General features: G+C 33.5%; 45 protein-coding genes (2 of these 45 cut by a window edge). 28 read left to right on the top strand and 17 right to left on the bottom strand.

Going from position 1 to position 57,671, the window contains the following annotated elements:
• The 4 genes from Q0910_RS03970 to Q0910_RS03945 all read right to left on the bottom strand — a co-directional run.
• A protein-coding gene (locus Q0910_RS03970; RefSeq protein WP_299212837.1) for a hypothetical protein crosses the window boundary here: on the bottom strand, positions 1 to 1,030 show its 5' portion. It extends 335 nt beyond the left edge of the window; 1,030 of the gene's 1,365 nt are visible here — the first part of the coding sequence; its start codon is at positions 1,028 to 1,030; its stop codon lies beyond the left edge, outside the window.
• Between the two features lie 14 nt (positions 1,031 to 1,044).
• On the bottom strand, positions 1,045 to 3,534 hold the full coding sequence (locus Q0910_RS28635) for a choice-of-anchor B family protein (protein WP_366142628.1): 2,490 nt from the start codon (positions 3,532 to 3,534) through the stop codon (positions 1,045 to 1,047).
• Between the two features lie 164 nt (positions 3,535 to 3,698).
• On the bottom strand, positions 3,699 to 5,141 hold the full coding sequence (locus Q0910_RS03950) for a choice-of-anchor B family protein (RefSeq protein ID WP_299212835.1): 1,443 nt from the start codon (positions 5,139 to 5,141) through the stop codon (positions 3,699 to 3,701).
• A gap of 60 nt (positions 5,142 to 5,201) precedes the next feature.
• A complete protein-coding gene (locus tag Q0910_RS03945) occupies positions 5,202 to 6,428 on the bottom strand; it encodes a choice-of-anchor B family protein (RefSeq protein ID WP_299212833.1) in 1,227 nt (408 codons plus the stop codon).
• Positions 6,429 to 6,698: 270 nt separating this feature from the next.
• Here Q0910_RS03945 and thiL point away from each other — a divergent pair, with 270 nt between their 5' ends.
• The gene (gene thiL, locus Q0910_RS03940; protein WP_299212832.1) at positions 6,699 to 7,745 is read left to right on the top strand and encodes a thiamine-phosphate kinase; all 1,047 of its coding nucleotides are present in this window, start codon (positions 6,699 to 6,701) and stop codon (positions 7,743 to 7,745) included.
• 1 nt (position 7,746) lies between these two features.
• Here the strand turns inward: thiL and Q0910_RS03935 are convergent, their stop codons facing one another.
• A complete protein-coding gene (locus Q0910_RS03935) occupies positions 7,747 to 8,016 on the bottom strand; it encodes a hypothetical protein (RefSeq protein WP_299212830.1) in 270 nt (89 codons plus the stop codon).
• 221 nt (positions 8,017 to 8,237) lie between these two features.
• On the bottom strand, positions 8,238 to 9,017 hold the full coding sequence (locus tag Q0910_RS03930; RefSeq protein WP_299212828.1) for an alpha/beta hydrolase: 780 nt from the start codon (positions 9,015 to 9,017) through the stop codon (positions 8,238 to 8,240).
• Positions 9,018 to 9,087: 70 nt separating this feature from the next.
• Here Q0910_RS03930 and brnQ point away from each other — a divergent pair, with 70 nt between their 5' ends.
• A complete protein-coding gene (brnQ, locus tag Q0910_RS03925; protein ID WP_299212826.1) occupies positions 9,088 to 10,398 on the top strand; it encodes a branched-chain amino acid transport system II carrier protein in 1,311 nt (436 codons plus the stop codon).
• A gap of 124 nt (positions 10,399 to 10,522) precedes the next feature.
• Positions 10,523 to 11,863, top strand: coding sequence for a cytochrome c peroxidase (locus Q0910_RS03920; RefSeq protein ID WP_299212824.1), 1,341 nt, complete (start codon positions 10,523 to 10,525; stop codon positions 11,861 to 11,863).
• Here the strand turns inward: Q0910_RS03920 and Q0910_RS03915 are convergent.
• The 3 genes from Q0910_RS03915 to Q0910_RS03905 all read right to left on the bottom strand — a co-directional run bounded on the left by Q0910_RS03915 (position 11,860) and on the right by Q0910_RS03905 (position 15,355).
• Positions 11,860 to 12,234, bottom strand: coding sequence for a VOC family protein (locus tag Q0910_RS03915; protein ID WP_299212822.1), 375 nt, complete (start codon positions 12,232 to 12,234; stop codon positions 11,860 to 11,862). The genes Q0910_RS03920 and Q0910_RS03915 overlap by 4 nt on opposite strands.
• 114 nt (positions 12,235 to 12,348) lie before the next feature.
• Entirely contained in the window at positions 12,349 to 13,842 is a 1,494-nt protein-coding gene (locus Q0910_RS03910; protein WP_299212820.1) for a serine hydrolase domain-containing protein, read from the bottom strand.
• Between the two features lie 223 nt (positions 13,843 to 14,065).
• Entirely contained in the window at positions 14,066 to 15,355 is a 1,290-nt protein-coding gene (locus Q0910_RS03905) for an aminopeptidase P family protein (RefSeq protein WP_299212818.1), read from the bottom strand.
• Positions 15,356 to 15,490: 135 nt separating this feature from the next.
• Between Q0910_RS03905 and Q0910_RS03900 the strand changes: the two genes are divergently transcribed.
• The 6 genes from Q0910_RS03900 (at position 15,491) to Q0910_RS03875 (ending at position 23,226) form a co-directional block, all read left to right on the top strand.
• The gene (locus tag Q0910_RS03900) at positions 15,491 to 18,343 is read left to right on the top strand and encodes a glycosyl hydrolase (RefSeq protein ID WP_299212816.1); all 2,853 of its coding nucleotides are present in this window, start codon (positions 15,491 to 15,493) and stop codon (positions 18,341 to 18,343) included.
• Between the two features lie 102 nt (positions 18,344 to 18,445).
• Positions 18,446 to 20,125, top strand: coding sequence for a helix-turn-helix domain-containing protein (locus Q0910_RS03895; RefSeq protein ID WP_299212814.1), 1,680 nt, complete (start codon positions 18,446 to 18,448; stop codon positions 20,123 to 20,125).
• Positions 20,126 to 20,219: 94 nt separating this feature from the next.
• Complete coding sequence (locus tag Q0910_RS03890) at positions 20,220 to 20,765, top strand: collagen-like protein (protein ID WP_299212812.1); 546 nt, start codon at positions 20,220 to 20,222, stop codon at positions 20,763 to 20,765.
• A 141-nt stretch (positions 20,766 to 20,906) separates the two neighbouring features.
• Entirely contained in the window at positions 20,907 to 21,302 is a 396-nt protein-coding gene (locus Q0910_RS03885) for a DUF2721 domain-containing protein (protein ID WP_118459780.1), read from the top strand.
• Between the two features lie 44 nt (positions 21,303 to 21,346).
• Complete coding sequence (locus tag Q0910_RS03880; RefSeq protein WP_299212810.1) at positions 21,347 to 22,798, top strand: PAS domain-containing sensor histidine kinase; 1,452 nt, start codon at positions 21,347 to 21,349, stop codon at positions 22,796 to 22,798.
• 20 nt (positions 22,799 to 22,818) lie between these two features.
• Complete coding sequence (locus Q0910_RS03875) at positions 22,819 to 23,226, top strand: response regulator (RefSeq protein ID WP_299212808.1); 408 nt, start codon at positions 22,819 to 22,821, stop codon at positions 23,224 to 23,226.
• A gap of 54 nt (positions 23,227 to 23,280) precedes the next feature.
• On the opposite strand, the gene pyk is transcribed toward Q0910_RS03875, so the two are convergent.
• The 5 genes from pyk to Q0910_RS03850 all read right to left on the bottom strand — a co-directional run bounded on the left by pyk (position 23,281) and on the right by Q0910_RS03850 (position 27,646).
• A complete protein-coding gene (gene pyk / locus Q0910_RS03870; RefSeq protein WP_299212806.1) occupies positions 23,281 to 24,708 on the bottom strand; it encodes a pyruvate kinase in 1,428 nt (475 codons plus the stop codon).
• The gene (locus tag Q0910_RS03865; RefSeq protein WP_299212804.1) at positions 24,708 to 25,202 is read right to left on the bottom strand and encodes an IPExxxVDY family protein; all 495 of its coding nucleotides are present in this window, start codon (positions 25,200 to 25,202) and stop codon (positions 24,708 to 24,710) included. Before Q0910_RS03865 ends, pyk begins: the two co-directional genes overlap by 1 nt.
• Before the next feature lie 199 nt (positions 25,203 to 25,401).
• The gene (gene rnc / locus Q0910_RS03860; RefSeq protein ID WP_299212802.1) at positions 25,402 to 26,139 is read right to left on the bottom strand and encodes a ribonuclease III; all 738 of its coding nucleotides are present in this window, start codon (positions 26,137 to 26,139) and stop codon (positions 25,402 to 25,404) included.
• Between the two features lie 2 nt (positions 26,140 to 26,141).
• The gene (fabF, locus tag Q0910_RS03855) at positions 26,142 to 27,395 is read right to left on the bottom strand and encodes a beta-ketoacyl-ACP synthase II (protein WP_299212800.1); all 1,254 of its coding nucleotides are present in this window, start codon (positions 27,393 to 27,395) and stop codon (positions 26,142 to 26,144) included.
• A 17-nt stretch (positions 27,396 to 27,412) separates the two neighbouring features.
• Complete coding sequence (locus Q0910_RS03850) at positions 27,413 to 27,646, bottom strand: acyl carrier protein (RefSeq protein ID WP_027394586.1); 234 nt, start codon at positions 27,644 to 27,646, stop codon at positions 27,413 to 27,415.
• A gap of 178 nt (positions 27,647 to 27,824) precedes the next feature.
• Here Q0910_RS03850 and Q0910_RS03845 point away from each other — a divergent pair, with 178 nt between their 5' ends.
• Both Q0910_RS03845 and Q0910_RS03840 read left to right on the top strand, forming a co-directional pair.
• Complete coding sequence (locus Q0910_RS03845; RefSeq protein WP_299212798.1) at positions 27,825 to 28,403, top strand: phosphoribosylglycinamide formyltransferase; 579 nt, start codon at positions 27,825 to 27,827, stop codon at positions 28,401 to 28,403.
• 209 nt (positions 28,404 to 28,612) lie between these two features.
• A complete protein-coding gene (locus tag Q0910_RS03840; RefSeq protein ID WP_299212796.1) occupies positions 28,613 to 29,248 on the top strand; it encodes a ribonuclease H family protein in 636 nt (211 codons plus the stop codon).
• Positions 29,249 to 29,378: 130 nt separating this feature from the next.
• On the opposite strand, the gene Q0910_RS03835 is transcribed toward Q0910_RS03840, so the two are convergent.
• The gene (locus tag Q0910_RS03835; protein WP_299212794.1) at positions 29,379 to 30,449 is read right to left on the bottom strand and encodes a matrixin family metalloprotease; all 1,071 of its coding nucleotides are present in this window, start codon (positions 30,447 to 30,449) and stop codon (positions 29,379 to 29,381) included.
• Between the two features lie 372 nt (positions 30,450 to 30,821).
• Between Q0910_RS03835 and Q0910_RS03830 the strand changes: the two genes are divergently transcribed.
• Positions 30,822 to 31,748, top strand: coding sequence for a PfkB family carbohydrate kinase (locus tag Q0910_RS03830; RefSeq protein ID WP_299212792.1), 927 nt, complete (start codon positions 30,822 to 30,824; stop codon positions 31,746 to 31,748).
• 102 nt (positions 31,749 to 31,850) lie between these two features.
• Complete coding sequence (locus Q0910_RS03825) at positions 31,851 to 33,749, top strand: amidophosphoribosyltransferase (protein WP_299212790.1); 1,899 nt, start codon at positions 31,851 to 31,853, stop codon at positions 33,747 to 33,749.
• Positions 33,750 to 34,030: 281 nt separating this feature from the next.
• On the opposite strand, the gene Q0910_RS03820 is transcribed toward Q0910_RS03825, so the two are convergent.
• Complete coding sequence (locus Q0910_RS03820; RefSeq protein ID WP_299212788.1) at positions 34,031 to 34,639, bottom strand: superoxide dismutase; 609 nt, start codon at positions 34,637 to 34,639, stop codon at positions 34,031 to 34,033.
• A 203-nt stretch (positions 34,640 to 34,842) separates the two neighbouring features.
• Between Q0910_RS03820 and Q0910_RS03815 the strand changes: the two genes are divergently transcribed.
• The 12 genes from Q0910_RS03815 to Q0910_RS03760 all read left to right on the top strand — a co-directional run bounded on the left by Q0910_RS03815 (position 34,843) and on the right by Q0910_RS03760 (position 53,738).
• Positions 34,843 to 37,998, top strand: a complete 3,156-nt coding sequence (locus Q0910_RS03815) for a UvrD-helicase domain-containing protein (RefSeq protein WP_299212787.1) — start codon at positions 34,843 to 34,845, stop codon at positions 37,996 to 37,998.
• Between the two features lie 284 nt (positions 37,999 to 38,282).
• Complete coding sequence (locus tag Q0910_RS03810) at positions 38,283 to 39,677, top strand: OmpA family protein (protein WP_299212786.1); 1,395 nt, start codon at positions 38,283 to 38,285, stop codon at positions 39,675 to 39,677.
• A 72-nt stretch (positions 39,678 to 39,749) separates the two neighbouring features.
• Positions 39,750 to 42,485, top strand: a complete 2,736-nt coding sequence (locus tag Q0910_RS03805; protein ID WP_299212784.1) for a PD-(D/E)XK nuclease family protein — start codon at positions 39,750 to 39,752, stop codon at positions 42,483 to 42,485.
• 2 nt (positions 42,486 to 42,487) lie between these two features.
• Positions 42,488 to 43,336 (top strand): alpha/beta hydrolase, encoded by an 849-nt coding sequence (locus Q0910_RS03800; RefSeq protein WP_299212782.1) that lies wholly within the window; start codon positions 42,488 to 42,490, stop codon positions 43,334 to 43,336.
• 57 nt (positions 43,337 to 43,393) lie between these two features.
• On the top strand, positions 43,394 to 43,681 hold the full coding sequence (locus tag Q0910_RS03795) for a hypothetical protein (protein WP_299212780.1): 288 nt from the start codon (positions 43,394 to 43,396) through the stop codon (positions 43,679 to 43,681).
• 70 nt (positions 43,682 to 43,751) lie between these two features.
• Complete coding sequence (locus Q0910_RS03790; protein ID WP_299212778.1) at positions 43,752 to 46,145, top strand: TonB-dependent receptor; 2,394 nt, start codon at positions 43,752 to 43,754, stop codon at positions 46,143 to 46,145.
• 12 nt (positions 46,146 to 46,157) lie between these two features.
• Positions 46,158 to 46,730, top strand: a complete 573-nt coding sequence (locus Q0910_RS03785) for a type 1 periplasmic binding fold superfamily protein (protein WP_299212776.1) — start codon at positions 46,158 to 46,160, stop codon at positions 46,728 to 46,730.
• Between the two features lie 788 nt (positions 46,731 to 47,518).
• Positions 47,519 to 48,817, top strand: coding sequence for an acetyl-CoA hydrolase/transferase C-terminal domain-containing protein (locus tag Q0910_RS03780; protein ID WP_299212774.1), 1,299 nt, complete (start codon positions 47,519 to 47,521; stop codon positions 48,815 to 48,817).
• A gap of 309 nt (positions 48,818 to 49,126) precedes the next feature.
• The gene (locus Q0910_RS03775) at positions 49,127 to 50,617 is read left to right on the top strand and encodes an FGGY family carbohydrate kinase (RefSeq protein ID WP_299212772.1); all 1,491 of its coding nucleotides are present in this window, start codon (positions 49,127 to 49,129) and stop codon (positions 50,615 to 50,617) included.
• The gene (xylA, locus tag Q0910_RS03770; protein WP_299212770.1) at positions 50,617 to 51,942 is read left to right on the top strand and encodes a xylose isomerase; all 1,326 of its coding nucleotides are present in this window, start codon (positions 50,617 to 50,619) and stop codon (positions 51,940 to 51,942) included. Before Q0910_RS03775 ends, xylA begins: the two co-directional genes overlap by 1 nt.
• Positions 51,943 to 51,983: 41 nt before the next feature.
• Entirely contained in the window at positions 51,984 to 52,637 is a 654-nt protein-coding gene (fsa, locus tag Q0910_RS03765; RefSeq protein WP_299212768.1) for a fructose-6-phosphate aldolase, read from the top strand.
• A 60-nt stretch (positions 52,638 to 52,697) separates the two neighbouring features.
• On the top strand, positions 52,698 to 53,738 hold the full coding sequence (locus Q0910_RS03760) for an aldose epimerase family protein (protein WP_299212766.1): 1,041 nt from the start codon (positions 52,698 to 52,700) through the stop codon (positions 53,736 to 53,738).
• A 27-nt stretch (positions 53,739 to 53,765) separates the two neighbouring features.
• Here Q0910_RS03760 and Q0910_RS03755 read toward each other — a convergent pair whose 3' ends face one another.
• Entirely contained in the window at positions 53,766 to 54,797 is a 1,032-nt protein-coding gene (locus Q0910_RS03755; protein ID WP_299212764.1) for a LacI family DNA-binding transcriptional regulator, read from the bottom strand.
• Between the two features lie 507 nt (positions 54,798 to 55,304).
• On the opposite strand from Q0910_RS03755, the gene Q0910_RS03750 reads away from it, so the two are divergent.
• The 3 genes from Q0910_RS03750 to Q0910_RS03740 all read left to right on the top strand — a co-directional run.
• The gene (locus tag Q0910_RS03750; RefSeq protein WP_299212761.1) at positions 55,305 to 56,027 is read left to right on the top strand and encodes a glycoside hydrolase family 11 protein; all 723 of its coding nucleotides are present in this window, start codon (positions 55,305 to 55,307) and stop codon (positions 56,025 to 56,027) included.
• A gap of 104 nt (positions 56,028 to 56,131) precedes the next feature.
• Positions 56,132 to 56,980, top strand: a complete 849-nt coding sequence (locus Q0910_RS03745; protein ID WP_299212759.1) for an SUMF1/EgtB/PvdO family nonheme iron enzyme — start codon at positions 56,132 to 56,134, stop codon at positions 56,978 to 56,980.
• Positions 56,981 to 57,363: 383 nt separating this feature from the next.
• Positions 57,364 to 57,671 carry the beginning of a sodium:solute symporter gene (locus Q0910_RS03740; RefSeq protein WP_299212757.1) on the top strand. Its footprint extends 1,309 nt past the window's final position, so the window shows 308 of its 1,617 coding nt (coding positions 1–308); the start codon lies at positions 57,364 to 57,366; the stop codon falls past the right edge of the window.

The raw sequence follows: 57,671 nt of genomic DNA, 5'->3' as shown, positions 1-57,671 counted from the left end.
TAAGATTTCCGTTACCATCGATTTGAATCATCCATAGATCCGCGTTTCCTTTGGGATCCGAGATATCTCCATTATTACTTCTAGAATCTCCTACAATAATATATTTTCCATCACCTGATGTTGCAATTGCATATCCTACGTCAATTTCAGATCCTCCGTAAGATTTCTCCCAGATTTTAGTTCCTTCAGTATTTATTTTAACTACCCAAAAGTCATAGCTTCCATTAGTCGCACTAATATCAAAATCGTCACTTTCTGAGGATCCTATCATTAAAAAACCTCCATCTTCGGTCTGTACGGTATCGTAGCTTCTATCATTATTCGTTCCTCCAAAATAACGTCTCCATTCTTTGTTTCCGGAAACATCTAGTTTAATTCCCCAAAATTCTCCAACACCGTGTTTTTCAAAATTTTTTCTATTGTCATTTCCTTCACCATTACTAGCAGTAACATCCAGAAATCCTGTTAAGAAATAACCATTATCAGCGGTTTGAACAATGGAGAAAGCTCTATCAATACCAGGAAATCCAAAAGACTTTTCCCATTGTAAATTTCCTGAAGCATCAATTTTTACCATCCAATAGTCTTGCAGTCCTGCGTTTTCACTTACATCACCATCGGTACTTCTACTGTAACCTACTAAAGCATAACCACCATCATTAGTTTTAATAACTCTTTGTCCACGATCATCGCCAGTACCACCGTAGGTTTTGCTCCAGACTACAGTTCCTTCAGGTGAAAGTTTTAAAACCCAAAAATCACTGTCAGTAGCATCTTTATCCGTTATATCACCATCCACACTTTGAGTATATCCGAAAACGACATAACTTCCATCTTCGGATTCTACTACGGATAAAGCGTCGTCTTCACCGCTACCACCAAAAGTCTTAACCCATTCTATAGTTCCCTGAAATCCATCTTCAGGATTGGTAGGAGGTAGAGGGGTTGCACTGTCATCACTGCCGCAAGCTACAATACTTATAACAATAAAAGTTAATAAGGATTTATTAAAGAACTTGAATTTGCACATTTGTTAGTATTAAATTATTTTTTTATTAAACGTTTGGTAATTTGGTTATTATCATTAAAAACTTTTAAAAGATAAACTCCAGGATTCAAACTTGAGACGTCTATTGTTTTTGTAACGTTTCCTGTACTTATCAATTGTCCGGTAATAGATATAATTTCATATGATGCTGTTTTATCCATATTTAAAAATACTTCTAAGACTTCACCAAATACTGGATTTGGATATATTTTTAAAGCCATAATATCTTCATCTTCATTACCAAAAACAGGAATGATATTAGAGGATACTACCTGCACATTATTAGATCTTCCACAGGAGCCTTCATAGATTTTTACAGAAGAGAAATCCGACGTATTACCAGAACCACTATCATTATCATTGATAAATACCAATCGATCCATTGTTCCGGTATAGAAACTTCCTACTGGTATTACATACGTTGTAAAATTACTGCCAGAATAGTTGTCATAATTGGTAACACCGTAATTCTGAGTACCATGTACCTTGAAATATCTAGTGGAAGTTAGGCTATTATCATTTTCAAAACCAACAGCATGAATCTCTCCTTGAGATGAGCTTCTGAATTCAAATTCAATTACTGTATTAGGAGTGACTACGTAGTTGTAAGGAATATATTTCCAAGTATTATTAGTAAGGGACAGTGTTGTTCCAGTATTATTTACAACAAAGTCACCAGCTGAGTCCTGATTGGAGAACGGAGTGATCTGGAAATCTCTAAAATCGATACTATCACATGTAGGAGGAGGAGTATTGCCATCTGTAATATTTACATCATCTATGGCAATATCGCTTTGCCACCCCTGAGAACCACTTCCTGTTACTACACTAAACCGTAATTGTACAATTGTTTCTCCTGAATAAGAGGATAAATCTATTGTTTCGGTATTCCAGTCACTTCCTTGAGTCCCATTTCTGCTAAAAATAGATGACCAGTTGCCTTGGTTATTAGTTCTTGCTTCTACTGTTAGATTATTAATAGCACTTCCTAACATGTGATACTGAAATGTAAGACTTGGAGAAGTAAGATTGGTAAAATTTAAACAAGGAGAATTCAAAATAGCTCTTTTATTTGGGAAGCCGGTTCCATTTCCTGAAGCCTCTACATAAATATAAGTATTACCATCTGCCGCCCCACTAGGACCAGTATTATTAGAAGGCGTACCACCTGAGTCTCTAGTCCAATCTAAGTCATCTCCTGTAGTAGCATTTTGCCAAGACCCAAAACCAGATTCAAAACTTTCATTGAACGGAAAAGAAGTTACTACCGAAGGACAGTCACCTCCTCCGCCATCTCCAGGTTCACTTTTTCTTACTAAGAAAAATCCTCCCTCTATATCACTGATAACAATATTTCCGCTTGCAAAATAAGGATATACATTCCAAACTCCATTAAAAGAAGCACTATTACTAGATGGGAAGGTGTCAAAATACCCAATTTCATTAATATTAGTGTTTACAATATCTGAAATATCAATAACTCTAAATCCTGCTCGATAATTCGCTAAATAAAACTTATCTCCTTTTACATATCCATTATGATCCGTAGCTGCTGTTGGTCCATTATAGATCATATGTTGTTGTGGATTGTCTAAATCTTCAAAATCAAATATAATAGTCCGCGTATTAAACCCTACTCCTTGCTCATCTGTTTCATCTCCTAAAAGGAAATATCTCATATCATCAGTAAACCAACCTTGATGTACATATCCTATATTCGAGTATTGGATTGTGGAAATTGTTACTGGGTTAGACTTATTGGTAATATCCGCTATTACAATTTCAATTTCATTACTACCTATAAGAATTTCTCTTCCGTTGTAATCGCTATCAGGACCGGTATAAGTAACTACTTGAGCATCGTGAGTATAGGCTCTTTGACCTCCTGACAAAAAACCGCCGGCATTAGTTGGATTTTTAGGGTCTTGAATATTCACAAACAATGGTCCTCCATTATATGGTCCGGAACCTCTCTGTGCTCCTACGATATAAGCAAATCCGGTATCTTCATTAATTACAATATTATGTGCGTTTCCAAACTGCGTATATCTGGTATCTGCAGAAAAAGTTGCAGGAGGATTAGAAACGTTACGCAATCTAGTTAAATCAAAAACTTGCAGACCGTGGCCTGAAGCCTCACTTACTATAAAAGCGTGGTTATTATACACCTTAACATCTCTCCATAGACTATTACCAGTGGCGGTAGGAAGTTTTCCGAGATAAATCGGGTTGGTGGGGTTAGAGATATCTATAAATGCAGTACCATTGTTTAAACCAATAATTGCATACTCTTTGGATGTTTGAGAATCTGTCCACCCCCAACTGTCATTTCCAGAGCTAGCGTTCATTTGAGAAAGTGAAATTGTAGACATAAGATCATAATCTTTACATGGATAAGATCCTGCAAATCCATTCGTGCAAGGTGTTTGACTTTGGCAAATAAGAGTAAATACCAAAAAGCATAAAGCTAAGGGTAGTTTTTTCATGAGTCTGTGTAATTTAGTAGTTAGTTCGAACTAGTTCTTAAAAACTAGTACGTTACACAAAACTAATCTAAAAAATCCCAAACTAAGTCTTAGCTTTCCGCACTATTTCGCTGGTTTAACCACCTTATTATCAATATTTAATCGTTTTTTAAAATTATTAGACATCAGTTAATAATCAACTTCTTAGTAACATCATTTATCCTAAGCAGATAAATTCCAGGATCATATTCTAAATTAATAGTTATGCTATTAGGGTTATTAAATTTGGTAATCTCTTTCATTTTCTTTCCAACAACATTAAAGATTTCTATTTTTTCTATTTCAGATGTATTTATACCTTCAATGGTAATTCCGGATTGTGTTGGATTTGGGTACAGGGTAAATTCTGTTTTTTGCGCAAAATCATTTACGCTTAATGTGTTACTTTCTCGTACAAGTAAAAACCCCGATTCAATATCACTGATCACAATGTTTCCACTGTCGAAATATGGATATACGCTCCAAGCACCATTTTGGCTTACTGAATTACTGGATGGAAAACTATCAAAATACCCTATTTCAGTCATGTTTTTATTAGCTATGTCAGCAATATCAATCACTCTTAATCCCGCTCTATAGCTAGAGAGATAGAATTTATCTCCTTTTACATATCCATTGTGATCTGTAGCAGGCGTTGGACCTGTATAGCTCATATGGAATTTTGGATCATCTAGATCATTAAAATCAAAAACTATGGTTCGAGTATTAAAACCTACAATAGCTTCATCTGCTTCATCTCCTAATAAAAAATAACGTTGATCTTCGGTAAACCATCCTTGGTGAACATATCCAATATCAGAATACCCAATTGTAGATATGGTTGCGGGATTTGACTTATCTGTAATATCGGCAATCACTATTTCAATTTCATTACTTCCTATCAGTATTTCACGACCTGTATAATCGGTATCAGGACCGTTATAGGTTACGGCCTGCGCATCATGACTATAGGCTTCACCTCCTGTAGATAGAAAACCACCTGCATCAACTGGGTTTTTAGGATCTCTAATATCAATAAATAAAGGCCCTCCCTCATAGGTTCCAAATCGGCTAGTTCCTACAGCGTATGCAAATCCTGAATCTTCATTAATAACAATATTGTGTGCATTACCAAAACCGGTATATCTATTATCAGCAGTAAATGTTTCTGGAGCATTGGTAACGTTTCGCAATCGAGTTAAATCAAATACTTGCATTCCGTGACTTCCAGTAGATATAAAATCGGCAACGATATAGGCGTGGTTTTGATATACTTTTACATCTCTCCAAGAGCTTGAACCTACAGCAGAAGGGAGTTTTCCTAAATATATAGGATTAATTGGGTCTGAAATGTCTATGAATGCTGTTCCATTATCTAATCCGATAATTGCATATTCTTTTCCATTACTAGGGTCTGTCCATCCCCAGCTATCGCTTCCTTCATTAGCACTCATTGTGGATAATGGAATATGAGACATTAGATCATAACCATTACAAGGAAATGAAGCTGCCATTCCATTATCGCATGTTGTTTGAGATTGCAAAAGAAATGACGAAAAAATTAAGTTAAGTAAGATTATTTTTTTCATTGGTTGAGTTTTTAAGAATATAATTAAAAATGAGGCTGTATGAAATAATTGTGTTGTTTATCAAGGAGTGCTTTCTTTTACTAATATGAATCCTGAATTTACATCGCTAATCACAATATTTCCACTTTCAAAATATGGATAAACGTTCCATGCACCACTAAAACCTACACTATTATTTGAAGGAAAGGTGTCAAAAAAACCGATTTCACGCATCGAATTAGAACTTATATCCGAAACATCAATGATCCTAATACCAGCTGTATAATTGGCTAAATAAAATTTATTTCCCTTTACATAACCATTATGATCAATAGATGGTGTAGAGCCGGTATAGTTCATATGAAATTTTGGATTGTCAAGATCTTCAAAATCAAATACGATGGTACGTGTATTAAAGCCAACATTTGTTTCATCAAGCTCATCACCTAGTAAGAAAAACCGTTGATCTTCAGTAAACCAACCTTGATGAGTATATCCGATATTAGCATAATTAATAGTAGAGATTGTTTTAGGGTCATTTTTGTCAGTGATGTCTGCAATTACAATTTCTATTTGATTACTTCCTATCAAAATTTCTCTTCCAATATAATCACTATCCGGTCCATTATAAGTTACCACTTGTGCATCATGACTGTAGGCATCACCACCATCAGAAATAAAGCCTCCCGCTGCAATCGGATTCGTTGGGTCCTGGATATTTACAAAATGTGGACCGCCCCCAAAAGTAGATGTTCCTACACCATATGCAAATCCTGTATTTTCGTTAATGACAATATTATGTGCATTACCAAAACCTGTATAGGTAGTATTAGCAGTAAATGTTTGTGGTGGATTAGTCACATTTCTTAGTGTTGTTAAATCAAAAACCTGCATTCCGTGACCAGGTGCTTCGCTAACAATAAAAGCGTAATTTTGATATACTTTTGCATCGCGCCAAGTGCTACTTTGTGTAGCAGTGGGTAGTTTTCCTAAATATATAGGAGTTTCAGGATTAGAAATATCAATAAAAGCGGTACCATTATTAAGGCACATAATTACATATTCTTTACCATTACTTGGATCCGTCCATCCCCAACTATCGTTTCCAGCTGAAGCATTCATTGTATTTAAAGATATCGAAGAGACAAAATCAATACCACAACTTGGATAAATCCCACCAGACACTTGGTTTGTGCAGTTTACATTCTGATCCCCATCATTTCCACTAGTTTGATCATCATCATTACTGCAGTTTATAACTGATATTAATGTAAAAAAACAAATTACTATGCTGAAATACCTTTTCATTTACTAGAATTAAAAATTAATTAGAGACTTATATATATAACAGTTTATTAACTAAATACCCTACTAAACCATACAATACGAGCTATTCAAAATTGTATTTGATATTTATTTAGGAAGAATATAAGCCTTTGGTTTTTGAAAAACTTTGCTTAAAAAGGTAGCAAAAATTTACGACTATTGATATTTAGGAAGTTAAACAATGAAAAGTTAAATGAAAGGAAACGAGGTTTTTTATATAATGAAATCACCTTGTTCCCTACCTTTGCAATTATGATTGAAGATAAAAATACATCAAGGACATCATTGTCAGAATTAGGAGAATTTGGTTTGATAGATCATTTAACCAAAAATTTTGAAATCAAACAGGAATCTACCATTCGAGGGATTGGTGATGATGCTGCAGTATTAGATTTTAAAAACAAAAAATGTGTATTAACCACAGATCTGTTGATTGAAGGAGTACATTTTGATTTATCCTATGTTCCGTTAAAGCATTTAGGGTATAAAGCAGTAATGGTAAATCTTTCTGATGTGTATGCAATGAATGCGACTGCAACACAAATCACAGTATCTATTGCGGTATCAAACAGATTTCCTTTAGAAGCATTAGAAGAACTATATGCCGGGATTCAAGCAGCAGCTAAAATATATAATATAGATGTAGTAGGAGGTGACACGACCTCTTCTACCACTGGATTAATGATAAGCATTACAGCTGTGGGTCATGCAGATGAAGAAAGTTTAGTATATCGAGATGGTGCAGGAGAAAACGATTTATTGGTAGTTACAGGTGATTTAGGAGCTGCATATCTAGGGCTTCAGATATTGGAAAGAGAAAAACAGGTATATAAGGCGAATCCTAATTCTCAACCGGATCTGGATCAGTATTCATATTTAATAGAACGACAATTAAAGCCTGAAGCTCGAAAAGATATATCGGAACTTCTCAAAGCTCTAGAGGTAAAACCAACGAGTATGATTGATATAAGTGATGGTTTATCTTCTGAAGTGATACATTTATGTAAAAGATCAAAAGTGGGAGTAAATTTATACGAAGAAAAGATACCTCTGGATCCTGCAGTTATTTCTACTTGTGAGGAGTTTAAATTAAATAGTACAACCGTAGCCCTTAGTGGAGGAGAGGATTATGAATTATTATTTACGATTAAGCAAGAAGATTTTCCGAAGATTAAAGCAAACCCTAATCTTACTGTAATTGGTCATATGACCGATGAGAAAAGCGGAATAGGATTAGTAACCAGAGCTAATGAAAAAATTCAATTAACAGCGCAGGGATGGAATCCTATTAAAGAATAATTTAAGAAGCAGCCTGAAGATTTATATTGCCTTTGTTTCTTGCAATTTTCTTAGCGTGAACGGATGCTAATGCATCATTAATTTCTTTAAGTTTTGGTGTCATTACTTCTAATCTACCTCTGCTGTTAGTAGTTGCTTGTTCACGGCAATGTGAACATGTATATTCTTTTATATGATGTGTAACCTGCTTGGAAGTAACATAATCATGGCCGAATAAAGCGCAATAGATTTTTGATATGGAGAATGACGAATTGGGGATAGATTTCTTCATCTTTGTGGGGGTTAAAAGTTCATTATCAATACAATAATAACGTTTTTTTAGTTATTAACAACATTTTGTAAGAAAAAATTTTGAAAAAACTTCAAATTTTGCTCAAAAAGTGTATTTTATAGTGGTTTTGACCTGTAAAATTGTATTTCATCGAAGAAATAGTATGTGATTATGGTCTTTTTATAGGTAGGAGACATCACCAGTAAACAGGGGAATATATGTTAGGAAAGTTGAAGAAATTGGTCAAGAGTTTTTAAAAGCTCATCTTGATTTTCGATATAGGACATGTGACCCCCATTTAGCGAAACTAAATCCGTTTTACATTGTTTTGATTCTTCGATATTTTGTTGGTATGATAATACAGGGTCTTTTTCTCCTGCAAAAATTATCTTTGGTTTTTTAAATTTTAATAAGGTGGTGGTATGATCTTTTCTGATTTTCATGCCTTCTAAAGCAGAAATGATTCCTTGTAACGGCATTTTTGAAGCTTCATTTTTTATGAATTCAACCTGGTTTTTATATTTGTCACGGTTTTCCTCGGCAAAAAGATTGGCAATCGCCATACCTGTATAAGCTTTGGGGTTTTTCTTCACAATATCAATTGCTCTGCTTCTATTTGTCTTTCTTTCTTCACTATCAGGAAAAGAAGTAGAGTTAAGCAATACAAGTCCGGAAACTAGTTTGGGAAATAAATCCAGATAGGCTAATGAAACATACCCTCCCATGGAATGACCAATGAATATAGGGTTATCAATTTTGATACTGTACAAAACAGTTCTAACCGCTTCCGCCATATCTTCCATCCTATGAATGTAACCTAGACAATCCGTTTTTCCGTGGCCTAATAGATCAATTGTGATACAGTTATGAGTGTTAGAAAAATGAGGAATTATATCATTCCACATCGTAGAATTTTCTAAAAAACCATGTAAAAAAACCAGAGGAGTACCTTTTCCGTAGGTGTTATAATTAATTTCAATCCCTTTATATGCTAATGTCATTTTGAAATTTTATATTTCAACTTTTTTATCAAATTATCAATATTCGTTTAAGTGATATAAACCTAACTAAATGCGATTTAATAAAGAAACTTTTATCACAGGATTTGCTTTATTCTCTATGTTTTTTGGAGCAGGAAATCTTTTATTACCTCCAATGCTTGGATATAATTCTGGAGAAGATTGGTTCATTGTAGCTGTTGGTTTTATTATAACGGCTGTGGTGATTCCTCTTTTAGGGATTTTGGCACATGCACGTCTACAGGGAACTATGTTTGATTTTGCAAAAAAAGTTTCTCCGATCTTTAGTATTATCTATTGTGTAATTGTATACATTATATCTGTAGCAATTCCTTCTCCTCGAACTGCAGCGGCAACTTATGAAACGGTTATTCACCCTAATTTTAGTAATATTAGCTCACTACTTAATAGTGCAATTTATTTTACATTGGTTTTATTGTTTGTATTGAATCGTTCTAAGATATTATCCTTAATAGGGAAGTATCTCACACCGCTTATTGTGGTTATTTTATTATTAGTTATTGGTATCGGATTGTTTTCAGCAGAAGAAATTACTAATCCGATCGAAAAGCTTAGTTTTTTTGAAGGATTGATTGAAGGGTATCAAACTTTTGATGCCATTGGTGCAGTGGTTATAGGAGGCGTAATAATCATTTCTTTAAATCTTCGCGGGCATACTTCTTTTGAAGCTAAGAAATATTTGATTTCCCGTTCTGGATTTATAGCAGGTTTTGGGTTATTAATAATGTATACTGGAATGATAGCAGTTGGAGCTTATTTTAGGTCAGAAATTGTTATTAATCAAGAATTAAGTGATGATTTACAACGTGCGCAACTTCTTAATACTATTTCTTTAGCTGCTTTAGGAAACATAGGAAGCACGTTTTTAAGCTTTTTAATAGGTTTAGCCTGTTTTACAACTGCTGTTGGGATAATAACAGGAACTGCCGATTATTTTAAAGGGTTATTTAATAACTCACAGAAAATTTATATTATCACAGCGGTTATAGCTTGTTTTATTGGAGTGATTGTAGGACAATTAGATTTTGGCACGATAATTCATATCGGTTTACCAATAATTTTTATGATTTATCCTATTACAATTGCTTTGATATTTTTGAATATACTTCCAGAAAAATTTGCAAGCTCTAAAGTTTTTAGAATTGTAGTTACGGTAACCATTTTATTTAGTATTCCAGATTGTATTCGATTTGTTACAGATCAAAATACTGGTGTAGGGGCTATGGCAGCATCTGTGAGATCTTTTTTACCATTAGGGGATCAACATTTTGGATGGGTACTACCTGCTTTGCTCTCCCTTGTCATTAGTAACGTTTTTGTTAAAGAAAAATCTTCAAAGTAAGTGTGCATTATTTTTAAAAGTAAATAGTATATGATGTTGTCATTTTTTCTTAAATTCGCGCTTTAACATTTTATTAAGAGTGTTAATAAAGGGGATTTTATCAATATAGGGAAAACTAATACCAATGAAAAAGCTAACATTCGGTGCAGTAATTGCACTGATTATATCTTCATGTACAAAGGATGATTATATTCCAATCACCTCAAATTTAGACTCAGAATTATTAAGCACATTGAATGAAGCATCTAATGGAGAAGGAGTATCGTTTTTTACATTACCAGAAAGTGATGATTATGCGAATATCCCACAAGATCCATTAAATCTAATTACAGAAGAAAAAGTCTTTTTAGGTAAATTATTACTACACGAAACTGCTACCGGAGGAAATCCGAAAATGTCAGAGATGAAGGCAACTTATTCTTGTGCTTCCTGTCATCAGGCGGCAGCTGGTTTTGCGGCCGGAATAAGACAAGGAATTGGAGAATGTGGCGTAGGTTTTGGAATAAGAGGAGAAGAAAGAGTAGCTGATGCAACAGTTCCAAGAGATTCGATTGATGTACAACCCATAAAATCTCCAACATTATTAAATGTAGCCTATCAAGATGTTATGCTTTGGAATGGACAGTTTGGAGGAACAGGAACAAATGCAGGAACGGAAGCCAGTTGGACAGAGATTCAAGAAAACTTTTTAGGGTTTCAAGGTGTGGAAGTTCAGGCCATCAAAGGACAAAAAGTACATAGATTGCAGATAGATGATGAGTTTGTAAATATTTTTGGTTATAAAGACCTTTTTGATGCGGCATTTCCTGATGTAGCAGAAAATGAAAGATATACTAAAAACAATGCTGCTATGGCCGTTGCTGCTTATGAGAGAACATTATTAGCAAATAGATCACCATGGCAGGATTGGCTAAAAGGAAATAGTAATGCATTAAGTGATTCTGAGAAAAAAGGAGCAATTGCTTTTTTTGGAAAAGGAAAATGTTATGAATGCCATACAGGTCCTGCATTGAATGATAAAGATTTTCATTCTTTTGGTATGGGTGATTTTGAAAATGTAAATGGCGCATTGCTTTTGTATGATGTAAATATTGATAACGTTAAAAGAGGGAGAGGAAACTTTACAAACAATCCTGCGGATGATTTTAAGTTTAAAACTCCAACACTATATAATTTAATAGATAATGGTTTCTATGGTCATGGAGGGACTTTTACTTCAATAAAAGAGGTAATCTCTTATAAAAATGAAGGAAATCCACAAAATACAGAAGTACCTGCAGAGAATTTAGCCTCTCAATTTGGAACTATAAATCTTACCGAAGAGGAAATAGATGATATGACATCCTTTATTACGAATAGTTTACGAGATCCGGAATTAGAAAGATACGTGCCGGAATCTGTTAATTCTGGAAATTGTTTCCCAAATAATGATACAGTATCTAGAGTAGATTTAGGTTGTGATTAATTAAGGGTAGCAATCCACCACGTATTCCCATATGGATCTTTAAAACCGGCTCCACGTGCGCCATAATCTTCTTCCATTGGTTGCATTAGAGATGTAGCACCCGCATCTATTGCATTATAATAGGTTTGGTCAGTATCTTTTACGTATACATACATCGAGGTATGTTGTGCAGGATAGGTTTTCGAGGCCTCCGTAATCATTATAGTAGCATCTCCTATCATCACTTCAGAATGTTCAACTTTATAAGCTGCGTCTACTTTACGTATCATTTCCTGGGCGTTGAATATTTTTCTGATAAAATCAATAAAATCATCTGCATTCTCGACTACCAAATAAGGCATTGCTTGTTGATGACCTGCTGTAATTTTCATTCGCTGCATTGCTATTCTTTAATGTTTTGATATGCAACGATAAAATGGTTATAAATATTCTATAAAATATTAGAAAATAGTATTAAAAAATAAAACGCTAAAAATTATGAGATTCTATTTTTTCGATCTTTCTAGCCATCCTCGAATTTTTTTTGCAACAGGATCCGCCCCACGATCATAGTTAGACATCACTACCATTACGTATCCATTGTCCAAAAACATGTCCATTTGTGAGTTAAGACCGGGAAATCCTCCTCCATGGCCCACAACTTTACCTGCTTTACTATTGTTGATAGTGAAACCATAACCGTATCCAGATTTTATATGATCGGTCCAAAGTAGTTCTAAGGAAGACTTAGAAACCAATTGTTCATTACCCAATGCTAATGCGAAATTATGTAGGTCTTTAATCGTAGAAAAACCGCCTCCGGCAGGACCCCCTTTAATAACGTGTTTAAAGATATTATTTTTCCAACCTGTCGAGTTATTGGCTGTAGGAATATATCCAATAGCCAGATTTTCTACAGGTTCATCCATCTCAAAAGAATCAGAATTTATCATTCTTGCAGGATTATAAATATGTTCTTTAATATACTTGAAATAGTCCTGTCCTGAAGATTTCTGGATAATCACTCCTAAGAGCAACATTCCTGTATTGCTATATCTATATTTTTCTCCTGGAGTAAATGAAAGAGTACTTTCTTTTACTAAAGGTTTAAACTGATCTATAGTTCGGTATAATTCTCTAGATGAAGTAAAAAAAGTTTTATTAAAATAACTTCCTAATCCGCTAGTATGCGATAGTAAATGATGGATGGTTACTTGGTCTGTTATTTCTTTAGAAAGCCAACTCTCATCTACATATTTACTGATAGGGTCCTGTAATGCTATCTTTTCTTTTTCTGCCAATTGCATTATAGCAATAGCTGTAAACATTTTGTTCATCGACCCTAGATTAAACTTAGTATTGATGGTATTCGCTACGTGAAACCTCTTAGAAGCTTCACCATAGGCTTTTTCAAATAAAATTTTATTCCCTTTTGCTATCAAAACTGCTCCTGAGAATATATCGTTTGTAGAAAGTTTATTGAGAAGTGCTGTAGTCTTGTTTATGAATTCGGTTTCTGATATATCTGGTTCTATAACATTCAAAGGAACATCTGCTGACGAAAACCATAAACTATCAACTATGTAGTCCGTTGTATTTGTAAAACTTAAAACAAATGAATAGAAGGCATCAAAATTATTATCTTTTACGATGATTATTGTTTTGTCAGGATTGGGAGGAGTATATGTTCTTACGCTATAAAAGTTTACACCTCCCGTTTTTCTTGAGTTATCCAATAAATATTCTTGAATATCTTTTAAAGAGAATTTTTTCAGGATATCATCCTTACTGTGTTTTGTGATAAACTGATTTATTTTTTCAGGATCATTTGCATTAAACATGTCGATGGTTTCCTGAACTATTTGCCCCATTTTTCCTTTAGGAAAATTAAGGTCATCCTTAAAATCTATTGTGGTTCCATTTTGAGTATATCCAAAGAACGGAAATATTAAAAGGATGAATAGTAATTGCGAACTGTAGTTGTTTTTAAAAGTAATCACGGTTTTAAAAGTTGTTAAGAAGTTTATACTGTTTCAAGAATCTAACGGCTAAATAGTACTCGTTTTACTATTAAAAGTAATGTTTGTTTAGGGAATTTATAGCATCAAATATTGTTCCGTTAATGATTAAAATATTTGATTTATAAATTGTTACAAAAAAAACCTTGAAGATTTTTTGGAATCCTCAAGGTTTTAAATATGTTTGACTTTATAAAATGTGTTACTAATTCATTAGTTCTTCTATCTCTTCCGCTTCAATAGGAATATTTGCCATTAAATTAAAAGGACCCCTTTTTTCCTGTATCACAACGTCATCTTCCAATCGTATTCCAAAACCTTCATCTGGGATATAGATACCAGGTTCAACGGTAAAGACCATATTAGCTTGCATTGGCTCGGTTAAGATTCCATAATCATGCGTATCCAATCCAATATGATGAGAAGTACCGTGCATAAAATACTTTTTGTAAGCTGGCCAATCTGGGTCTTCATTTTGCACATCGGCTTTATCGATAAGACCTAGTCCTAATAATTCTGAAGTCATAATTTTACCAACTTCTACATGGTAATCTGCCCAAATAGCGCCAGGCACTAACATTTTCGTGGCTTCATTTTTTACTCGTAAAACTGCGTGATACACAGCTCTTTGCCGATCCGTAAATTTACCGGACACAGGAATTGTACGACTTAAATCACTAGAGTAATTAGCATATTCTGCAGCAATATCCATTAGGATTAACTCTCCTTCCTTACACTGTTGGTTATTTTCGATATAATGCAATACATTGGCATTATTACCACTTGCGATAATCGGAGTATATGCAAAACCTTTTGATCTGTGATTTATAAATTCGTGTAATAACTCAGCTTCAAGATTATATTCCCACACTCCTGGTTTTACAAAACCAAGTAATCTTCTGAATCCTTTTTCCGTGATGTTGCAAGCGGTTTGCATCAGATCAATTTCTATTGGATCTTTTACAGAACGTAATCGCTGTAGAATAGGGTTACTTTTTGCAACAGAATGAGCAGGATATTTAGCTTTCCACCATTTAGTAAAACGATCTTCTCTGGTTTCGGTTTCTACATTTGATCTATAATGCTCATTTGTATTTACATAAACGGTATCACATTGTGTCATGATCTCAAAGAATATTTTCTCCAGATCCTGTAACCAATACACGGTTTTGATTCCTGAAGTTTCAAAAGCCTTTTCTTTGGTTAATTTTTCGCCTTCCCAGATAGCAATTAATTCACTGGTTTCTTTTAGGAATAAGATTTCACGGTGTTTTTCATTTGGCGCATCCGGAAAAAGTATTAATATACTTTCTTCTTGATCTACCCCACTTAGATAAAAAATATCTCTATGCTGCTCAAAAGGCATTGTACTATCAGCGCTAATAGGATAAATATCATTACTATTAAAAACTGCAATACTATTAGGTTTCATCTTAGCTACAAAATTCTTTCTGTTCTTTATAAAGAGCCTTTTATCTATCAGGTGATATTTCATATGTTCAATGTATTAAGTGTGTATTATGTAATTCCAAAAATACTAAAGCCAAAAGGATGTATTGTTAAACAATATCTAAAAATTTTGACACTATATTAGCATTATATACTTTCAGCCAACTAAATTTCCATCGTAATGAAAACATACATCTCATCTTTTTTACTATTATTCGTTAGTATTTCTATTTTTTCTCAGCAACCAGCAACACAAGCTGAAGAGATTCAAAAAGGATTATTACAAAAAAAACAACTAGAAAAATCATCTCTGGTGAAGAATGTTCCTTTTGAAAACATAGGCCCATCCGTTATGAGTGGTCGTGTGGTAGATGTGGATGTAAATCCTGAAAACACAGCAGAATTTTATGTTGGGTATGCCTCTGGTGGATTGTGGTATACAATAAATAATGGAGCTACTTTCGAACCTGTATTGGATAATGCCGAAACTATCAATGTAGGCGATATCGCTGTGGATTGGAAAAATGGAACCATTTGGGTTGGTACTGGAGAAAATAATTCATCCAGATCATCTTATGCAGGAATAGGAATTCTAAAATCCAATGACAAAGGAAAAACCTGGCAAAATGTTGGACTGATTGATTCTCATCATATCGGAAGAATTATAATAAACCCTACTAATTCTGATGAGGTGATAGTTGGTGCTACAGGACATCTGTATTCTAATAATGATGAAAGAGGGATATATAAAACTACAGACGGAGGGACTACCTGGAAAAAAACATTGTTTATTAATAACGAAACAGGAATTATTGATGTTGCTTATGCTCCTGACAATTTCAATATTATGTATGCTGCAGCTTGGGATAAGGATCGTAAAGCGTGGAATTTTGAAGGAAACGGATCTGGTTCTGGTATTTATAAAAGTACAGATGCTGGTAACACTTGGAATAAAATTTCATTAGAAGGAAGTGGTTTCCCAACAGGAAACGGAGTAGGAAGAATAGGATTGGCAGTTTTTGACTCCAATACTTTATATGCGGTTCATGATAGTCAATTTAGAAGAGATGAAAGTAAAAAGACAGAAAAAAGTTCTGGGCTCTCTAAGGATGATTTTAAAACCATGTCTGTAGATGCTTTTTTAAATTTAGAAGACAAAAAGCTGAATCGTTACTTAAAAACAAATGGATTTCAAGAAAAATATCGTGCGGAAAATGTAAAGCAAATGGTGCGTAGTGGTTCTGTGAAGCCAATTGATTTAGCGAAGTATTTAGAAAATGCAAATGCGGCGCTTTTTGATACTCCAGTTATTGGAGCCGAAGTATACAGAAGTGATGACGGAGGTAAAACCTGGAAAAAAACACATAAAGAATACCTAGACGATATTTTTTATAGTTATGGATATTATTTTGCGCAGATACAGGTTAATCCTGCTAATAAAGATCATATCTATATCTCAGGAGTACCGATTCTAAAATCAAAAGATGGAGGAAAAACGTATAAAAGTATTAGCGCAGAAAATGTGCACGCGGATCATCATTCACTTTGGATAAACCCTAATAATCCAAACCATCTTATTAACGGAAATGATGGTGGTGTCAATATTACTTATGATGATGGAGAGCACTGGATCAAAGCGAATCAACCCAGTGTAGGACAGTTTTATGCAATTAATGTTGATCATGAGAAACCATATAATGTGTATGGAGGATTGCAGGATAACGGAGTTTGGGTTGGTTCTGTGAATGCACAAGAAGATGTTTCCTGGCATCAAAGTGGTCATTATCCTTGGAAAAGTATTATGGGAGGTGATGGTATGCAGGTGCAGATTGATAATCGAGATAGTAATATTGTGTATACTGGGTTTCAGTTTGGAAATTATTTTAGATTGGATCGATCAACTGATGAACAAACCTATATTCAGCCAAAACATGAATTAGGAGAATCACCGTACCGATTTAATTGGCAAACACCTATTTTATTATCACCACACAATCAGGATATTCTGTATTTAGGCGGAAATAAATTGATGAGATCGATGAATCAAGGAGATGAGTGGGCAGCAATTTCTGATGATCTTACGAACGGTGGTAAAAAAGGAAATGTGGCATACGGTACATTAACTTCAATTTCTGAATCAGTATTTCAGTTTGGGTTGATATACACAGGTAGTGATGATGGTTTGGTTTATGTTACTAAAAACGCAGGAGGAAACTGGAATAAAATTTCAGATAGTTTTCCAAAAGATTTATGGGTTTCCCGAGTTGTTGCCTCTACACACAAAAAAGAGCGAGTTTATGTAAGCTTAAATGGATATCGATGGGATGACTTTACTGCGTATGTATATATGAGTGATGACTATGGTCAAACCTGGAAAAACATAGGAAGAGAATTACCTACATCTGCAGTTAACGTAATAAAAGAAGATCCTAAAAATGAAAATGTGTTGTATGTCGGTTCGGATAATGGTGCTTATGTTTCTTTGGACAAAGGAAATACTTGGCAAGTATTTTCTAATGGAGTACCAAATGTAGCGGTTCACGATATTGTGGTACAACCCGAAGCCAACGATTTGTTGTTAGGAACTCATGGTAGAAGTATTTATAAAACAAATATAGAACCACTACAAAATTTAAATGCAGAAGTCCTTGCTTCTGGTTTGTATTTATATCCAATGAGGACTGTAAAAGCTTCTCCACGTTGGGGAAGCTCCTGGAGTAAGTGGTTAGATGCTTATGAGCCTTCTACTACTATTAAGTATTATGCAAATAATTCTGAAACAACTACTGTTAAGATTACAACTGAAAGCGGAAAAACACTTCAGGAGTTTTCTTCAGATTCTGATAAAGGACTTAATTATGTAGCGTATGATCTTACAATTTCTGAAAAAGGAAGAAAAGCATTGTTAAAAGAGTTTCCGGATGAAGAAATTACAAAAAAGAAAAACGGCAAATATTATCTTCCTGTTGGAAAATACGAAGTAATTATTTCAAATGGGGAACAAACAAAAAAAGTCCCTTTTGAGGTAAAATAAAACATAAACTTAGATTTATTACGTTTAGGATTTATTACACAATTATATAAAGACAATCAATCTTTTTGCGTTACTTTATATTAAAGTTTATTAACCAACGTAATGAAAGTAAACCCCTACAATACGGTCATCTTTTTAGGATGCCTGACACTTGTTGTTATGGCATTGTGGAAGCTACTTGTTTATTGGAAAAAGGGCAAAACCTATCGTTTTTTTTACGGAATCTTAATTACCGCTAATCTTGTAATTATACAGGTACTTCTAATGGATTTTGGAGTTCATAAGGAGCATGCTTGGATACTGACTTTTTTTATCCCCTTTCAATATCTGTCGCCAGTATATTTTACAGGATTTATTTGTTACTATCTAAAAAAAGAAGAAGTATATAAAAGGAATCGAAATTACTTGTTCCTTCCGTTTATTGGTTTTTTTGTATTATACACGATACTTAAGGTGAATGTTTTCCTGGATTACGCATGGATTTCTAAAGAAGTTTTCACCATAATTCATACAGAAGTTGATGAAAACTCAACATTGACATTTAGTATTATTCTTAGTATTTGGAATCTTTTGATTATTCGTAAGTATGAAAATACTATTGGCAAACTATCTTTTGATCAGGTAAGGAAAAAAACACAATGGATTAAAAGCATTGTTGCCGTATTTATTACGTTCAATATTATTTGGTTATTGACGATTGTTCTATTTTTTATAAGAGAAGATATAAGCGGTCATTTTCCATACTATCCATTTTGGATCTTATATCTACTGTTTTTTTATACGTTTTTATATTTGGGATCAACGCATCTTAATGAAGTATCTAAAAGAAAACAATCTGAGGAAGAAGCAGTGCAAAAAGCAATTCAGAATTTTAGGATGTCAGGACTTAATCATATGTTTTCAGAAGAAGAGCTAGAATTGATCCATTATGACAAGCCATCTCAGATTACAGGGATATTGAGTTATTTTTCTACATCTTTATTTGATAAAAATAAGCTTGAAGATGTATTGTGGGATATTGTAGAGAATTGTATAGCATATTTGCAATTAGAAGACTGTATCATCTATATTATAGATGCATCAAAAAATGTACTTATTCAGAAAGCTGCATTTGGTAATAAAAACCAGGGAGAACGTAAAATATTAAGTCCGATAGAAATTTCTCTTGGAGAAGGAATTGTAGGACAGGTTGCCCAATCAGGAGAGTATGAGTGTGTATATAATGTGACCTATGATGATCGATATGTTGTGGACGATATTAGTCGAAAATCTGAATTAGCTGTTCCGATTATGATTGAAGACACGGTTATAGGGGTTTTAGATTCTGAACATTCCGAAGAAGGTTTTTTTGATGAACATCATATCCTTCTGTTTCAACTAATAGCTAAACTAACAGCAAAGAAGCTTTCACAGATTAATATTAAGAATACTACTAATATTACCAATGACAATTTGTATTTTAAAGAACTTCATTTTTTAATGAAAGAGGCTAAGATTTACAGAGACTCCAATCTAGGTCTGGATAGCATTTCTAAAATGTTGAAGATAAGCAGTAATTATTTATCGCAAATGGTGAATAAATTAAGTGGATCTAATTTTTCGGATTATGTAAATAGCTTTCGTATCGATGACGCTAAGTCTAAACTAAAGGATCCAAAATTTACAAATTACACGATATTAGACATTGCTTTAGAATCAGGTTTTAATTCTAAATCTACTTTTTATAGCGCTTTTAAAAAACATACAGGTATATCACCCAAAGAATATAGGGAAACCCCCTAAATACTGTCCGAATTCTTTGAAATTCAAATTTTTCGGACACCTCGATTTCTTTCCATTGCTAGGTTTGTTGCATTAATTTTTAAATCGTAAAAAAATGAAAGCAATGACAAATTTAGTGAGGCTTATTACTGTAGTAATTTTATCTGTATTTATTTTTTCTTGTGAAGGAGAGGATGGTGCCGTTGGTCCACAAGGAGAACAAGGGCCACAAGGGGAACAAGGAGAACCCGGAACAGCAAACGTGATGTATTCTGATTGGATAGATTCTGGATTTGAAAATGATATTACCGATGGTTTCGATGCGTTTAATATAGACGCTCCAGAAATCACACAAGAAATTTTGGATACAGGTACGATTTTGGTTTATGCCAGAAGCACAACCAACACAATTTACCAGGTTCCGGTTACATTTTATGGTTTCTTAAACGAAAACTACTTCTTCAGAGTAATTAATGCGGGAACACTTAATATTGGTGTAGAGGGAGTAGGTATTAATGATATAGGAGAACCATTTCTAAATGATGTTTTTAGATATATAATTATTCCTGGAGGAGTGGCTATAAATAGTTCGAGATCTTCAGAGGATCTTAAACACATGAGTTATAAAGAAATAACGACACTATTTAATATACCGAAATAACCCTTAGACTCTACTATTTATTATTTAGGATTTGTAGCAGTGAGCAAGACATTTTTGTTCACTGCTTCGTTTTCTAATATCTTAGAATCATTTATGAAGTAAAAGTTTTGAAGTAAATTAGTGTCTATAAAAAAGTTTTCTATGACACTTACCATGAGCATTCCTGCATTATTGTTTCCAGCAATATCTTTAACAATGTTAGCCTATAATGCCAGATACCTTGCCATTGCAGGGCTAATACGTCAGTTACACAAAGAATATCTGACTTCTCCATCAAAGAATACAGTATTACAAATAAAAAACCTCAGAAAACGATTGTGGTTGATAAGAAACATGCAAGCAATTGCTATTATTAGTTTTCTTACCAGTGTAGTCACTATGTTTTTACTATATGTAGAAGAAAATAGTTTGGCCAATTTAATATTTGGGATAAGTTTATTTGCCTTAATGATTTCGCTTTTTTTATCATTTATTGAGGTTCAGATTTCTACAAAAGCATTATCTATAAGGTTAGACAGAATTGAAGAAAACAATTAGAAATTCTTATATTGTTAGGATCATTATTTTTTAACCAACTTTAAATGCTCCAGAATGAACTTTTTAATAATGTAATGCAAGATTTCAATACGGGTTATTGGGAGTTACATCGCGATCCGTATAGAGAAAATTGGTCAGATAGATTTTATGAAATCCTTGGATATTCTAGAAATGATATAGAATCTAATTTTGATTATTTTTTAGAGCATCTTATCCATAAAGAAGACATTGATGTCTTTAGGGACAATTTTTTAAATTATCGAATAAATTCTGTAAACTTCAAACAACATATTAAGATACTGAACAAAAAAGGCAAGTATCAATTGTTTCGATGTGTTACGAATGACGCATTACCAGTAAACATTAAAGCTGAAACTAGTTTCGTTTTTTTCTTTGAAATAAAGCTGGAACCTGAAAATACAATTAAAAAAGACAATTTCTATTATAAAGAAACCGCCCAGATGACCTCCACTGGAAGCTGGTATGTGGATTTTCATAAAAAAGGAAGTTATTGGGATTTTGAAACCTATAGAATACTTGAATACCCAGAAGATTACAAACCTTCTCTAAAAGATTCAGCTAACTATTACACAGAAGATTGTAGACAATTGGCCGCTGATTGTTTCTTTAATTGTGCTATGATGGGGACACCGTTTAATACCGAAATAAAAATGGTCACGGCTAATAAGAGAGAATTTTGGGCAAGAGCAATCGGAAAACCTGTGTACAATGAAAATAAAGAGATTATCGGTATTCGAGGTGTATTTCAGGATATTGATGATATAAAAAGTAAAGAAATTAGACTACAGAAATCTGTGGATATTATAGCCGCTCAGAATTCTAGACTATTTAATTTTGCGCATATTGTTTCTCATAATCTTAGATCACATACCAGTAACTTATCTCTGCTAGTTCAACTTATAGAAGATATTGATGATCCTAAGGAAAAAGAAGAATTAATTAAAGAAGTGAAAACCATTTCCTCTAACCTAAACACTACAATAGAGCACCTTAACGAAGTTGTTACCGTACAAACCAATAATAAACAAGAAAGAGTACCTGTAAAATTTAAAGATGCTTTAAAATTGGTGATCAATGGAATCAGTCATGTGATTAGCAATAGTAATAGTCAAATACGGTCTGATTTTAGTGAATTCGAAGAAATCGATTATATACCGGCTTATCTGGAGAGTATTTTACTCAACTTAATTACCAATGCAATTAAGTATAAACATCCGGACAGAGACCCAATCATTATAATAAAAACATATATTGATGAAGGAAATAAGTACCTAAAGGTTTCGGATAATGGAATGGGAATTGATATGGCACTTTTTAAGGATAAAGTGTTTGGGATGTATAAAACCTTTCATTACAACAAAGATGCTGTAGGTATTGGGTTGTTCTTAACCAAAAACCAAGTAGAATCTATGGATGGCACTATAAATGTAGAAAGTGAGGTTGATAAAGGAACAACTTTTACCATTGAATTTTAAACACACACAATTCTTATATAATGGGCGATAAAATAGGAGTAGCATGCATTATCGATGATGATAGTGTATATGTGAATTTAGTGAAACGAATAATTGAGGCAAAACAGCTTTGCCAGAACTTATTAGTTTTTGAAAACGGAAAGAAAGCTTTAGGATATTTTGAAGCAATTTTGAGCAATTTGAATGAAGAAAGCATTCCCGAAATTATCTTTTTAGATCTTAATATGCCGGTAATGGACGGGTGGGAGTTTTTAGAAGAATTCATTACAATTAAGAATAAATTCGGAAAAGTAATTACAGTCTATATCGTAAGTTCTTCTATTAATCCGCTGGATATTAAGAAAGCAAAAAGCATAAAGAGTGTTAAGGATTATCTAATAAAGCCAGTTACAATAAGAGAGTTAGAATCTATTTTTAGCACAGCTTAAAAATAATTGAGGCCTCAATAGAGGCCTCAATGAAAATATTTTGACAAACAATATTTACATTTGTGATACTCTTAATGTATTTACCATTCCTTTTTGCGCTACAGGCATAGCAGCAAGATTAATTAACATATCACCTTTTTCTACAAAACCACGTTTTAAGGCTAAATTATTAACATCCTGCACTGTCTCATCTGTACTAACATACTTGTCATAATAAAACGCTTTTACTCCCCAAAGAAGACTAAGTTGAGATAGGATTCTTCTGTTGCTTGTAAAAACCAGAATATGAGCTCCTGGTCTCCAGGCGGAAATCTGAAAAGCAGTATATCCACTATTGGTTAATGTACAAATGGCTTTGGCATTTATATCATTCGCCATATGTGCCGCGTGATAACAGATAGATTTTGTAATAAATCGATTTGTTCTTATGTGTGGAGGATTTTGAGGAACTTGTATCAAATCAGAGTTCTCCACACTATTAATTATTTTAGTCATAGTTTCGATAACCTGCACAGGATATTTACCCACTGATGTTTCACCAGATAACATCACTGCATCAGCACCATCCATAACAGAATTAGCTACATCATTAACTTCGGCACGAGTTGGAGTTAAACTATCGATCATAGTTTCCATCATTTGCGTCGCTATAATCACCGGTATTCTGGCCGTTTTAGCTTTTAAAACCAGTTTCTTTTGTATTAAAGGAACCTCTTGAGCAGGAATTTCTACCCCAAGATCTCCTCTTGCAACCATTAAACCATCGCAATACGCAACAATCTTATCGATGTTTTCTACTCCTTCTGGTTTTTCAATTTTTGCAACAATAGGAATTTTATGTTCACTATGCTCTTTTATTAAATCCTGTAATCCCATGAGATCCTGAGCATGACGCACAAAAGACAACGCCATCCAATCCACTTGCAAACCACAGGCAAAAATTGCATCTTTAACATCTTTTTCCGTAAGTGCAGGCAAGGAGATATCAGTGTTTGGTAGGTTTACCCCCTTTTTAGATCTCAAAGGTCCGCCTTGAATTACTTTTGCTTTAACAGTATCCTTATTGTTAGTTGAAACTACTTCAAAAATTAATTTTCCATCATCCAGTAAAATTCGTTCTCCTGATTTTACATCTTTAGGGAAACTGGCGTAGTTCATATAAACACTTTCCGCAGTACCTTCAAAAGGTTTCCCTGTAACAAAATTAATAAAATCGCCATCATTAACAATGACATCACCTTTCATAACACCTACTCTTAATTTAGGTCCTTGTAAATCTGCTAATATAGATGCATTATAACCGTGCTCCGAACTTAAATCACGGATCATTTTTACTCGCTCTTTTACATCTTCATAGTCAGCATGAGAAAAGTTAATTCTAAAAACGTTTACACCTGCATCTAGCATATTTTTCAATACTTCCTTAGTACTGGTAGCAGGTCCAAGTGTTGCCACTATTTTAGTCTTTTTCGTTTTTGGCATTATTCAAATATTAAATTGTTCTTTGATTTTAGTTGTGTATAATCCACTACATAGGCTGTTATGACTTGTGGAATAGTAAGTAGTTTACTTGTCAATGATTTACTCGAAAACTGAAAAGTTTCGGCTTCTATCTTCAAAAAGTAATCTACATTTTTTAATTCAGGAATTAGATATTTAGTAACATAATTATCTTCTTCTTCCGCAGCAAATAACCCTTGTACAGCTGCAGTTTCTGATTCAATTTTTGTTCTGAATTTATTTCCCAAAAGGCTATAGGTATTATATTGAAAATGATCGTGATATTGAAACAGCGGAAAACTTGCCGAATGTGTATCATATTCAAATTTTATATCTTGTTTTTTTCTGAAAAGCCGAAGACCCACATATTTGTTTAACCCAAAGGCTAATCGATATGAAGCTAACGAACAATGAATGGCAATTAGGTCATAATCATCATCCACAATGGTATCTAAAACTAACCTTTGGATCGCCATTAGAATTTACATTTTTCCAGAATTATCGAGAAATATACAAATAAAATCTCCGTAGAAGTTTAATAAAACATAAAGATATTATACGAAAACGATTGAGTTAGTATCTTTTAGCTGAGCTTGGACAAAACTGAGCATAAAATGACAATTTTGTAATCTATTAACACCTTTTTTAGGATAGAAATAAAAGAATGGTTCTGTTTTAAGGAAAATTAATTTTTGACTGGAATGCGAAATAAGCTCTTTTTGATGCTTTTTCTTCTGCTTTTTTCTTAGAAGTTGCTCTCGCTTTTGCGACTACCTTTTCATCAATCCAAAGTTTTACCGCAAAATGTTTCATTTCATCTTTTCCGGTATCTTCATAGATTTCATAGTTAAAGTTTTTCTTTACTTTTTGACACCATTCTATCAATAAACTTTTATAACTAATAATCTGTCCTTCGAGACTTTCTATATCTACATAGGGATTGATAACGGCCTCGTGTATAAAACGCTCACAATAGACAAATCCTCTATCAAGATAAATAGCACCGATCAATGCTTCGAATAGATTACCATGAATATTTATACCGAATTGCGATTTTGGGATGTTTGTACGAACAAGATCAATTAATTTGAGATCTTTCCCCAGTTCGTTCAAATGTTTCCTGCTTACTACTTTGGCTCTCATTTTAGTAAGATATCCTTCATTACCTTCAGGAACTTCCTTAAACAAGTGAGCCGCAATAACACTACTTAGCATCGCATCACCCAAGAATTCTAGCCTTTCATAATTAACAGCATTCCCTTTTTTGTCTTTTAGGTTCAGCGATCTATGTGTAAAAGCTTTTTCGTAAGGCGCAATGCTCTTAGGTTTGAATCCAAGAATATTTTGAATTTTGGAAAAAAAATTCCCGTTCTTTTCAGAGCGGGAATTTAATATGTTGCGAATAACACTCATTATTATTCGTCTAGTTTTTTAAATAATACACAAGCATTATGACCTCCGAAGCCAAATGTATTGCTCATTGCATACGTAATATCACGTTTTTGTGCTTTGTTTAAAGTTAAATTTAACCTACTATCTATGTTTTCATCCACTGTAGTGTGATTGATTGTTGGAGGAACTATACCGTGTTGCATAGCAAGTATAGAAGCAATTGATTCTATAGCTCCAGCCGCACCAAGTAAGTGTCCAGTCATAGATTTTGTTGAATTTATATTCATGGTAGGTGCATGATCACCAAAAACTTTAGTAATTGCTTTCAGTTCTGCAACATCTCCTAAAGGAGTGGATGTTCCGTGAGTGTTTATAGCGTCTACTTGTTCTGGTTGTACACCGGCATCTCTTAAACAGTTAAGCATTACACGTTCTACTCCAATCCCATCTGGATGAGGGGCGGTCATGTGATAAGCATCACTAGACATTCCACCACCAACAACCTCTGCATAGATCTTTGCACCACGTGCTTTAGCGTGTTCATACTCTTCAAGAATAAGAGCTCCACCACCTTCTCCTAATACAAAACCATCTCTGGTAGCATCAAAAGGTCTAGAGGCAGTTTCTGGACTCTCATTTCTTGTTGATAAAGCATGCATAGCATTAAATCCTCCCATACCGGCAATAGTAACTGCTGCTTCACTTCCTCCAGTAACAATGATATCACAATGTCCTAAACGAATATAGTTTAAAGCATCAATCATTGAATTGGCAGAAGAGGCACAAGCCGAAACCGTAGTATAGTTAGGTCCCATAAAACCATTTCTAATAGAAATATGTCCTGGAGCGATATCAGCGATCATTTTTGGGATGAAGAAAGGATTGAAACGAGGTGTTCCATTCCCATTGGCATAACCAATTACTTCTTCCTGAAAAGTTTCTAATCCACCAATACCAGCACCCCAGATAACACCAACTCTAAATTTATCAACCTTCTCAAGGTCAATAGCAGCATCTTTTATTGCTTCTTCTGAAGAAACAATAGCGTACTGCGCAAATTTATCAAGCTTACGTGCTTCTTTTCTTTCGAAATAATCTGTGGGATTGTAATTTTTGACTTCGCAAGCAAATTTAGTCTTGAAATGTTCGGTATCGAAATAAGTAATGGGTGCGCAACCGCTCTTACCATTTACCAATCCATCCCAATATTCTTCAATATTGTTACCGATGGGCGTTAATGCCCCTAGTCCTGTGACTACAACTCGCTTAAGATTCATATTGTTTTGTGAAGTTATTACTTTGCGTCTTCAATATAAGATATTGCTTGACCAACTGTTGCAATGTTTTCAGCTTGATCATCTGGAATCTGAATATCGAATTCTTTTTCGAATTCCATAATCAATTCTACAGTGTCTAACGAATCAGCGCCTAGGTCATTTGTGAAGCTAGCTTCAGTTACAACCTCATTTTCGTCTACTCCTAATTTGTCAACGATTATCGCTTTTACTCTTGATGCAATGTCTGACATAATGTTTAATTTTAATTTTTTAATTAGGTGGCAAAAATAAAAAACTTTATTTTAAAACCCCACAATCCTCTAAAAATGTATTTGTATTTTATCAAATATATGGAAGTATTGGCTTTTTGCTACCTAAAAATGGATAATAATTATTTTTTTTGTGCTCTCTAATTTAACAACTCTATATATGAAGCGTATCATAATTTTTGCTTCCGGTTCCGGTACCAATGCCGAAAATATAATTAAATACTTTCAAGAGCGGAAAACTGCTAAGGTAACACATGTGTTCTCTAACAACCTGCGTGCCAAAGTCTTAAAACGAGCTCATGCCCTGAGAGTAAAGGCTTTACATTTTGACAAAGAGTCATTTTATACAACTAATGAGGTGCTAAACATCATTAAAGATGCTCAACCTGATATTATTGTATTAGCTGGATTCTTATGGATTTTTCCAAAAAAGATCATTAATGCCTTTCCTGAAAAGGTAATTAACATTCATCCCGCTTTACTTCCTAAATATGGAGGAAAAGGCATGTATGGAAGCCATGTTCATGAGGCAGTAATAAAGAATAAGGAAAAAGAAAGCGGTATTACGATTCATTATGTAAATGAACACTATGACGAAGGAGCGATTGTTTTTCAGGCAAAAACTCCTGTAGAGAAAGATTACTCAGCTGAAGATGTAGCTAAGGCAATCCATACATTAGAATATAAATACTTTCCTGTCGTTATTGAAAAAGTGTTGGGATTGAGAGATGAGGTTTGAGAAAGTATGTGAGTTTTTGAGAGGTGAGTTGGTGAGAGTGAATAATAGCATTTGGGCAAGCTATACATTGTGTGTTTTTATTTAGTACCCTGAGGCTTTCGAAGGGCACTAAGTAAAAAGGATAAAACTTGTCCTGAGCTTGGTCGAAGGGTTGCTATCCCTAACGTAGAACCAACTAACAACAATCAATTAGTAACTGTCAACTAAATATGGGCAAGAAAGAAAAATTTTATGTTGTCTGGGAAGGTCACAGACCTGGAATCTATACCAAATGGGATGATTGCAAAGCAGCAGTAAAAGGATATGCAAGTGCAAAATATAAATCTTTTGAATCTTTTGATGTAGCAAAGAAAGCCTATAATGGAGATTATGAAGATTATAAAGGAAAAAGTAAACCAAAATCTTCTCTCACCAAAGAACAACTAGAAAAAATAGGAGAACCTAACTTATATTCTATAGCTGTAGATGCAGCTTCAAGTGGTAATCCAGGTAAAATGGAGTATAGAGGAGTAGATACACAGACAGAAAAACAGCTTTTTCACCAAGGGCCTTTCCCACAAGGCACAAATAACATAGGTGAGTTTTTGGCTTTAGTTCACGGATTGGCATACTTAAAAAAGAAAGGTAGTGATAGAATTTTATATACAGATTCTAAAATTGCTATGGGTTGGGTGCAGCGTAAAACCTGTAAAACAAAACTACAGCGCAATGCCAAAAATAAGGAAATGTTTGACCTAGTAGATCGGGCAATCATGTGGCTTAAAGAAAATAAGTACACTACTACAATAGTTAAATGGGAAACCAAAGCTTGGGGTGAAATCCCAGCAGATTTTGGCAGAAAGTAATTTGAAGAATCTTATTTAAATAATTCTAACACAAATAAAATGCTCCAGTTTTTTTCTGGAGCATTTTTTTAAATAATAAGATTCTTACATCTAATATACCGAATGAATCGATATACGATTACAAGCCCTTTTAGCTACCACAAGCTCCAAGATTACTCCATCCACTTGCTGTTCTTTGATATAAATCTCCGTTATAGGTAACTTGGTCTCCAGTAGAATAAGAAGTGTTACCATTATATGGCGCTACACCATCACATGGATCAGTACTAACAGGACCACAAGCTCCAAGATTACTCCATCCACTTGCTGTTCTTTGGTATAAATCTCCGTTATAGGTAACTTGATCTCCAACAGAATACGAATTGTTACCATTATATGGAGCTACCCCAGCGCAGATATCTCCGCTTGTATCAGGAAATGGATATATTGTACCAATAAATTGTTTATCAGTGTCTGATAATCGATTATTAGAACCTACTCCAACTCCATCAAGAGTATGTTCTGCAGGAATTGGGTAATGCATAATAGATAGAGGGTCATACGTGCTATAGTTAGTTATACTAGCCTCATAGCGTCTAAATAGATTGTTATCAACCTGCGCTCTAGACCAGTTATTTGGTGGTCCTGCATAATAGGCATATACAGTTTCTTTATCCCAGTTAATACCAGCTACAGGATTTTGGTGTTCATGGATCAACCCAAGTGCATGTCCAAATTCGTGAATAGTTGTTCTTCTAAATTCTGAATCAGTAGTGTTATCATTAAACCACCCAAAATGCATACTATGTGCATAGCTATTAGAATCGGTTCCTAAATAAGACCAAGAACCTGCTTCATTTGCATATTGACCTTCTCTAAAGGCAATTTTAATGTTCGCGCTGCTATTAGAAGAAACCCATTCGAATTTTAGGTTTGCATAGTTCTCCCATTCTACAGCATATTGTCTAACCTTGGATTGAACAAAACTATTTCCGTTTAAGAATTTTACACGTATAGTTTGACCTGTTTCCCATTGTTTATCTTTAACGCTGGTTGCTTTTGCACCGTCTGGAGCATCCCATTTTGCGATACACACGTGAGCTATTTTTGCATTGTCGATCTGACTTTCTTGAAATACTTCTTCAGTATCTTTTTCACAATTGAATAGAGAAAATGAAACTAGTGTAGCTAGGGCAAGTCTAGCCAGTTTATTTTTTTTCATAGTAATGTTGAGTTTGTTAAATATTTCATAAAATTAACAAAAATTTAGTAGGAATACAAATTTATTTGAAAGAAAATACAGAAAAAACATCTTTTATATGTGCTAAAACCATAACAATAAAAACCTGAAAATAAGTTCTTTAATCATCATAAATAGGGCTAAAAAACACCTTTTTCTTTTGCATTATTGTTTTAAGGATTGTTTAAAATAAAAGTTAAAATAATCCGATATTTTTAAAAATGATTCTGTGTTTAAAGTATAAGGTTTACTAGAGGGTATGTTCGATTTTTGGCAGAAAATTAAGCTTTAAATTAATCTGCCTACTACTCAAAACTAAAACGTATATTTGCAAAAAAATATTACGCTATTTTTATGAGTAAATTACTTATTGTAGGCACCGTAGCCTTTGATGCTATTGAGACACCATTTGGTAAAACGGACAAGATCTTAGGCGGAGCCGCAACATATATAGGTCTTTCTGCAGCTAATTTTAATATACCTTCGGCAATAGTTTCTGTTGTGGGAGATGATTTTCCAGAGGAATATCTAACTATGCTTCAAAAGAAAAATATTGACACTTCTGCTGTAGAGGTTGTAAAAGGAGGTAAAACTTTCTTCTGGAGCGGAAGATATCATAATGATCTGAACTCTAGAGATACATTAGACACCCAGCTTAATGTATTAGCAGATTTTAATCCGGTGGTTCCTGAGAATTATAAAGATTCAGAAATTGTAATGTTAGGAAATTTACACCCTTTAGTTCAGCTTAGCGTTTTAGAACAAATGTCATCTAAGCCTAAGTTAGCCGTTTTGGACACTATGAATTTTTGGATGGACAATGCCTTGGAGGATTTGATGAAGGTTATTGCAGAAGTAGATGTAATTACTATTAATGACGAAGAAGCAAGGCAGCTAAGTGGAGAGTATTCATTGGTAAAAGCTGCTAGAGCAATTGAGAAAATGGGACCGAAGTATGTAGTCATTAAAAAGGGAGAACACGGAGCATTATTGTTTCACAATGATCAAATTTTCTTTGCACCAGCATTACCATTAGAAGAAGTATTCGACCCTACTGGAGCTGGAGATACATTTGCTGGAGGTTTTGCTGGATATTTAACAAAAACAGGAGACCTCTCTTTTGAGAATATGAAAAAAGCAATCATTCATGCTTCTAATCTGGCTTCTTTTTGTGTAGAGAAATTTGGTACAGAAAGAATGGAAGACTTAAAACGAGAAGAAGTTCAGAAACGACTTCTGGAATTTAGGGAATTAACACAATTCGAAATAGAATTGTCTTAAATAATAAATTATTAAGCCCTGCTCATTTCGTGTAAGGGCTTTTTTAATTGGCTATTAAATATTAGACCTACTATAACACAACAATAGAATTTTTGGAATACAATGAGTGATGCCTTAAAACATGAATGCGGAATAGCATTTATTAGATTATTAAAACCATTAGAGTATTATAAGGAAAAATACGGAAGTGCATTTTATGGAGTAAATAAAATGTATCTTATGATGGAAAAGCAACATAATCGCGGACAGGATGGAGCTGGGTTTGCTAGTATTAAATTAGACACACCTCCTGGAGAACGATATATAAGCAGAGTTCGTTCGAGTGAATCACAGCCAATTCAAGATATTTTTTCGCAAATTAATGATAGAATTAATAAGGAATTGGTAGAACATCCTGAGTATGCTGATGATGTTGATCTACAGAAAAAAAACATCCCTTATATAGGAGAGGTATTATTAGGTCATGTTCGTTATGGTACATTTGGTAAAAACAGTGTAGAAAGCGTACATCCGTTTTTAAGACAAAACAACTGGATGCATCGTAACCTGATAGTGGCGGGTAATTTTAATATGACTAATAATAATGTACTATTTGATAATTTAGTACGATTAGGTCAGCACCCTAAGGATCATGTGGATACAGTGACCGTAATGGAAAAAATCGGCCATTTTTTGGATTCCGAAGTTGCCAAACTGTATAAGAAACTTAAAAAGGAAGGGTATAGTAAAGTAGATGCTTCTCCTGAAATTGTAGAAAGATTAAATGTTGTCAAAATCCTTAAGAAATCATCTAGAGATTGGGATGGAGGTTATGCTATGGCTGGAATGCTAGGCCATGGGGATGCTTTTGTTCTTAGAGACCCTGCAGGAATAAGACCAGCTTATTATTATCAAGATGATGAGGTAGTCGTTGTGGCTTCTGAAAGACCTGTAATTCAAACAGTATTTAATGTTCCATTTGATAAGGTCATAGAATTAGATCCAGGAAAAGCTATTATTGTTAAAAAAGATGGGAAAACATCTATAAGTAAAATTATAGAGCCGTTAGAAAGAAAAGCCTGTTCTTTTGAACGTATTTATTTTTCAAGAGGAAGTGATGCAGAAATTTATGAAGAGAGAAAGAATCTTGGTAAGCTAATCATGCCGCAAGTATTAAAGGAAATCGACCATGATACTGTCAATACTGTTTTTTCTTTTATACCAAACACTGCTGAAACATCTTTCTACGGGATGGTAGAAGCAGCACAAGATGAACTGAACAAACAAAAAAATGAAACCATACTTTCTGAGAAAGATTCGTTGACTGATGAACGATTGACAGAAATACTTTCTTCTCGATTGAGAACAGAAAAGTTAGCGATTAAAGACGCTAAACTGCGTACATTTATTACAGAAGATAGTAGTAGAGATGATTTAGTAGCTCACGTATATGATGTTACCTATGGAGTGGTAAAACACCAAGACAATCTGGTAATAATAGATGATAGTATAGTAAGAGGGACAACATTAAAGAAAAGTATTATCAAGATGCTCGACAGGTTAAAACCTAAAAAAATTATAGTTGTTTCTTCTGCTCCTCAGATTCGTTATCCTGATTGTTACGGAATCGATATGGCACGACTGGAAGGGCTTATTGCTTTCAAAGCTTCATTAGAATTATTAAAAGAAAATGGCAATTATGATCTAGTAGAGCAAGTATATGAAAAATGTAAAGCGCAAGAGCACCTAGCGGATGAAGAAGTTCAGAATTTTGTAAAAGAGATATATGAAGGTTTCTCTGATCAGGAAATAAGTGATAAAATAGCAGAGTTACTAATAGATGATACAGTGAATGCAGATATAAAGATTATTTATCAAACTGTAGATAATCTTCATATTGCTTGTCCTAAGAATTTAGGAGATTGGTATTTTACAGGTGATTATCCAACCGTAGGTGGGAATAGAGTCGTAAATAAGGCGTTTATAAATTTTTTCGAAGGGAAAGATGAACGTGCATACTAAAAAAACGAAAAACCACGTTGTTAAAATCAGTTAATTTGTGTATTTCAACAAGTATTTTAGCTTTTCGTCTAAAACATTTTTACACAATGAAATAACGCTTTATATTAGCAGAGCCATAGCATAAGTAGGTTAAGTTCATGGTAGATTTGGGGCAAAAAAAGGTGGACTTTCCACCTTTTTTTATTTTAGGATAGTTTGTAAAACAGAGATATATATATAAAAGAGTCGTAAATTTTACGACTCTTTTTGTTTATTATAAGAAATGTTGAATATAGTATAATCTATTTTCCTTGTGCATATCTTTTAGAAACTTCATCCCAGTTAATAACATTAAAAAATGCAGAGATATAATCAGGACGACGGTTTTGGTAATTTAAGTAATAAGCATGTTCCCATACATCAAGACCTAAAATAGGAGTTCCACCACAACCAGTTCCTGGCATTAATGGATTATCCTGGTTTGGAGTAGCACAAACTTCTACCTTACCACCTTCCTGAACACATAGCCAAGCCCATCCAGAACCAAATTGTGTTGCCGCTGCATTAGAAAAAGCCTCTTTGAATGCATCAAAAGAACCAAAATCAGTATTGATAGCATCTCCAAGCTCACCAGAAGGAGTACCACCGCCATTAGGAGACATAATTTCCCAGAACAAACTATGGTTATAGTAACCGCCACCATTATTTCTGACAGCACCATTAGATTTGTCTAGATTGATAAGAATGTTTTCTATAGTTTTACCTTCGAGATCAGTTCCAGAAATGGCTGCATTCAATTTGTTAGTATATCCAGCATGATGTTTATCATGATGAATTTCCATCGTACGAGCATCTATATTAGGTTCTAATGCGTCAAAGGCATATTTTAATTTCGGTAATTCAAATGACATAATCTATTTTTTTAGTTAATAAGAAAAAAATGAAACCAAATTTAGGAATAAGAGTGATGAATAAAAATTAATATTTGTTATAAATTAATTAAATTCAAACTTTTCCGAATCCCTTTCTATGCTGAACTTGAGTTCAATTTATTTTTAGTAGTTATTAATACACAAAAACTACTCTTTTTTGATACTTTAGTAAAAAAACAGACTTGAATTCTCAATATCCTTTTACTATTTATAATGCAGCTGCGGGAGCAGGAAAGACGTATACCTTGGTTAAGGCGTATTTAATCGCTCTTTTGACAGGAGAGTATAAGGATGCTTACAAAAATATTTTGGCAATTACTTTTACTAATAAAGCAGTCGCTGAAATGAAAACCAGAGTTATTGAGAACCTGGTAGGTATTCGCAGTGCTGAAACTTCATCCAAATATGAATTGTTATTATACGATATTGTCCAAGAAACGGGATTAGAGAAGCAGATAGTAAAACAAAAGGCAGATAGAATTCTTAAAAGTATTCTACACAATTATGCAGCTTTTGATATAGTTACGATAGATACCTTTACACATAGAGTGATCCGAACATTTGCAAAGGATTTAGGGATTCCGATGAATTTTGAAATTGAAATGGATACGGAATCATTAATTGAAGAATCTGTGGATGCGGTTATAGCTAAAGTAGGAGAAGATACTGTCTTGACAGAAACAATTATTGATTTTGCCTTAAGTAAATTAGAAGATGATAAAAGTTGGGATATTACAATAGAGTTAAACAAAGTAGCTAGGCTTCTGTTTAGTGAAAATGATCGAGCACACTTAAATAATCTTTCTGATAAAACGGCGGAGGACTTCAAAACTTTGAAAAAACACCTGCAATCTAAAATCAAGAATAATAAAGATGAGGTTAAGAATATTGCCAATAACTTTTTTGAATTAATGAAAGGTAATGGAATTGCAAGTAATGAATTTAAAGGAAGTTATATTCCCAAATACTTTCTAAAACTCCAATCAGGTGAATTAAAGATTGATTTCAAAAAAACGAAATGGATGCAGGATATCGAGGGAACCGACTTTTATAATAATACGTTGCAACAGGGTAAGAAAGATATCATAAATAGTATACGTCCTTTGATTGAAGAAGCATTTCTGTCTACAAAACAGAAATTATCAAAACTCAATTTGTATGAAAATATAATTAAGAATCTTACGCCTCTTTCTGTACTGAATGTTATTAACAAGGAGCTTCAAAAGATCAAAAAAGAAAGGAGTATCTTATTAATATCAGAATTTAATAAGATTATCAGCGAAGCTATTCAGGATCAACCTGCTCCCTTTATATATGAACGATTAGGGGAACGATACAGAGACTATTTTATAGATGAGTTTCAGGACACATCAGAACTACAATGGAATAATATAATTCCTCTCATAGATAATGCCATTTCTTCAGAAACTTTAAGCGGTAAAAGAGGACAATTAACTATAGTTGGAGATGCTAAACAAGCCATTTATAGATGGCGAGGAGGAAAAGCAGAGCAATTTATTAATCTTTCTTTAGATCAAAATCCATTTTCAGTTGAAGAAAAACAGGTACTTAATTTGCCTAGAAATTATCGAAGTCATAAAGAGGTTATTAAGTTTAATAATGATTTGTTTACTTTTTTGTCAAACGACTTTAGTGACGATTTGCATAAGAAGTTATATTTATTAGGTAATAACCAGGAGTATAATGATAAAAAAGACGGTTATGTACAGCTTTCTTTTGTAGAAGCTAAAAATGTCGCAGAAGAAAATGAAATATATCCTGAAAGAGTATATGATTCCGTATTAGAGCTTAAGGGAAAAGGATATCTGCTAAATGAAATTTGTATTCTTACGAGAAAGCAAAAGGAAGGAGCTGTAATTGCAGATTTTCTTACTGAAAAAGGAATGTCTATTATCTCTTCAGAGACATTATTGCTTAAAAATGATCCAAGAGTACGTTTTATTATTGATATGCTTACTTGGTTTGTATACCCAGATGAATTGTTATCCAAAACCAATGTTTTACATTTTATAACGGAAGAATTTTCAATTTTAGAGAAACACACCTTTTTAAAAAAACTTGTATTTGCTGATAAAAAAGCATTCTGTGATGAGGTCAAATCATTAGGAATTGAGTTTAGTTTTGCTCAATTGGATGTAAAACCTCTTTATGAAGGAGTAGAGTATATTATAAATAGTTTTAATCTTACATCAGTATCACCGGCATATGTCCAATTTCTTTTAGATGTAATATTTGGGTATACCCAAAAACACGCTGAGGGTATTATTGGTTTTTTGTCTTATTGGGATCATAAAAAAGATAAACTAAGCATAATTGCTCCAGAAGGAGAAGAGGCAATTCAGATAATGACGATACATAAAGCTAAAGGCTTAGAGTTTCCTTGTGTGATCTATCCGTACGCAAATATTGATATTTATAGAGAAATAGAGCCTAAAACTTGGTTGCCGGTTACAAAAAAAGATTTTAGTGGTTTCCGCGAGGTATTTGTTAACTATAATAAGGAGCTTTCGGGTTATGGGATGCAAGCAGAAAAAATTGTACAAGAACGACAATCTCAATTAGAGTTGGATGCTTTTAACCTATTATATGTTGCTTTAACCAGAGCAGAAGAACAATTATACATTATTTCTAAAGCAGAAATAAATAGTAAAGGAGAAGGTAATCCAAATAAATTTTCAGGAAAACTTATTAATTATCTAAAGCATATAGGCACGTGGGATAATGAGCAATTATCATATGATTTTGGTAATCCAGAAAAACCTTTTAGAGAAACCGTACCTGTAAATTCAAAAACAAAGAATATAACACTTACTAAATTTGAGAACTCAAGGAAAAAACGTAAAGTGCATATTGTTACCAATTCAGGAAAACTTTGGGATACATCACAGGCAGCTGCAATAGAAAAGGGTAATCTTATTCACGAACTAATGTCGTCGATATATTCTCATAAAGACCTAGATAAAGTAGTAGAGAATGCTTTTGAAACTGGTATGATTAGTTTTTTAGATAGAGAAACACTTTATAATGAGTTAAAAATGGTTTTAGACCATCCAGAACTCTCTAAATATTTTTCAGAGGATAAACACGTGTTAAACGAAAGAGAAATCATCTCAAGCGGACGCATTTATAGACCAGATAGAGTTGTAATTGATGCTCAGGGAGAGGCTACAATAATTGATTATAAAACAGGAGAACACAGTGCTTTGCACGGAAATCAACTAGAAGAATATGGCTTGCTTCTTCAGAAGATAGGATACAAATTAAATAATAGGATATTGGTGTATTTTAATGAAGGTATTACTTTAAAATACTTATAAATAAAAATTATTTTAGTAATTACTAGTAGAAAATTATTGATAAAAAATATTTTTATCTTATAATTGTACCGTAATTAAGGAAATTATAACAATAGGTTTCAGCTTAATACGGCAATTTTTTCACATTTGAGGGGGGCTTAAAGATTTAAAATAGAACTTTAAAAACTTCGCAAAGGTCGATATACACTGGCCTATTAAGAAAAATTTATTAGTTTTGTCTTTGACGGTAATTTTTAACATATTACATTTGCTCTAATTAACACTTAAAAATTAAATTATTGAATATGAAATATCTTAGCAGATTTTTAGTGGCTTCGTTATTAGTACTTGGGTTTAGTACTGCGAATGCACAGGATGAAAACAACCCTTGGGCAGTATCGATTGGCGTTAATGCTGTTGATATCTTTCCTACCGGAGGAGATTTACCTATACAAGGAGAAATCTTTGACGAGTTTTTTAACGCTACTGACCACTGGAACATTCTTCCATCCGTTTCTAAACTATCAGTTGGTAGATATATAGGAGATGGTTTTACTTTTACCGTTGCTGGTACAGTTAACAAAATTGATAAATTAGGAGAAACTCCTGATGGAACTCAAGTTACTGCTGATGACTTATCTTACTATGCAGCAGATGGAACAATTAGCTATAGCTTTAAAAACATTTTAAAGTCTAAATGGTTCGACCCTTACTTAGGAGTAGGTGGTGGATACACTTGGGTTGATGAAATTGGTGCTGGAACTGTTAATGGTTCTTTTGGACTTAACTTATGGTTAACTGAAAATTTAGCTTTCAATTTACAAACTACTTATAAGCACGTATTCGAAGATTACGAGGTTAGCAACTATCCTCCAACTCACTTCCAACACTCTGCTGGAATTACTTTCGCTTTCGGAGGTAAAGATACTGACGGTGACGGTGTATTCGATAAAGATGATGAGTGTATTGACGTTCCTGGTTTAGCAGAATTTAATGGATGTCCTGATACTGATGGTGATGGAATTACTGATGCTAAAGATGACTGTCCTGATACTGCAGGTACTGCAGAATTTAATGGATGTCCTGATACTGACGGTGATGGAATCGCTGATCCTAAAGATGATTGCCCTACAGTTGCTGGTTTAGCTAACTTAAATGGATGTCCTGATGCTGACGGTGATGGAATCACTGACGCTAAAGATGGTTGTCCTAACGAAGCTGGTCCTGCTGCTAACAACGGATGTCCTTACCAAGATAAAGATGGTGACGGAGTATTAGACAAAGACGATAACTGTCCTGATGTTGCTGGTACTGTTGCGAACAATGGATGTCCTGAAGTAACTGAAGAAATTCAGAAAACTTTAAATGAGTATGCAGCTCAGGTATTATTTGACTCAGGTAAGTCAACTATCAAAGAGCAGTCTACTAAAGTATTAAATGATATTATCAAGATTCTTAAGGAATACCCTACTGCTAAATTTACTGTAGAAGGACATACTGATAGTCAAGGTGCTGCTAAATCTAATCAGAGATTATCTGACTCGAGAGCAAATGCTGTTAAGAATTTCTTAACTGAGAACGGAATCGATCAATTCAGATTATCTGCTGTTGGATATGGAGAAGACAGACCAATCGCTTCTAACAAGACAAGAGCTGGTAGAGCACAAAACAGACGTGTAGAGATCAACTTAGTGAAGTAATTATTTTTCACTAAATAATAAATACATAGACAAAACGTCCCGATTATTCGGGACGTTTTTTATTTTTAATGGGTGGATAGTTTTTTAAAAGAAGTTATATCAGAAGTACAAAAAGAAGATCACAATATAGGTGAGCTTATTTTTATACTACCTAGTAAAAGAGCAGGGCTTTTTCTTAAAAAAGAATTGCTAGAAAAGTATGCTGATCAAACTTTTTTTGCACCTATCATTCTTAGTATAGAGGAATTTATCACACAATTGTCTGGATTACGTCAGATTGATTCGACCCAAACCTTGTTCGAGTTTTATGAAACCTATCTTACAACACATACTCATTTAGAAAAAGAAAACCTAGAGACATTCAGTAGCTGGGCGCAGACACTGGTGTATGATTTTAATGAAATCGATCGATACTGCATCGATAATGAGAGCTTTTTTTCATACCTCTCAGGGATACAAGACCTAAATCATTGGTATCTTCAAAAGGAAAAAACTGAACTCATACAGAAGTACATTAGTTTTTGGAATAATCTTTCGGATTATTATACCAATTTTAAAACTAAACTTCTAGAAAAGAAGATTGGTTATCAAGGGTTATTGTACAGAAAAGCTTCAGAGAATATAGACAATTATATTAAGAATAATAACCAAAAACATATTTTGGTAGGTTTTAATGCGCTTAATAATGCAGAACAAGTTATTTTTCAGTCATTGTTAGAAGCTAATGTCGCTGAGGTGTATTGGGATGTTGATACATTCTTTTTAGAAAACAAGTATCACGAAGCTTCTTTATTTCTAAGAGATTATAAAAATCAATGGAATTACTATAAAGAACAGCCATTTAAATGGATTAGGGATAATTTTTCATCTTCGAAAGATATTAAACTAATTGGAGTTCCTAAAAATGTTGGTCAGGCTAAGTTGGCAGGTCAAATACTTAGATCTATTCCATCTGCCAGTATTGAAAAAACCGCATTGGTATTGGCTGATGAATCGTTGCTATTACCAGTTCTAAACTCATTACCCGAATCGATTACTTCACTCAATATTACGATGGGCTTACCTCTGAAAGATGTCCCGGTAGCTTCGTTTTTTGAACTGTTATTTAAACTCCATAAGGCCAGACACCCTAAAGGACTATACCATAAGTCTGTTTTGGAGATTCTAAATAGTCAACCTAGTTATTGGTTATTAGGTTCTTTGACAAATCAATTGATTACAAAGATCTCAAGAGAAAACCTTATTTTCATTTCTTTGGAAAAATTACAAAATGAAGCTAGCGATATAAAAAGCGAAGTTTTGGAAATAATATTCTCGCCTTGGGATAAAGCGTCAAAAGCTATAGAACAATGCAGGAAAATAGTTCAGTTGTTAAAAGAAAGTTTAGATAAGGAGAAAGATTCTTTAGAACTTGAATATGTGTATCATTTTCATCTTGTTTTTAATAAACTGTTGAACCTTAGCAGAAATTATCAATATATCACAACAGTATCTTCTTTATATCATTTATATAAAGATATCATTAACTCAGAGACATTAGATTTTAGAGGAGAACCTTTTAGTGGATTGCAATTAATGGGAATGTTAGAGTCTCGTTGTTTAGATTTTGAAACGGTAATAATTACTTCTGTTAATGAAGGTGTGCTGCCGGCAGGGAAGAGCATGAATTCTTTTATACCATATGATCTTAAGAGAGCCTATAACCTCCCAACATATAAAGAAAAGGATGCTATATACACATATCACTTTTATCGTTTGATTCAGAGAGCAAAAAATGTATATCTAATATACAACACAGAAGATGAAGGAGTCGGAGGTGGAGAGAAAAGTAGATTTTTACATCAGTTAGAAATAGATAAAATACCAGCACATCAATTATCTAAATATATAGCATCTTCTGAAGTGCCTAAGCTAAAAAACGACCCCTTAGTTGTTGAAAAGAATGATGTTATAATTGAAAAAATAAAAGAGTTAGCGTTAAATGGATTATCACCTTCTGCATTAACATCTTATATTAGAAACCCTATTGATTTTTACTATAAATATGTATTAGGAATTACAGAAAGTGATCAGGTAGAGGAAACTATTGCCGCAAACACATTAGGAACGGTGATCCATAATACGCTGGAAAATTTATATAAACCATTAGAAGACAAATTTGTATCTATAGATGACATTGCAAAGATGATTGTCCAAATTAATACCGAAATCAAATACCATTTCCGGAAAGAGTATTCTAAATTGGATATTACACAAGGTAAAAACCTACTTATTTTCGAGGTAGCTAAAAGGTATATTTATAATTTTCTAAAAGCTGAAGAAAAGATGCTGAAATCCGGATCGCAATTGAAAATTATCGCTATAGAAAGCAATTTAAAAACAGAATTAAGAATTCCTGAACTTGATTTTCCTGTTTTTATTAAAGGAAAAGTAGATCGCATTGATGAATTAGACGGACAATTACGAATCATTGATTATAAAACTGGTAAAGTGGCTAAAAGTGACGTGGTTTTGATGGATTGGAATGTGATTACAGAGGATTACAAGTACAGTAAAGCCATACAAGTATTAGCATATGCGTATATGCAATATAACCAACAATCTCTATCAGAACCTTTTCAGGCAGGAATCATTTCTTTCAAAAACCTTAAAGAAGGGTTTCTAAAATTTGGAACTAAAACATCTGTAAGAGGAAAAGTTGATTATGAAATAACTGCTGAAGTATTTGATGAATATTTGTTACAACTAAAAAAATTAATAACAGAAATTTCTACCTTAGAAATTCCTTTTGCAGAAAAAGAAGTATAATTATGATTATAGAGAAAAAGGATATAATTGTAGATGGAAAACATCAAAGACCAATTCTTATGGATGTTTTTTATGATGATCGGAAAAAGAAACAGCCTGTAATTATCTTTTGTCATGGGTATAAGGGGTTTAAAGATTGGGGAGCTTGGGATCTGGTGGCGAATACCTTTGTAGAGGAGGGATTTTTCTTCGTAAAGTTTAACTTTTCGCATAATGGAGGAACCACACAGCAACCAATAGATTTCCCTGACTTAGAAGCTTTTGGTAATAATAACTACATAATAGAACTAGATGATCTAGCATCTGTTTTGGACCAGATTACGGCTCCTAATTTCGAATACAAACAATTTGTAAATCAAGATAGTCTAACGCTCATAGGGCATTCTCGAGCAGGCGGAATTACAACTATCAAAACCTCAGAAGATACTAGAATTACCAAATTAATTACTTGGGCTGGTGTTTCAGATTATGAACAAAGATTTCCGAAAGGAACAGCGTTCCAAACCTGGAAAAATGATGGAATATATTATATAGAGAATGGTAGAACCAAACAACAGATGCCACACTATTTTCAATTTTACACTTCATTCATTGAAAACAAAGAAAGACTGACCATTTCTAAAGCAACAAAGAAAATAAAGGTCCCACATTTAATCATTCATGGTACAGATGATCCTACAGTTAGTTTAAAAGAAGCTGAAAATTTACATAGTTGGAATCCCAAAAGCGAGTTGTTTTTAGTAGAGAAAGCAGATCATGTTTTTGGTGCTAAACATCCGTGGAATAAGGAAACGCTGCCGGTGGATTTAACAATAATTACTGAAAAATCCATAACATTTGCAATACTTTAACACACTTTAGTTATTGAATTTAGATAGGTTTTGATTTTTTTTTGTTTATTTGCGATTGTGAAGACCAATAAAAGACATATTATAGCTTCTGTATTTCTGATCCTTTTCAGTCTTATACAGGTATTGGATTTGCATGCCTTAAGTCATGATGCTAATGACTTAGATTGTAAAATATGTCAACTGGCTTCAGAAAATCTGGACGATGATTTTGTTTCTGTGGACGCTACAGAAATACCAAAGGAGATTATTATTCCAGAAGATCGTATTAAGATCAATAATTCAGACACCTATTTTAATAGAGAAGCACACTATTCTTTTCTCAATAAAGCACCTCCTGTAGCTTAATCAATCAATCAGGTTTTATACCGATTTTACTATTGCTTGTCAGCAATAGAGACCCTTTTTTATTTTTAGAATGAAACGAAACACATTATGTATTGTGTTTCTTCTAGCAGTTAATCATTTATTCGCTCAAGATTGTAATAAAACACTCTCTGGTCGTGTAATTGATTTTCACGATGGAGTTTCCCTAGAAGGAGCAACGATTACTTTTAATAGTACAACAATTAAAACTGATAGTAACGGGATGTATAAAATCTCAGGACTTTGTGCCACATCTTACGCATTTACGATATCGCATGAGGATTGTAATTCTCAGGTGGTTACTATTGATATCAATGAGATTTCCAATAAAGACTTTTATTTGGAACATCATTTGAACGAATTATTAGAGGTAAAAGTTTCTGGTAATAATAAGACTAAAACATCCTCTTCTCAAGAAGAAACTATTAGCAAAGATGTTATCGAAAGATATAGTAGTGCAGCCTTAGGAGATGCACTTAGAGAGATTACTGGTGTTTCCTCTCTCAATACAGGTTCTACAATTGTGAAACCAATTATTCAAGGTTTAAGCGGGAGTAGAGTATTAATTATGAATAATGGTGTACGGATGCAAGATATGGAATGGGGAGACGAACACGCGCCTAATGTAGATATCAATACTGCGGGTAATGTAACTGTTGTTAAAGGAGCAGCTGCACTGCGTTATGGAGGAGATGCTATTGGTGGGGTTATTGTTATGGAACCCAACAAAGTTCCTGCAAAAGATACATTATTTGGAAAAACTGTTGTTACTGGTGCTTCTAACGGTAGAGGCGGAACCATCTCTTCTGAGATAATTAAAGGATATAAATCTGGGTGGTTTTTGAAAGCGCAAGGAACCTTAAAAAGATTTGGAGATGTAGAATCACCGGATTATGTTTTATCTAACACCGGTATTTTTGAAAGAGGAGGATCTTTATCCTTTGGAAATAATAAATTTACTCAAGGTTGGGATGTTTATTATTCATATTACCAAAACGAAATAGGAGTTCTCGCTGCATCCCATATTGGAAATGCAGATGATCTCATTGAATCCATTAATAGTGGTCAACCATCGGTTATAGAAAACTTCACTTATACAATAGATAATCCAAAACAAGATGTTACACATCATCTAGCTAGATTACGTTACTTTAAGAGATTTGAAAAATTAGGTAAATGGACTACCCAATACGATTTTCAACATAACCAACGCTTCGAATTTGATATTAGACAAACTGAGGAGTTAAGAAAAATTCCAAGTTTAGATTTGGAACTCACAACGCATACACTTACTTCTGATTTTGTTCTAGACTCTAAATTTGATTATAACCTGGATTTTGGGATAGTAATGCGTTACCAAGATAATTTTGCCGACCCCAGTACAAGAGCCAGAAGGTTAATTCCGGATTATGATAAATATGATGCAGGATTATTTATATCTGGTAAGTACGATATCAATGATAATGTAACTATCGATGCAGGTGTGCGGTATGATTATAACCAAATCGATGCTAAGAAATTTTATATAAAAACCAGATGGGAAGAGCGAGGGTACGATCAAGAATTTAATGATCTTATTATTGCAGACGAAGGTACGCAATGGCTTACAAACCCAAAGTTTGATTATCATAGTATTTCTGCAACAACAGGTTTTAATTATGTTTTTGGAGATAGTTATGAGCTAAGAGGTAATTATGCACTAGCTCAAAGAGCGCCAAACCCTTCAGAATTATTTAGTGATGGTTTGCACCATTCAGCATCTCGAATCGAACTTGGAGATCTAAGAATTGATCAAGAAACATCTCATAAAATCTCATTTTCTTTTCAGAAAAATGATGAGAATTGGACTTGGGAAATTGCTCCTTATGCTAATTTTATTAATGATTATATCCTATTAGAACCTACGGGTGTTGAACTCTCTATAAGAGGAGCGTTCCCAGTTTGGGAATATCGGCAAACTAATGCAAGATTATTAGGTATTGATGCTAAACTGACTAAGAAATGGCTTCCTAATTGGCAAACAAATCATCGATTTTCTTTGGTGAAAGGTAAAGACACTGAAAATGAAATACCTCTTATTAATATTCCTGCAGCTAATTTGAAAAATAGTATTGTTTTTCGAAAAGATGATTGGATGGGCTTAGTGATGAGTCTTGAAAGTGATTATACCTTCAGACAAAATGAATTCCCTGATAATATCATTGTTTTTTCCCCTCAAGCACAAGAAGATGTTCTTTTAGATATTAATACACCACCTGGAGATTATCATCTTTTGCATATGAATGCAGATATTACGGTTCCTTTCTTTAAACACAATGAATTGAATGTTGGGATGACCATAAATAATATTACAAATAATAAATATAGAAACTATCTGAACCGTCAACGCTATTTTGCAGATGAAGTAGGACGAAACTTTTTATTGAGATTAACTTTTAACTATTAAATTTTTTAAATGATGAACACACGTAAATTTTTATCAATGTTAGCAATCGCAAGTGTATTAATGTATTCTTGTTCTGACGATGATGACAACCCCGCAGTAGTAAATGAAGAAGAACTTATAACAACTATGACTGTTACTTTAACTGCAGGAACAGATGTAGTTACCTTAATATCTCGTGACTTGGATGGCCCTGATGGCCCTAATGCACCTGTGATTGACATATCTGGACCATTATCAACTAATACGACTTATACCGGAGAGGTACAATTACTTAATGAAAGTGAAATGCCAGCTGAAAATGTTAATGAAGAAATTGAAAGAGAAGCAGATGAGCACCAATTCTTTTTTGAAGTTGCTGGCACTTTAAACGCTACAACAACGTATGCTGATACAGAAGCAGATTACCCTCCAAACACAGGAGCTAATCCGGTTGGAATTTCATTTAGTCTTGTTACAACAGATGCTAGTACAGGTAGTCTAGCAGTAACCCTACGTCATGAACCTAAAAAACCAAATGATGGAACATTAGCGGATGCTGGAGGAGATACAGATATTACTCAATCCTTTGATGTTACAATACAATAGGATAATAGAAATAAATTATAACAATTATAAGTTGGGTTTGTTTATAATATAAACAAACATTTTTTTCAAGACAAGACTCTTGAGAAGTAGTTACCTCGAGAGTCTTGTATTCTGATTGGCAAAAAATAAATTGAAGTAATCAGTAAAATTGAAACAACCATAAATCATAGTATAATAATAAGTTGAGTTTGTGTATTTTATTATTAGTACAGATTTGTTTCAATTAAACCCTTGGGATATCTTATCCTGAGGGTTCTTTTATATAGCTCAAAATTTTGACCATAAAATCTAAAGTTGGTACGAACTTTGATCAATTGTTATCAAATAAATAACGAATTATCGGGTTTTAGAGATAAAATCGTTAAGGATATAGTAACAAATTAGAGAGAAAAGACACTAATATATAGTAAAGCTTGATTTTTAGTGAGTTAATCTCAAGAATTTTAATGAGATATTATGGCATCGTTAAATGTGTATTACCACTCGAAATTCGTTTAAATATTTAAAGATTAGCTCTTATATTCGCGGCGTAAAAACCTAACCAAAAAAACAGCAAAATTGAAACAATCATAATTATGTATAAGTTGAGTTTGTGTTAAATATTATAATTTAGTTTCAATTCAGACCCTCAGGAAGTAGTTAGCCTGAGGGTTGTTTTTTTTAATGACTTCTTCCTATTAAATTTTTAGGTAATAAGATTTATTGTAGAAAGTTTCGAAATATGATTTTGGACAGTTTTTAAATTGTTTTCAAGCCATAATTTTGCTCTTTAATTTAAACACTTACCTATGTACACAGCAATTTCTGCAGAAGATGCAGTAAAGGTGATAAAAGACAATGACAGAGTTTATATCCATGCTGCCGCTGCTGCACCTCAGGCACTTATAAAAGCAATGACAAATCGACATGACGGGCTAAAAAATGTAGAGGTTTGCCACTTGCATATCGAAGGAGAAGCTCCATATGCAAATCCTGATTTAAGAGAAAGTTTTCATGTCAATTCTTTTTTTCTTGGTAAAAACGTAAGACATACACTGGCAGCCGGAAATGGTTCATATACTCCAGTGTTTTTAAGTGAGGTTCCTTTACTATTTAAAAGGAATATATTACCAATAGATGTAGCTTTGATACAAGTATCTCCACCGGATCATCATGGATATTGCTCTTTAGGAGTTTCTGTAGAAGCAACTTTGGCTGCGATCGAAAATGCAAAGAATGTTATTGCTCAGATAAATCCCAAAATGCCCAGAACTCACGGGGAAGGAATTATTCATATTTCAGAGCTTGATGCATTTATAGAACAAGAAGCAGATATCCCCGAATTATTTATTCCTAAGCCTTCTGAAATTGAAAACAAGATTGGTGGATTTATTGCTGAGCTTATAGACGATGGTAGTACGCTGCAAATGGGTATTGGAACCATACCAAATGCGGTTTTGGGGTTATTGACCAATCATAAAAATTTAGGAATTCATACCGAAATGTTTTCTGATGGTGTTATCGATTTAATTCTAAAAGATGTTATAAACTCTAATAACAAAGGTATTAATGAAGGTAGAGCATTGACTACATTTTTGATGGGGACTAAAAGGTTATATGATTATGTAGATGATAATCCTTTTATAGAAATGAGAAGTGCGGATTATGTGAATGATGTTTCAAATATTCGAAGAAATTCCAAAATGGTAGCTATTAATTCTGCTGTAGAAGTAGATCTTACCGGTCAGGTATGTGCAGATTCTATAGGCTCTAGAATGTATTCTGGTGTTGGAGGACAAATGGATTTTATTAGAGGAGCTTCATTAAGCGATGGTGGTAAAGCGATCATAGCTTTGCCTTCTATTACCAAAAAAGGATTTAGTAAAATTGTCCCTTGTTTAAAACCTGGAGCTGGTGTAGTAACAACAAGAGCTCACGTGCACTATATAGTAACGGAATATGGTGTAGCCAATTTATATGGGAAATCATTAAAACAAAGAGCAAAAGCATTGGTTGATATTGCACATCCAGCGAATAGAGAGCAATTAGAGAGAGCATATTTTGAGCAAATAGAAATGAATTCTTTTGTCCCCGCCCCGCCTCTGTAAGATTTTAAAACCATTTGTTGTTATTCAAAAGAAGTCTATACTAAATAGTGAATTTACAAGAAAAGGTTACCCCAGATATTTTAGAAACCTTAAAAATTCCAGGGCTTTTGTGAATATATCATAGGTTTATTGCTAAGATCGTTTATTTACTTCATTGTCAGGTTTTTAATTTATTTTGTAGTGTCGTTAGAATATTTTTATAAATTCTTTTTACGAAAATTTATTTAAAGTTTTCGTTTATATATAAGAGGTATCAATTGTAATCACGATAGATTTTAGATTTTTATATCCAAACAACTAAAGTGCTAAATGTATTACATAGGATTTGACATAGGAAGTTCATCGGTTAAAGCCGCTTTGATTGATTCCGATAGCGGAAAAAGCGTTGCTTCAATAAATGAACCAAAGGACGAGATGGATATTATCTCGGTAAACAGGAACTGGGCTGAGCAGAATCCAGATTTCTGGTGGGAGAATATTTGTATCGCTAGTAAACGATTATTGAAGGAAAATGCTGTTTCCCCTAAGTTAGTTCTGGGGATAGGTATTTCCTATCAAATGCACGGTCTTGTACTAGTCAATAAAGAAGGGAATTTATTAAGAAATTCTATCATTTGGTGTGATAGTAGAGCAGTCGAAATCGGGAATAAAGCTTTTACAGAATTAGGAGAAGATAAATGTAAAGAGGCTCTTCTCAATTCACCTGCAAATTTTACTGCTTCAAAATTAAAATGGGTAAGGGATAATGAGCCGGAGATTTATAATAAAGCTTATAAGTTTATGTTGCCGGGAGATTATATTGCCTATAAATTTACGGGTACCATTAATACAACTAAATCGGGATTGTCTGAAGGAATATTGTGGGATTATAAGAAACAACTTCCTGCAGATTGGCTCTTGGATTACTACGATATTGATTCAAGTTTGATACCTGATATAGTTGATACGTTTTCTGATCAAGGTCAGCTTTCACAAAAAGGAGCTCAGGAAAGTGGGCTGAAAGAAGGGACACCTGTTTTGTACAGGGCGGGAGATCAACCGAATAACGCTTTGTCTCTTAATGTATTCAATCCAGGAGAAGTAGCGGTGACAGGAGGTACTTCTGGCGTTATATACGCAGTTACCGATAAGCTAAATGGGAGTGAGCCAGTAAGATTTAACAACTTTGCTCATGTTAATTATTCTGAGCAGAAGCCGATTATTGGAAAATTGTTATGTATTAACGGAGCAGGAATCCAATATCGTTGGTTAAAAAACAATCTTAACCTCGAAACAAACTCATATCAAACAATGAATTCGCATGCGTCAAAAGTACCTGTTGGATCTGATAATTTACAGTTAATCCCCTTTGGTAATGGTGCAGAACGAATGTTTGAAAACAAGACAATAGGAACCCATATATGCAATATGAATCTTAATAAGCATACAAGATCGCACATTTTTAGAGCTGCGCTCGAAGGGATTGCTTTTTCGTTTGTTTATGGAATGGAAATATTGAGAAAAAATGGAACCGATATCAAGGTTATAAGAGCTGGAAATGATAATTTATTCAGATCTGAAATCTTTTCTAATACAGTTGCTACATTAATAGACCAAGAGATAGAAATATATAATACTACAGGAGCTGTAGGTGCAGCTAGAGCAGCAGGTTGGGCTAATGGAACATTTAAGGATATCGGTGGTATGATAACTAATAACGATAGGGTAATGACATATCACCCTTTACACAATAGTGATGATTATCAGGTAGCTTATCAAAGATGGAAAAATGAATTAAATAGAATCTTAAAAAATAAATAATGGTTTTACTAGGAGATAAAGAATATTTTAAGGGAATAGGTGAAATTAAATTTGAAGGAAAAGAATCAGACAATCCTTTAGCATTTAAATATTATAATCCAGAGCAAATTGTAGCTGGAAAAACGTTGAGAGAACATTTTAAATTTGCGATTGCTTATTGGCATACGTTCTGTGGTCAAGGAGCGGATCCATTTGGATGGGGAACGCAAAATTTTGCTTGGGATTCATCTTCAGATCCAATTCAAGCAGCAAAAGATAAAGCAGATGCTGCGTTCGAATTTATTACTAAAATGGGATTTGATTATTTCTGCTTTCACGATTTCGATTTGATACAAGAGGGACCTACATTTTCTGAATCAGAAAAAAGAGTAGCTACTATAACAGATTACTTGAAACAGAAGAAAAAGGAATCAAGGATTAAATTATTATGGGGCACGGCAAATTGTTTTTCTAATCCTAGATATATGAATGGAGCTGCAACCAATCCTGATTTTAATGTATTGGCGAGAGCTGGTGGACAAGTTAAATTAGCACTAGATGCAACAATAGCATTAGATGGTGAGAATTATGTGTTTTGGGGAGGAAGAGAAGGTTATATGTCTTTGCTTAATACCGATATGAAGAGAGAATTAGATCATCTAGCTCAATTCTTAACCATATCTAGAGATTATGCAAGAGCGCAAGGGTTTAAAGGAACTTTTTTCATTGAGCCTAAACCAATGGAGCCTACTAAACATCAATATGATTTTGATACAGCAACCTCTATAGGGTTTCTTAAAGAACATGGATTAGACAAAGATTTTAAGATAAATATAGAAGTAAATCATGCGACCTTAGCACAGCATACATTTCAGCATGAGATAGAAGTTGCTGCAAGTGCAGGAATGTTAGGAAGTATAGATGCAAACAGAGGTGATTATCAAAACGGATGGGATACAGATCAGTTTCCTAATAATATTTCAGAAGTAACGGAAGCCATGTTAGTATTCTTAAAAGCTGGTGGACTTCAAGGAGGAGGAGTTAATTTTGATGCGAAAATCAGAAGAAACTCTACTGATATGGAAGATGTCTTCTTAGCACATATTGGCGGAGCAGATACTTTTGCACGAGGGTTAATCACAGCAGATAAAATAATTTCTTCATCATCTTACGAAAAATTAAGAACAGATAGATACAGTTCTTTCGATGCAGGGAAAGGTAAAGATTTCGAAAATGGAGCATTAAATTTAAAAGATCTGTACAAAATAGCATCCGAGAACGGTGAACTTTCTTTACAAAGTGGAAAGCAAGAATTATTTGAAAATATTATTAATCAGTATATATAGTGAGCTACTTGAGTTCATAATATTTTATTTAGAAAAAGAGTATGAAATTTTTTATTGATACAGCCAATTTGGATCAAATATCTGAAGCACAGTCTTTAGGGATTTTGGATGGTGTAACCACGAATCCATCACTAATGGCTAAAGAAGGTATTACAGGAGAGAAAAACATAATTGATCACTACAAAAAAATATGTAGTATAGTTGATGGAGATGTATCTGCAGAAGTAATATCCACTGATTTTGAAGGAATGATAAAGGAAGGTGAAACACTAGCTGCTTTGCATCCGCAGATTGTGGTAAAGCTTCCTATGATAAAGGATGGTATAAAGGCGTGTAAATATTTTTCTGATAAAGGTATAAGAACTAATGTTACTTTAGTGTTTTCTTCTGGACAAGCACTACTTGCTGCAAAGGCAGGAGCTACATATGTATCTCCTTTTCTTGGAAGATTAGATGATATTTCTACAGATGGACTTCATCTAATATCAGAGATAAGACACATCTATAATAATTACGGTTTTGAGACTGAAATTCTTGCAGCATCTATTAGACACACAATGCACGTAATAGATTGTGCTAAAATAGGAGCAGATGTAATGACCGGACCTTTATCATCGATAACAGGATTGTTAAAGCACCCCTTAACGGATATAGGTTTAGCAAAGTTCTTAGAGGATTATAAGAAAGGAAATTAATATAACTATCGTCATACAGCATATCAGTATGCTAATCAAGTATGAATTATAAAAAGGTCAATGACTCAAAAAGCATCATATAAAGAAAGAAATTTAGAACTTGTTTCTCCTACACTAATAAATAATCAAGGAGCTAAATTAACCTTAACTAATTATGGAGCTTCAATCGTTAGCTTAGTGATTCCGAATAAAAGAGAAGAATTGATTAATGTTGTGGTAGGATTGGATTCTGTTAATGACTACAAAGAAGCTTCATATCACCCCAGTTCTAAGTTTTTGGGAGCCTCGATAGGGAGATATGCAGGTAGGATCAGTAATGGAGGCTTTACTATTAACAATAAAGAGTATAAGCTATTTCAAGAAAATGACGTGCATTTACATGGTGGATTAGAAGGCTTTGATAAAAAACTTTGGGAAGTTGACTCGGTTAATCAAGATACAAACACTGTTGTTTTTTCATATCATAGCAAGCATATGGAAGAAGGATATCCTGGAGATATAGAGGTAAAAGCAATCTATCAGTTATCAGATGATAATAATCTTACAGTTACCTACAAAGCTATTTCAGATCAAGATACTTTTGTGAATCTTACCAGTCACGGTTATTTTAATCTAAATGGTTCGGGTAGTATTTTAGATCATATATTGTTCTTAGATTGCCCTAAATATTTAGAAGTTGATACGAAACAATTACCAACAGGAAAGCTAAGATCAGTCACGGGCACTAAGTTTGATTTTTTAAAGTCGAAAGACCTAAAATTGTTAGAAAATTTTGGTCTTATAGATGACACCTTTATTTATAATACTAAAAATGGAGCATCAATAGATAAAATCAAAGCTAGACTGATTGCTCCGGCAAGCGGTTTACAAATGGAAATAAGTACAAATCAACCTTCAGTAGTAATTTATACCCCAGAAAATTTTCCTAACTGGAATTTCAAAAATCAAGCAAGATACCATCGTTTTCCTGCTATTTGTTTTGAAAATCAGAATTATCCTGATGCACCTAATCATGCTCGTTTTCCATCTTCTTTGATAAGGGCAGAAGAAGAATATGAGAATAGAAGTGTTTTTAAGTTTTCAATTATTGAAAACAGGTAAAATTATAAGTTAGTTTCTCCTACCCTACTAATGAACTCGTTTTGTGCTTTCTCTTTCGATCAGGTTCGTTTTTATTACTTTGGTGGTATAAGAGGTTTCTATGTTTTCATTTTCTATTTTATCGATAAGGATTTTTGTAGCAGCTTCTCCAAGATAAATACTATGTTGACTTACCGTGGTAATAGATGGTGTTACATGGCGAGGAAGAACACCATTGGTAAAGCCAATAATAGAAATATCTTCAGGCACCTTATACCCTTTAGATAAAACCATTTTTAGAGTGCTAATAGCAGAATCTTCTTCAAGACACAATATAGCATCGACTTTTTTAGAATCAAGTAATATTTTTAGCAAGGTATTAATATCATTGAATTCGTCAATTTTAAGTATTAAGTCTTCATCAATTGGAATATCCGCTTCTGTAAGTGCTTTTTTATACCCTTTAAGTCTAAGTTTTCCAACACTAAGTTGGTGTATGTTAGAAACTATTGCAATATTTCTGCAACCGGTTTTAATAAAATAATTAACAGCATTAAAAGCTCCTTCTTCGTCATTTACAATAACCTTATCACATTCTATTTCATCAGTAACTCTGTCAATCATTATGATTGGAATACCTTGATTTATTGCATTCCGAAAATGGCTAAAGTCCTTTTTGATTTGTGTTTCTTCTGCAATTGATAATATGAACCCATCTAAATCTGAGTTTTTTAATAGCTCCATAGCAGCAACTTCCTTTTCTCGAGATTCGTTAGAAATACATGTAATAATATTATATCCTTTTTCTGTTGCAATCTTTTCGATGCCTACAAAAACTTTGGTAAAGAAGTGATTAAGCATATTGGGGATAATAACTCCTATTGTTTTGGTGCTTTTATGTCTTTCGTTTGCAAAAGTGTTGTTATTCGATTTATATTGAAGCTCTTTTGCATATTCCTGAATCATAGATTTAGTGTTGCTACTAATTTCATAACTATCATTAAGAGCTTTCGAAACGGTCGCAATAGAAACATTGAATTTTTTTGCAATATCCTTTAATGTGATTCTCTTTTTTTTCATACGCTATGTATTCATAAAAATTATTAAAGATAAATAGGGATTTTAGAGATGTATTTGGTAATATCAATATAGTATTTAAAAGGCTTAACCAATTAAGTGTATGATGGGAGCAAATACATCTTTTTTGTAAAGTAATCTTAATAATTTAATTTGTAAGAATCTGAAATTCTAATTGCAACAAAACTAATACACATTGCTTCAAATATTGTATTAGAGGATCCTTTTTTAGAAAATTGTCATTCCCCAAATCAGAGTTGAATCTGTTAGCTAAGCTTCATATGAATACTTGTTTGATATTTAGTGTGTTATGTGTCAACGAAAACTTTTCGTAGAATTTGATTTTAAAAGTATCAAATGGATGATCGTTTTGCTAATGAGTTATAATTTTGAGTATTAACTAAATATTTAACACAAATTCATTTGCATTCACAATTATCTAGTTTAAAAACATTGATATTGATAATTGGGAGTAAATTTTTAAATTATTCTAACTAAACACATGTAATTATGAGAACTTTTTTAAGCATTTCAGTATTTTGTTTGTTTTTATTTACAAACTGTTCCGATGATTTGAATTCTGACAGTCTTCCGGAAACATTAGAATTTGAACAAAAATCAATAGACAGTAATGGCTACATTAGTGATAACCGAACCGATGGGTCTAATAAGGGTTACTTTTGGACCATTTATAAAGAAGGAGGATGGGGCAAATTGACGTTTCCGTATGCCAATCAATACAGTGGTAACTTTGAGATTGAATACAACGACAATCAAGATATTGTTGGAGGAAAAGGTTGGTCAACAGGTAATGGAAGAAGGATAAATTATAATATTGGTACGCTTCAAGGGTCTTATAATTTTGTAGGAGTATATGGTTGGACTCAAACCCCACTTGTAGAATACTACGTAGTAGAAAAAGGGAGTATTACCGGTCAAAATCAAAACAAGAATTATACTGTAAATGGCAAGAATTATAAATTTAAGAAACAATTGAGATCTAATGCTCCATCTATTCTTGGTACCAAAACATTTTATCAATATATAAGTGAACATGGGAACGTTTCAACCGGTTCTAATCAACAAGTTTACATGCAAGCACATATTAATCACTGGAATAAATATGGAGGGCATAAACCTGAATGGGGAAATCTAAGAGATTTTGATTATCAGGTTTTTGGTATCGAATCCTATACAGGCAACTGGGGGAAAATCAATGCCAGTATTTGGTAATAAATACACACACAACTAAAAACTACAAGGCCGATTCATTGTTTCGGCCTTATAGTTTTACGAGCTTATTAAAGATAGAAAGGCTATTAATTTTTGACTTAATTATGAAAAGAATTTTATTTTATTTTTTTGCCGGATTCCTGATGCTATTTTATTCCTGTAATCAGGAAGAAACGAAAAGAGTTATTAATGATAATCTGGTTTTAGTCAAAGGAGGAACCTTTATAAATAAGCAATCTAATTTATATGGAAAAAATGCTTTCGTAAACGATTTTTATATAGCCAAAAGTGAGGTCACACAAAAGGAATGGATGGAGGTTATGGGGAACAATCCATCTAAATTTAAAGGAGATAGTCTACCTGTCGAAATGGTGAGTTGGTATGACTGTGTAGAATTTTGTGTCAAGAAAAGTATAACAGATGGATTAAGGCCTTATTATAAAATTTATAAGGACTCTATAGACGAGTTTAATAACTCTGAGTTCGATAGTATTAAATGGTTAGTCAAGAAAAATCCAAAAGCAAATGGATATCGTTTGCCCACCGAAATCGAATGGGAGTATGTTGCAGGAGGCGGTCAGTTAAGTAAAAATTATTCATACAGCGGAAGCAACAATATTGATGAGATATCCTGGTATTGGAGAAATAGTGGAGATACTATTTTAAAAGGAAAATGGAATTATCGTCTTTTAGAAAAAAATCAATGCAGAACACGTTTCGTGCGTACCAAAAAATCCAATGAACTCGGTCTATATGATTTAACAGGAAATGTTAGAGAATGGTGTGATGATTGGTATGAAGATGAACGTACACCTCGTGGACATTTTCGTTCACAAAGAGGTGGGGGATGGATTGGCATTGAAATTTACTCCAAAAATGACAACAGAGATTATTTTGAAGCTAGCGGAGTAGGCCCTGATCAAGGTTTTCGGATCTGCAGAAACAAAAATTGATTTGCTTACAGTCAGTTTTTAATAAAAAATACTTGATAATATAACAATTATTACTTCTTCATTTTTTTTATCAATACATATTTACGCATACCAAAAAGAAATGTTTTTATAAATCTGAAAAATACACTTCGTGATGCATCATAATTTATAACATTCGCTTCAAATATCCCATTTAATTGAGGCACCACACAATAGTTTTGGTTTTTACTTAAAATTTTAAGTAAATATTAAACGATTTGTCAAACGATGTTTTTTAAAATTGTTAATCGTTCATAGGTTTGTAAATATTTTCTACAGTAGTCTAATAAATGAGATCGTCATTTAAAATTGGATTACTGTAATTATGAAACAACACAAATTATATAATTAACCAAAAAGGATTTATGGAATCAGTCTTAGAACAATTAGATTGGATAGTATTAGGTGTGTACTTTTTAGCACTTATTGGAGTAGCTGTCTGGGTAATATTACAAAGAAATAAGGATACAGCAGATTATTTTTTAGCAGGGCGTAATGTGGGTTGGTTTGTTATTGGAGCATCAATATTTGCCTCTAATATAGGATCAGAGCATGTGGTCGGTTTGGCAGGTACAGGAGCCGAATCAGGGATGCCAATGGCTCATTACGAACTACACGCTTGGATTGTTCTATTATTAGGTTGGTTATTCTTACCATTTTATATGAGAAGTAA

Origin of the sequence: uncultured Aquimarina sp., assembly GCF_947495315.1 — a bacterium.
Lineage (GTDB): Bacteria > Bacteroidota > Bacteroidia > Flavobacteriales > Flavobacteriaceae > Aquimarina.
This window is presented reverse-complemented; position numbering and strand designations above follow the sequence as displayed.

Coding starts and splice junctions, on each gene's coding strand:
- Q0910_RS03750 (WP_299212761.1), top strand. CDS start 55,305: ATGAGAACTTTTTTAAGCATTTCAGTATTTTGTTTGTTTTTATTTACA.
- Q0910_RS28635 (WP_366142628.1), bottom strand. CDS start 3,534: ATGAAAAAACTACCCTTAGCTTTATGCTTTTTGGTATTTACTCTTATT.
- Q0910_RS03945 (WP_299212833.1), bottom strand. CDS start 6,428: ATGAAAAGGTATTTCAGCATAGTAATTTGTTTTTTTACATTAATATCA.
- Q0910_RS03930 (WP_299212828.1), bottom strand. CDS start 9,017: ATGACATTAGCATATAAAGGGATTGAAATTAATTATAACACCTACGGA.
- Q0910_RS03760 (WP_299212766.1), top strand. CDS start 52,698: ATGACTCAAAAAGCATCATATAAAGAAAGAAATTTAGAACTTGTTTCT.
- Q0910_RS03780 (WP_299212774.1), top strand. CDS start 47,519: ATGTACACAGCAATTTCTGCAGAAGATGCAGTAAAGGTGATAAAAGAC.
- Q0910_RS03895 (WP_299212814.1), top strand. CDS start 18,446: ATGAAAGTAAACCCCTACAATACGGTCATCTTTTTAGGATGCCTGACA.
- Q0910_RS03840 (WP_299212796.1), top strand. CDS start 28,613: ATGGGCAAGAAAGAAAAATTTTATGTTGTCTGGGAAGGTCACAGACCT.
- xylA (WP_299212770.1), top strand. CDS start 50,617: ATGGTTTTACTAGGAGATAAAGAATATTTTAAGGGAATAGGTGAAATT.
- Q0910_RS03900 (WP_299212816.1), top strand. CDS start 15,491: ATGAAAACATACATCTCATCTTTTTTACTATTATTCGTTAGTATTTCT.
- Q0910_RS03775 (WP_299212772.1), top strand. CDS start 49,127: ATGTATTACATAGGATTTGACATAGGAAGTTCATCGGTTAAAGCCGCT.
- Q0910_RS03825 (WP_299212790.1), top strand. CDS start 31,851: ATGAGTGATGCCTTAAAACATGAATGCGGAATAGCATTTATTAGATTA.
- Q0910_RS03830 (WP_299212792.1), top strand. CDS start 30,822: ATGAGTAAATTACTTATTGTAGGCACCGTAGCCTTTGATGCTATTGAG.
- Q0910_RS03890 (WP_299212812.1), top strand. CDS start 20,220: ATGAAAGCAATGACAAATTTAGTGAGGCTTATTACTGTAGTAATTTTA.
- Q0910_RS03785 (WP_299212776.1), top strand. CDS start 46,158: ATGAACACACGTAAATTTTTATCAATGTTAGCAATCGCAAGTGTATTA.
- fabF (WP_299212800.1), bottom strand. CDS start 27,395: ATGAATCTTAAGCGAGTTGTAGTCACAGGACTAGGGGCATTAACGCCC.
- Q0910_RS03820 (WP_299212788.1), bottom strand. CDS start 34,639: ATGTCATTTGAATTACCGAAATTAAAATATGCCTTTGACGCATTAGAA.
- Q0910_RS03885 (WP_118459780.1), top strand. CDS start 20,907: ATGACACTTACCATGAGCATTCCTGCATTATTGTTTCCAGCAATATCT.
- Q0910_RS03905 (WP_299212818.1), bottom strand. CDS start 15,355: ATGAAATATCACCTGATAGATAAAAGGCTCTTTATAAAGAACAGAAAG.
- Q0910_RS03745 (WP_299212759.1), top strand. CDS start 56,132: ATGAAAAGAATTTTATTTTATTTTTTTGCCGGATTCCTGATGCTATTT.
- Q0910_RS03920 (WP_299212824.1), top strand. CDS start 10,523: ATGAAAAAGCTAACATTCGGTGCAGTAATTGCACTGATTATATCTTCA.
- Q0910_RS03865 (WP_299212804.1), bottom strand. CDS start 25,202: ATGGCGATCCAAAGGTTAGTTTTAGATACCATTGTGGATGATGATTAT.
- Q0910_RS03790 (WP_299212778.1), top strand. CDS start 43,752: ATGAAACGAAACACATTATGTATTGTGTTTCTTCTAGCAGTTAATCAT.
- Q0910_RS03915 (WP_299212822.1), bottom strand. CDS start 12,234: ATGAAAATTACAGCAGGTCATCAACAAGCAATGCCTTATTTGGTAGTC.
- brnQ (WP_299212826.1), top strand. CDS start 9,088: ATGCGATTTAATAAAGAAACTTTTATCACAGGATTTGCTTTATTCTCT.
- fsa (WP_299212768.1), top strand. CDS start 51,984: ATGAAATTTTTTATTGATACAGCCAATTTGGATCAAATATCTGAAGCA.
- Q0910_RS03950 (WP_299212835.1), bottom strand. CDS start 5,141: ATGAAAAAAATAATCTTACTTAACTTAATTTTTTCGTCATTTCTTTTG.
- Q0910_RS03835 (WP_299212794.1), bottom strand. CDS start 30,449: ATGAAAAAAAATAAACTGGCTAGACTTGCCCTAGCTACACTAGTTTCA.
- Q0910_RS03800 (WP_299212782.1), top strand. CDS start 42,488: ATGATTATAGAGAAAAAGGATATAATTGTAGATGGAAAACATCAAAGA.
- thiL (WP_299212832.1), top strand. CDS start 6,699: ATGATTGAAGATAAAAATACATCAAGGACATCATTGTCAGAATTAGGA.
- Q0910_RS03845 (WP_299212798.1), top strand. CDS start 27,825: ATGAAGCGTATCATAATTTTTGCTTCCGGTTCCGGTACCAATGCCGAA.
- pyk (WP_299212806.1), bottom strand. CDS start 24,708: ATGCCAAAAACGAAAAAGACTAAAATAGTGGCAACACTTGGACCTGCT.
- Q0910_RS03850 (WP_027394586.1), bottom strand. CDS start 27,646: ATGTCAGACATTGCATCAAGAGTAAAAGCGATAATCGTTGACAAATTA.
- Q0910_RS03810 (WP_299212786.1), top strand. CDS start 38,283: ATGAAATATCTTAGCAGATTTTTAGTGGCTTCGTTATTAGTACTTGGG.
- Q0910_RS03755 (WP_299212764.1), bottom strand. CDS start 54,797: ATGAAAAAAAAGAGAATCACATTAAAGGATATTGCAAAAAAATTCAAT.
- Q0910_RS03935 (WP_299212830.1), bottom strand. CDS start 8,016: ATGAAGAAATCTATCCCCAATTCGTCATTCTCCATATCAAAAATCTAT.
- rnc (WP_299212802.1), bottom strand. CDS start 26,139: ATGAGTGTTATTCGCAACATATTAAATTCCCGCTCTGAAAAGAACGGG.
- Q0910_RS03880 (WP_299212810.1), top strand. CDS start 21,347: ATGCTCCAGAATGAACTTTTTAATAATGTAATGCAAGATTTCAATACG.
- Q0910_RS03875 (WP_299212808.1), top strand. CDS start 22,819: ATGGGCGATAAAATAGGAGTAGCATGCATTATCGATGATGATAGTGTA.